Annotated in this window: 59 protein-coding genes and 3 tRNA genes (2 of these 62 cut by a window edge); 30 read left to right on the top strand and 32 right to left on the bottom strand. The window is 66.9% G+C overall.

Annotation, left to right across the window (positions count from 1 at the left end):
- From ACIQTU_RS03165 to ACIQTU_RS03135, 7 genes are all read left to right on the top strand, one after another.
- Positions 1-287, top strand: partial view of a DUF72 domain-containing protein gene (locus ACIQTU_RS03165; RefSeq protein ID WP_400542192.1) — the end only. Its footprint begins 463 nt before the window's first position; only the last 287 of its 750 coding nucleotides appear in the window; the start codon falls outside the window, past its left edge; its stop codon occupies positions 285-287.
- A gap of 107 nt (positions 288-394) precedes the next feature.
- A complete protein-coding gene (locus tag ACIQTU_RS03160) occupies positions 395-742 on the top strand; it encodes a DUF1493 family protein (RefSeq protein ID WP_400542189.1) in 348 nt (115 codons plus the stop codon).
- Positions 743-1,514: 772 nt separating this feature from the next.
- Positions 1,515-2,585, top strand: coding sequence for an NAD(P)-dependent alcohol dehydrogenase (locus ACIQTU_RS03155; RefSeq protein WP_400542186.1), 1,071 nt, complete (start codon positions 1,515-1,517; stop codon positions 2,583-2,585).
- A 93-nt stretch (positions 2,586-2,678) separates the two neighbouring features.
- Entirely contained in the window at positions 2,679-3,404 is a 726-nt protein-coding gene (gene phbB / locus ACIQTU_RS03150) for an acetoacetyl-CoA reductase (protein ID WP_400542183.1), read from the top strand.
- Between the two features lie 48 nt (positions 3,405-3,452).
- A complete protein-coding gene (locus tag ACIQTU_RS03145) occupies positions 3,453-4,280 on the top strand; it encodes a DUF4908 domain-containing protein (protein WP_400542180.1) in 828 nt (275 codons plus the stop codon).
- A 70-nt stretch (positions 4,281-4,350) separates the two neighbouring features.
- Positions 4,351-6,036, top strand: coding sequence for a hypothetical protein (locus ACIQTU_RS03140; protein WP_400542177.1), 1,686 nt, complete (start codon positions 4,351-4,353; stop codon positions 6,034-6,036).
- A gap of 94 nt (positions 6,037-6,130) precedes the next feature.
- Complete coding sequence (locus tag ACIQTU_RS03135) at positions 6,131-6,445, top strand: YdeI/OmpD-associated family protein (RefSeq protein WP_400542174.1); 315 nt, start codon at positions 6,131-6,133, stop codon at positions 6,443-6,445.
- A 26-nt stretch (positions 6,446-6,471) separates the two neighbouring features.
- On the opposite strand, the gene ACIQTU_RS03130 is transcribed toward ACIQTU_RS03135, so the two are convergent.
- The 3 genes from ACIQTU_RS03130 to gloB form a co-directional block, all read right to left on the bottom strand.
- Positions 6,472-7,644 (bottom strand): carboxynorspermidine decarboxylase, encoded by a 1,173-nt coding sequence (locus ACIQTU_RS03130; protein WP_400542171.1) that lies wholly within the window; start codon positions 7,642-7,644, stop codon positions 6,472-6,474.
- An 18-nt stretch (positions 7,645-7,662) separates the two neighbouring features.
- A complete protein-coding gene (locus ACIQTU_RS03125; protein ID WP_400542168.1) occupies positions 7,663-8,868 on the bottom strand; it encodes a saccharopine dehydrogenase C-terminal domain-containing protein in 1,206 nt (401 codons plus the stop codon).
- 154 nt (positions 8,869-9,022) lie between these two features.
- Complete coding sequence (gene gloB, locus ACIQTU_RS03120; RefSeq protein WP_400542165.1) at positions 9,023-9,751, bottom strand: hydroxyacylglutathione hydrolase; 729 nt, start codon at positions 9,749-9,751, stop codon at positions 9,023-9,025.
- Positions 9,752-9,906: 155 nt separating this feature from the next.
- Between gloB and ACIQTU_RS03115 the strand changes: the two genes are divergently transcribed.
- The 5 genes from ACIQTU_RS03115 to ACIQTU_RS03095 all read left to right on the top strand — a co-directional run bounded on the left by ACIQTU_RS03115 (position 9,907) and on the right by ACIQTU_RS03095 (position 14,557).
- Positions 9,907-10,677, top strand: a complete 771-nt coding sequence (locus ACIQTU_RS03115; protein ID WP_400542162.1) for a class I SAM-dependent methyltransferase — start codon at positions 9,907-9,909, stop codon at positions 10,675-10,677.
- A 9-nt stretch (positions 10,678-10,686) separates the two neighbouring features.
- On the top strand, positions 10,687-11,184 hold the full coding sequence (locus ACIQTU_RS03110) for a SixA phosphatase family protein (RefSeq protein ID WP_400542159.1): 498 nt from the start codon (positions 10,687-10,689) through the stop codon (positions 11,182-11,184).
- Positions 11,181-11,537: a DUF952 domain-containing protein gene (locus tag ACIQTU_RS03105; protein WP_400542156.1), complete on the top strand. Its 357-nt coding sequence runs from the start codon at positions 11,181-11,183 to the stop codon at positions 11,535-11,537. Before ACIQTU_RS03110 ends, ACIQTU_RS03105 begins: the two co-directional genes overlap by 4 nt.
- The gene (locus ACIQTU_RS03100) at positions 11,534-12,571 is read left to right on the top strand and encodes a quinone-dependent dihydroorotate dehydrogenase (RefSeq protein ID WP_400542153.1); all 1,038 of its coding nucleotides are present in this window, start codon (positions 11,534-11,536) and stop codon (positions 12,569-12,571) included. The genes ACIQTU_RS03105 and ACIQTU_RS03100 overlap by 4 nt, the downstream gene beginning before the upstream one ends.
- Positions 12,572-12,637: 66 nt before the next feature.
- Positions 12,638-14,557: an ATP-binding protein gene (locus ACIQTU_RS03095; RefSeq protein ID WP_400542150.1), complete on the top strand. Its 1,920-nt coding sequence runs from the start codon at positions 12,638-12,640 to the stop codon at positions 14,555-14,557.
- Here the strand turns inward: ACIQTU_RS03095 and ACIQTU_RS03090 are convergent.
- Complete coding sequence (locus tag ACIQTU_RS03090) at positions 14,500-14,961, bottom strand: very short patch repair endonuclease (RefSeq protein ID WP_400542147.1); 462 nt, start codon at positions 14,959-14,961, stop codon at positions 14,500-14,502. The genes ACIQTU_RS03095 and ACIQTU_RS03090 overlap by 58 nt on opposite strands.
- Positions 14,962-14,984: 23 nt before the next feature.
- Positions 14,985-15,473 (bottom strand): peroxiredoxin, encoded by a 489-nt coding sequence (locus ACIQTU_RS03085; protein WP_400542144.1) that lies wholly within the window; start codon positions 15,471-15,473, stop codon positions 14,985-14,987.
- Between the two features lie 147 nt (positions 15,474-15,620).
- Here ACIQTU_RS03085 and ACIQTU_RS03080 point away from each other — a divergent pair, with 147 nt between their 5' ends.
- Positions 15,621-16,190, top strand: coding sequence for a YqgE/AlgH family protein (locus ACIQTU_RS03080; protein ID WP_400542141.1), 570 nt, complete (start codon positions 15,621-15,623; stop codon positions 16,188-16,190).
- Positions 16,191-16,194: 4 nt separating this feature from the next.
- On the opposite strand, the gene ACIQTU_RS03075 is transcribed toward ACIQTU_RS03080, so the two are convergent.
- The 11 genes from ACIQTU_RS03075 to coxB all read right to left on the bottom strand — a co-directional run bounded on the left by ACIQTU_RS03075 (position 16,195) and on the right by coxB (position 26,328).
- Complete coding sequence (locus ACIQTU_RS03075) at positions 16,195-17,862, bottom strand: putative bifunctional diguanylate cyclase/phosphodiesterase (RefSeq protein WP_400542138.1); 1,668 nt, start codon at positions 17,860-17,862, stop codon at positions 16,195-16,197.
- Positions 17,859-18,482 (bottom strand): GNAT family N-acetyltransferase, encoded by a 624-nt coding sequence (locus ACIQTU_RS03070; RefSeq protein WP_400542135.1) that lies wholly within the window; start codon positions 18,480-18,482, stop codon positions 17,859-17,861. Before ACIQTU_RS03070 ends, ACIQTU_RS03075 begins: the two co-directional genes overlap by 4 nt.
- A gap of 42 nt (positions 18,483-18,524) precedes the next feature.
- Positions 18,525-19,739 carry a M16 family metallopeptidase gene (locus tag ACIQTU_RS03065; RefSeq protein WP_400542132.1) on the bottom strand — a complete coding sequence of 405 codons (1,215 nt, stop codon included), beginning with the start codon at positions 19,737-19,739 and terminating at the stop codon, positions 18,525-18,527.
- Positions 19,740-19,789: 50 nt separating this feature from the next.
- Positions 19,790-20,512, bottom strand: a complete 723-nt coding sequence (locus tag ACIQTU_RS03060) for an SURF1 family protein (protein WP_400542129.1) — start codon at positions 20,510-20,512, stop codon at positions 19,790-19,792.
- Positions 20,509-20,856 (bottom strand): DUF983 domain-containing protein, encoded by a 348-nt coding sequence (locus ACIQTU_RS03055; RefSeq protein ID WP_400542126.1) that lies wholly within the window; start codon positions 20,854-20,856, stop codon positions 20,509-20,511. Before ACIQTU_RS03055 ends, ACIQTU_RS03060 begins: the two co-directional genes overlap by 4 nt.
- A 59-nt stretch (positions 20,857-20,915) precedes the next feature.
- Entirely contained in the window at positions 20,916-21,794 is an 879-nt protein-coding gene (locus ACIQTU_RS03050; protein WP_400542123.1) for a cytochrome c oxidase subunit 3, read from the bottom strand.
- A gap of 57 nt (positions 21,795-21,851) precedes the next feature.
- The gene (locus tag ACIQTU_RS03045) at positions 21,852-22,418 is read right to left on the bottom strand and encodes a cytochrome c oxidase assembly protein (RefSeq protein ID WP_400542120.1); all 567 of its coding nucleotides are present in this window, start codon (positions 22,416-22,418) and stop codon (positions 21,852-21,854) included.
- The gene (locus ACIQTU_RS03040; RefSeq protein ID WP_400542117.1) at positions 22,415-22,648 is read right to left on the bottom strand and encodes a hypothetical protein; all 234 of its coding nucleotides are present in this window, start codon (positions 22,646-22,648) and stop codon (positions 22,415-22,417) included. The genes ACIQTU_RS03045 and ACIQTU_RS03040 overlap by 4 nt, the downstream gene beginning before the upstream one ends.
- Positions 22,649-22,652: 4 nt before the next feature.
- The gene (locus tag ACIQTU_RS03035; RefSeq protein WP_400542114.1) at positions 22,653-23,621 is read right to left on the bottom strand and encodes a heme o synthase; all 969 of its coding nucleotides are present in this window, start codon (positions 23,619-23,621) and stop codon (positions 22,653-22,655) included.
- 64 nt (positions 23,622-23,685) lie between these two features.
- Positions 23,686-25,338: a cytochrome c oxidase subunit I gene (gene ctaD, locus ACIQTU_RS03030; protein WP_400542111.1), complete on the bottom strand. Its 1,653-nt coding sequence runs from the start codon at positions 25,336-25,338 to the stop codon at positions 23,686-23,688.
- Between the two features lie 24 nt (positions 25,339-25,362).
- A complete protein-coding gene (gene coxB, locus ACIQTU_RS03025) occupies positions 25,363-26,328 on the bottom strand; it encodes a cytochrome c oxidase subunit II (protein ID WP_400542108.1) in 966 nt (321 codons plus the stop codon).
- Between the two features lie 249 nt (positions 26,329-26,577).
- On the opposite strand from coxB, the gene ACIQTU_RS03020 reads away from it, so the two are divergent.
- The 4 genes from ACIQTU_RS03020 (at position 26,578) to tldD (ending at position 29,904) form a co-directional block, all read left to right on the top strand.
- Positions 26,578-26,994 (top strand): PadR family transcriptional regulator, encoded by a 417-nt coding sequence (locus ACIQTU_RS03020; RefSeq protein ID WP_400542105.1) that lies wholly within the window; start codon positions 26,578-26,580, stop codon positions 26,992-26,994.
- On the top strand, positions 26,991-27,557 hold the full coding sequence (locus ACIQTU_RS03015; RefSeq protein WP_400542102.1) for a DUF1700 domain-containing protein: 567 nt from the start codon (positions 26,991-26,993) through the stop codon (positions 27,555-27,557). Before ACIQTU_RS03020 ends, ACIQTU_RS03015 begins: the two co-directional genes overlap by 4 nt.
- 19 nt (positions 27,558-27,576) lie before the next feature.
- Positions 27,577-28,356 (top strand): GIN domain-containing protein, encoded by a 780-nt coding sequence (locus ACIQTU_RS03010; RefSeq protein WP_400542099.1) that lies wholly within the window; start codon positions 27,577-27,579, stop codon positions 28,354-28,356.
- 117 nt (positions 28,357-28,473) lie between these two features.
- Positions 28,474-29,904 (top strand): metalloprotease TldD, encoded by a 1,431-nt coding sequence (gene tldD, locus ACIQTU_RS03005; protein WP_400542096.1) that lies wholly within the window; start codon positions 28,474-28,476, stop codon positions 29,902-29,904.
- Here the strand turns inward: tldD and ACIQTU_RS03000 are convergent.
- The gene (locus ACIQTU_RS03000; RefSeq protein WP_400542093.1) at positions 29,901-30,878 is read right to left on the bottom strand and encodes a TraB/GumN family protein; all 978 of its coding nucleotides are present in this window, start codon (positions 30,876-30,878) and stop codon (positions 29,901-29,903) included. The two genes, tldD and ACIQTU_RS03000, sit on opposite strands and share 4 nt — an antisense overlap.
- Positions 30,879-31,027: 149 nt before the next feature.
- Here ACIQTU_RS03000 and ACIQTU_RS02995 point away from each other — a divergent pair, with 149 nt between their 5' ends.
- Entirely contained in the window at positions 31,028-33,061 is a 2,034-nt protein-coding gene (locus ACIQTU_RS02995) for a TonB-dependent receptor plug domain-containing protein (protein ID WP_400542090.1), read from the top strand.
- A gap of 139 nt (positions 33,062-33,200) precedes the next feature.
- Here the strand turns inward: ACIQTU_RS02995 and ACIQTU_RS02990 are convergent, their stop codons facing one another.
- The gene (locus ACIQTU_RS02990; RefSeq protein WP_400542087.1) at positions 33,201-34,979 is read right to left on the bottom strand and encodes a peptide MFS transporter; all 1,779 of its coding nucleotides are present in this window, start codon (positions 34,977-34,979) and stop codon (positions 33,201-33,203) included.
- Between the two features lie 215 nt (positions 34,980-35,194).
- Here ACIQTU_RS02990 and ACIQTU_RS02985 point away from each other — a divergent pair, with 215 nt between their 5' ends.
- On the top strand, positions 35,195-36,334 hold the full coding sequence (locus tag ACIQTU_RS02985) for an N-acetyltransferase (protein ID WP_400542084.1): 1,140 nt from the start codon (positions 35,195-35,197) through the stop codon (positions 36,332-36,334).
- Between the two features lie 18 nt (positions 36,335-36,352).
- Here ACIQTU_RS02985 and mscL read toward each other — a convergent pair whose 3' ends face one another.
- The 7 genes from mscL to aroA form a co-directional block, all read right to left on the bottom strand.
- Complete coding sequence (gene mscL / locus ACIQTU_RS02980; RefSeq protein ID WP_400542081.1) at positions 36,353-36,757, bottom strand: large-conductance mechanosensitive channel protein MscL; 405 nt, start codon at positions 36,755-36,757, stop codon at positions 36,353-36,355.
- Positions 36,758-36,774: 17 nt separating this feature from the next.
- On the bottom strand, positions 36,775-37,065 hold the full coding sequence (locus tag ACIQTU_RS02975; protein WP_105562595.1) for an integration host factor subunit beta: 291 nt from the start codon (positions 37,063-37,065) through the stop codon (positions 36,775-36,777).
- Positions 37,066-37,277: 212 nt separating this feature from the next.
- Positions 37,278-38,981 (bottom strand): 30S ribosomal protein S1, encoded by a 1,704-nt coding sequence (gene rpsA / locus ACIQTU_RS02970; protein ID WP_400542077.1) that lies wholly within the window; start codon positions 38,979-38,981, stop codon positions 37,278-37,280.
- Between the two features lie 167 nt (positions 38,982-39,148).
- Entirely contained in the window at positions 39,149-39,799 is a 651-nt protein-coding gene (cmk, locus tag ACIQTU_RS02965) for a (d)CMP kinase (RefSeq protein ID WP_400543748.1), read from the bottom strand.
- On the bottom strand, positions 39,796-40,089 hold the full coding sequence (locus ACIQTU_RS02960; RefSeq protein ID WP_400542074.1) for a hypothetical protein: 294 nt from the start codon (positions 40,087-40,089) through the stop codon (positions 39,796-39,798). The genes cmk and ACIQTU_RS02960 overlap by 4 nt, the downstream gene beginning before the upstream one ends.
- Positions 40,086-40,304, bottom strand: a complete 219-nt coding sequence (locus ACIQTU_RS02955) for a hypothetical protein (RefSeq protein ID WP_400542071.1) — start codon at positions 40,302-40,304, stop codon at positions 40,086-40,088. Before ACIQTU_RS02955 ends, ACIQTU_RS02960 begins: the two co-directional genes overlap by 4 nt.
- 47 nt (positions 40,305-40,351) lie before the next feature.
- Complete coding sequence (gene aroA, locus ACIQTU_RS02950) at positions 40,352-41,674, bottom strand: 3-phosphoshikimate 1-carboxyvinyltransferase (RefSeq protein WP_400542069.1); 1,323 nt, start codon at positions 41,672-41,674, stop codon at positions 40,352-40,354.
- 129 nt (positions 41,675-41,803) lie between these two features.
- On the opposite strand from aroA, the gene ACIQTU_RS02945 reads away from it, so the two are divergent.
- From ACIQTU_RS02945 to ACIQTU_RS02925, 5 genes are all read left to right on the top strand, one after another.
- Entirely contained in the window at positions 41,804-42,271 is a 468-nt protein-coding gene (locus ACIQTU_RS02945; RefSeq protein WP_400542066.1) for a TIGR02300 family protein, read from the top strand.
- Between the two features lie 128 nt (positions 42,272-42,399).
- Positions 42,400-42,475 (top strand) — tRNA-Ala (locus tag ACIQTU_RS02940).
- Between the two features lie 31 nt (positions 42,476-42,506).
- Positions 42,507-42,582: transfer RNA gene (locus ACIQTU_RS02935), tRNA-Ala, on the top strand.
- A 93-nt stretch (positions 42,583-42,675) separates the two neighbouring features.
- Entirely contained in the window at positions 42,676-43,149 is a 474-nt protein-coding gene (locus ACIQTU_RS02930) for a thermonuclease family protein (RefSeq protein ID WP_400542064.1), read from the top strand.
- A gap of 148 nt (positions 43,150-43,297) precedes the next feature.
- The gene (locus ACIQTU_RS02925) at positions 43,298-44,209 is read left to right on the top strand and encodes an isopenicillin N synthase family dioxygenase (protein ID WP_400543745.1); all 912 of its coding nucleotides are present in this window, start codon (positions 43,298-43,300) and stop codon (positions 44,207-44,209) included.
- A gap of 73 nt (positions 44,210-44,282) precedes the next feature.
- On the opposite strand, the gene ACIQTU_RS02920 is transcribed toward ACIQTU_RS02925, so the two are convergent.
- From ACIQTU_RS02920 to ACIQTU_RS02910, 3 genes are all read right to left on the bottom strand, one after another.
- Positions 44,283-46,169: a pilus assembly protein TadG-related protein gene (locus tag ACIQTU_RS02920; protein WP_400542062.1), complete on the bottom strand. Its 1,887-nt coding sequence runs from the start codon at positions 46,167-46,169 to the stop codon at positions 44,283-44,285.
- A 162-nt stretch (positions 46,170-46,331) separates the two neighbouring features.
- The gene (mtgA, locus tag ACIQTU_RS02915; RefSeq protein ID WP_400542059.1) at positions 46,332-47,036 is read right to left on the bottom strand and encodes a monofunctional biosynthetic peptidoglycan transglycosylase; all 705 of its coding nucleotides are present in this window, start codon (positions 47,034-47,036) and stop codon (positions 46,332-46,334) included.
- 42 nt (positions 47,037-47,078) lie between these two features.
- Positions 47,079-48,044 carry a WD40 repeat domain-containing protein gene (locus ACIQTU_RS02910; protein WP_400542057.1) on the bottom strand — a complete coding sequence of 322 codons (966 nt, stop codon included), beginning with the start codon at positions 48,042-48,044 and terminating at the stop codon, positions 47,079-47,081.
- Between the two features lie 85 nt (positions 48,045-48,129).
- Between ACIQTU_RS02910 and ACIQTU_RS02905 the strand changes: the two genes are divergently transcribed.
- Positions 48,130-48,822, top strand: a complete 693-nt coding sequence (locus tag ACIQTU_RS02905; RefSeq protein WP_400542054.1) for an alpha/beta fold hydrolase — start codon at positions 48,130-48,132, stop codon at positions 48,820-48,822.
- A 3-nt stretch (positions 48,823-48,825) separates the two neighbouring features.
- Here the strand turns inward: ACIQTU_RS02905 and ACIQTU_RS02900 are convergent, their stop codons facing one another.
- The 4 genes from ACIQTU_RS02900 to ACIQTU_RS02885 all read right to left on the bottom strand — a co-directional run bounded on the left by ACIQTU_RS02900 (position 48,826) and on the right by ACIQTU_RS02885 (position 51,933).
- A complete protein-coding gene (locus tag ACIQTU_RS02900) occupies positions 48,826-49,038 on the bottom strand; it encodes a DUF2093 domain-containing protein (RefSeq protein ID WP_400542051.1) in 213 nt (70 codons plus the stop codon).
- A complete protein-coding gene (locus tag ACIQTU_RS02895) occupies positions 49,035-50,141 on the bottom strand; it encodes a CobW family GTP-binding protein (protein ID WP_400542048.1) in 1,107 nt (368 codons plus the stop codon). Before ACIQTU_RS02895 ends, ACIQTU_RS02900 begins: the two co-directional genes overlap by 4 nt.
- 50 nt (positions 50,142-50,191) lie before the next feature.
- Positions 50,192-51,175, bottom strand: a complete 984-nt coding sequence (locus tag ACIQTU_RS02890) for a cation diffusion facilitator family transporter (RefSeq protein ID WP_400542046.1) — start codon at positions 51,173-51,175, stop codon at positions 50,192-50,194.
- A 98-nt stretch (positions 51,176-51,273) separates the two neighbouring features.
- The gene (locus tag ACIQTU_RS02885; RefSeq protein WP_400542043.1) at positions 51,274-51,933 is read right to left on the bottom strand and encodes a hypothetical protein; all 660 of its coding nucleotides are present in this window, start codon (positions 51,931-51,933) and stop codon (positions 51,274-51,276) included.
- 274 nt (positions 51,934-52,207) lie between these two features.
- Between ACIQTU_RS02885 and rplU the strand changes: the two genes are divergently transcribed.
- The 5 genes from rplU to ACIQTU_RS02860 form a co-directional block, all read left to right on the top strand.
- Positions 52,208-52,681, top strand: coding sequence for a 50S ribosomal protein L21 (gene rplU / locus ACIQTU_RS02880; protein ID WP_400542040.1), 474 nt, complete (start codon positions 52,208-52,210; stop codon positions 52,679-52,681).
- Between the two features lie 96 nt (positions 52,682-52,777).
- Positions 52,778-53,062: a 50S ribosomal protein L27 gene (gene rpmA / locus ACIQTU_RS02875; RefSeq protein WP_105562578.1), complete on the top strand. Its 285-nt coding sequence runs from the start codon at positions 52,778-52,780 to the stop codon at positions 53,060-53,062.
- 173 nt (positions 53,063-53,235) lie between these two features.
- On the top strand, positions 53,236-53,769 hold the full coding sequence (locus ACIQTU_RS02870; RefSeq protein WP_400542036.1) for a GNAT family N-acetyltransferase: 534 nt from the start codon (positions 53,236-53,238) through the stop codon (positions 53,767-53,769).
- A 124-nt stretch (positions 53,770-53,893) separates the two neighbouring features.
- A tRNA-Leu gene (locus ACIQTU_RS02865) sits at positions 53,894-53,980 on the top strand.
- A 159-nt stretch (positions 53,981-54,139) separates the two neighbouring features.
- Positions 54,140-54,347, top strand: the 5' end (the start) of a protein-coding gene (locus ACIQTU_RS02860; RefSeq protein ID WP_400542033.1) for a ribonuclease D. It continues 407 nt past the right edge of the window; the window shows 208 of its 615 coding nt (coding positions 1-208); the start codon lies at positions 54,140-54,142; the stop codon falls past the right edge of the window.

Genomic DNA, 54,347 nt, shown 5'->3' with positions numbered 1-54,347 from the left:
AGTTCTATGACCTGGCGGCCAAATACGGCGCGGCCATCGTCTATGCCGTCGACGACGAGTCCCCGACCTGGCCCCAGATCGACGAAGCCACCGCCGACTTCACCTACGCCCGCCTGATGTCCAGCCGCGAGGACGAGCCGACGGGCATGACGTCCGACGAACTGGACGCCGTGGCGGCGCAGACGCGGGCCTGGGCGACGCGCGGCGACGTCTTCGCCTACTTCATTTCCGGGGCCAAGGTGCGCAACCCGGCGGCGGCCCAGGCGCTGATCGCGAAGCTCAAGTAGGCGGCGAAGCGCAGCATTTGTCTCTGCAGGCGTCCGCTTTTCGGCAAGGTGACAATGTCGGCTTCCGACCCATAGCGGACACTAGCGGGGTATGCTCTCCTCCGCCCATGACCCAGAGCGAACAGGCCCGGGAAAACATTCTTGAACACGTCGTTGGCGTGTTGCGCGGCGTGACTATGTCCGAGGGTGAGGCCGTCACCGAGGCGACCGAGTTGTACTACGATCTTGGGCTCTCAGGCGAAGATTTGGCTGATACTATCGATGGGATAAGAGCGCCTTATGGGACCGATTTCAGCGGAATCGACCTGCGCCGCTACGCACCGGGCGAGGGCTATGATCCCGGTTTCAATATCCTTCGCGATTTCCGCGAATGGCGAGGGAAACGGACTTATCGCAGCCTGACTGTAGCCAGCTTGATTGAGGCAATTCAGGCTGGTTCGTGGAGCGACCGCTAGCCACCCTTAGCTGACTTTGACGCCGACCGCTTTTCGGCCCAAGGGCCAACGTCCGCTTTCGGCATCGAAGCCCAGGACCGAAAACGACCCTTAGCGGACATGCAGCCTAATAGGTTATCGGCCTGTCGCTCGATGACAGATTGGGCCGTATAGCTCCGGCCCCTGATAGGCGACGAAAGGGGTCGCCGATGCGTCAGGGGTGTTTAGAAATGCCTGCAAACGAGGCACCATGTTTGGGTCTATGCCTGATCGCCACAGGCTCATCGTGATCGCGGACGCGCAACCACAGAACTCGCTATCGGCAGATTTGCCGTCGTGCTTCTCCGCGCAGTCCTGCCTGATGACGCTGTCGATTTCCCTAAGTCTAGGGAAGCTCTGGTATAGCGTCTCTGCGCCTTGTCGTGCGGTAGAGACCCTCTCACGAGCGGCACGCGGTGAGATCGTCTGCGCCTCTACGGTTGATGTGATGCAGGCGAATGAAAAGGCCATGCACATCGCAGCCTTCGGCCAAGCTAATCGTCTCATGGTCCCTCCCGATAACGCCGATCACCCTACACGTGGAGCTTCCGCTTTCCACCCATAGCTGACCTTCGCGAGGACCGCTTTCCGTCTCCCCTCCTCGTGGACCGCCTTCGATCACTTGCCAAGGTGCGGAACCCGGCGGCGGCCCAGGCGCTGATCGCGAAACTGAAATAGCGGCCGGGTCGTCTTGCGACGATGCGGGGCGCGTCCCATCTGCGGCGCGCCTTCCCGCCCAGCTTGAGGACGTCCCATGCCGATCGCCACACGCGCCTTCGCCGCCACCGCTGCTGACCAGCCTCTGGCGCCCTACAGCTTCGACCGCCGCGATCCGGGGCCGGACGATGTGGCCATCGCGATCAAATACTGCGGCGTCTGCCACTCCGACCTGCACGTCGTGCACAACGACCTGGGCGGCACCCGCTATCCCATCGTGCCGGGCCACGAGATCGCCGGGGTGGTGACGGCCGTCGGGGCCAATGTCACGCGCTTCAAGGAGGGCGACCGGGTCGGCGTCGGCTGCATGGTCGACAGCTGCCGCACCTGCCCATCATGCCGGGCGGGCGAGGAGCAGTACTGCGTCCCCGGCATGACCCAGACCTACGGCTCGCACGACCCCAAGGGCGAGGCGGTCGGCCAGACCATCACCCAGGGCGGCTATTCCGACCGGATCACGGTCGATCAGGACTATGTCCTGTCCATTCCCGAAAGCCTGCCGCTGGACGCCGCCGCGCCCCTGCTGTGCGCCGGCATCACCACCTACAGCCCCCTGCGCCACTGGAAGGTGGGACCGGGCTCCAGGGTGGCGGTCGTGGGCCTGGGCGGACTGGGTCACATGGCGGTCAAGCTGGCCGTGGCCATGGGGGCGGAGGTCAGCGTCCTGTCGACCTCGGACCGCAAGAAGGCCGACGCCGAGCGCATGGGCGCCAAGCACTTCCTGATCAACTCCGACAAGGCGGCGATGAAGGCGGCGGGCGAGACCTTCGACCTGATCATCAACACGGTGTCCGCCACGCACGAGATCGCCAGCCACCTGAACCTGCTGGCGCGCGACGGGACCATGGTCATGCTGGGCCTGACCACCGAGGGCCTGCCGGTCTTCGCCATGCCCCTGTTGTGGCGTCGCCGCAGCGTGGCCGGCAGCCTGATCGGCGGCATCCGTGAGACCCAGGAGATGCTGGATTTCTGCGCCGCCCACGGCATCGTCTGCGACATCGAGACCATCGCCCCTCACCAGATCAACGAGGCCTATGCGCGGATGGAAAAGTCCGACGTCCGTTATCGCTTCGTCATCGACATGGCCCAGATTGATCAGGCCGCATAACGACGCCTTCTCCCTCGCCCCTTGCCAAGCTAAGGCTTGTTCCCGAGGGTAGGACGACGTCGATGCGGCGTCGTCCAGACAGGGGAGCGGATCATGACGCGTGTGGCTCTGGTGACCGGGGGAACCCGGGGTATCGGCAAGGCGATCGTTCAGCGGTTGCGGGAAGACGGCATGGCCGTCGCCGCCGGCTATTCCGGCAATGACGAGGCCGCCGCCGCCACGGCGCGCGAGCTGGGCGTCATGGTGGTCAAGGGCAATGTCGGCTCGTTCGAGGACTGCGCCCGGGCCGTGCAGGAGGTGGAGGCCGAACTCGGTCCCATCGACGTCCTGGTGAACAACGCCGGCATCACCCGCGACGGCTTCTTCCACAAGATGAGCGCCGATCAGTGGTCCGACGTGATCCGCGTCAACATGGACAGCGTCTTCAACATGACGCGTCAGGTGATCAACGGGATGCGCGACCGGGGCTTTGGCCGCATCGTCAACATCTCCTCGATCAACGGCCAGAAGGGCCAGATCGGCCAGACCAACTATTCCGCCGCCAAGGCCGGGATGATCGGCTTCACCAAGGCCCTGGCCCTGGAAAACGCCCGCAAGGGCGTCACCGTCAACTGCATCGCCCCCGGATACATCGACACGGAAATGGTCGGCGCCATGGACCAGAAGGTGCTGGACAGCATCATCGCCCAGATCCCGGTCGGCCGCCTGGGCAAGGGCGAGGAGATCGCCGACATGGTGTCCTGGCTGTCGGGCGAGCGTGCCGGATATGTCACAGGCTGCACCCTCTCGTTGAACGGCGGACAGTACCTGGTTGGCTAAATCCGCTTTGCCCAAAATCCGCCGTTCGGGCGTTCCACGACTGCTCTCATGATGGCAGGGCTTGAGGTTGAGGCGGAGAATCCGCCGCGCTTCGCCGCCGTGGCGCCGCGCGCCGCGACGGTTGCGGGCCTGCGCCTGGACCTGGCCGCCCTGATGCTGCTGACCGCCTGCCTGTCGGCCAGCCCGGCATCGGCCCAGTTGCGCTCCAACGTCCAGGCCGAGCAAAGCCGCACCATCCGCGACCAGACGGTGACGCGTAGCGTGCCGCCGCCGGCCCGCTATGTTTCGGAAGCCGGCCAGGGCTTCGTACTGGACCGGGCCGGGTCGCTGACCCTGCTGCGCTTCGACCGCTCGAACGAGACCTGGGCCCTGCGCCCCTCCTCGGCCCCGCGCGGCGACACCATCTATCGCAACGACGCGGGCGAACAGGTGCTGCGCGTCACCCCCAGCGGCGGCATCACCGTCTATACGACTCGCAACCCGGGCGGCTCGCCCGTGTCCCAGGCCGGCCCCCCTGTCAGCCTGCAGCCGACCAGCCTCGGCCCGGTGCAGATGTTCAACCTGATGACCCGCCGCAGCGGCATGGTCAGCGAGGCCATGGGCCGGCTGATCCGCATCAACCTGTCGGGCGAGGAATCCGAGGCCCTGTGCATCGAGGCCCTGATCGTCACCACCGACGCCGTGGTCCGCATCGCCCGCTCGCCCAGCGCCCGCCCCTTCCTCGACCGGCTGCGCAGCATCACCGTGGTCGAGGGCTCCCGCGCCTCGGTGACCTATTCCGGCGGCGACCTGCGCGTCGTTGTCGACCCCAAGCGCGGCATCGCCGGCCGCCCCTCCTCGGCTCGCGTAATCCGCGCGGTGATCCCGCAGGACTGACCGGCGGCCAGCTCTACCCCCACTAAGTGAACCGCGTTATTGTCACAGTGCATTCAGCACTGGGGGACATGTGCGCAACTTTAAACGAAACGGCGTCGCTCTGGGCGGCTTGATGGCGCTTGCGTTGAGCTCGTCGGCACTGGCGCAGAACGCCTGGATTAAATGTGACGGCTACGGCGCCGCCAACCCCAGCGGCGACGGCATGACCGAGTACGCGCTCAGAATGGGCCTCTTCGTTCATCCCGGTTACGGCACGACCGTTCGATCCCCTGCCGCGCACGGGCGAGAAGGGGTTACAGCTTGCGACGAAGCGCTGCAGGAACTCCCCGACACTCATTGGCGACGCAAGGTGAACCTGCTTCAGGCGCGCGCGCTGCACCGGCTGGAATCCCGTCAAGCCGACGATGCGATCGCTGACCTTGACCAGGCCCACGTCGCCGCCGCACCAGGCCTGAACGACCCGCTGTTCCAACGCAGCCAGCAACTGGGACTTACGCTGGTGCGCGCCCTCGCGCTTCAGCACCAAGGCTCGAATGAGGAGGCAAGAACACTGCTGAATCGCGCGGCTGAGCAGCGTCCTTATGACTCTGGCGCAATATCAGCCGTTCACTCCGTCGCTAGCTTTGCCGGATACGACGATGTGACCCAGTCGACGCTGCGGCAGACTGCACGATTTCTACCGCAGGTACGCATCCGCCTGGCCTGGCAAGATTTCGATCAGGGGCGTTTTGAAGACTTCCTCAACTTGCACCCGCATCTCTCGCCCGCACTCCGTGCCGCCGACAACAGCCTTCTGCCGATCGAGACCGCCCTTCGGAATCTGGCCAACCACGAAGCCTCCGCCCAGTTCAAGGTCCACTCCGCCATCTACCGGGCCTACGCCCTGACCGCTACGGGACGTCATGACGAAGCAGAAGCGGCGATGGATGAGGCCCGCGCAGTTTTGCCGGCCCACCGTCAACCGCCGTCGCCGCCCCGCCTGCGCGGCCCAGCCCTTGAACAGTACAATGAGGAACTGCCCCTCACCCTCGCGCGCATCGAAAAGCAGGACGCCGCAATCGCCGACATGGCCGACGCGATCGCTAGACGGCGCCAGGCTGGCGAGGGAAAGATCAGCCGCTTGGCCGATCTGTTCGACGCAAACGCCATACGCCGCGATGGCACCGGCGCCGACACGCTTATAGCGACAGCGGAATTCCTGCCGCCTGCCGAAGCAGAGCAGGCTCGGAAAATGGCCGCCGACCTTCGCGTCGAACTCGCCCGTGAAGCGCTGAAAACGACCAGCTTCAATGCGGAAGCTTTCCTGGGCTCCCTGCCGTCGCCTGAAACGCCGAACCGATTGAGCCCCTGGAAAGAAGCCAAACGCCCCTTCCTGGCCGCCACGGGATCTTACGAAGACACCAGCTCTGTGGGCTACCGCGACTGGAAAACGGATTCTGGCTTGGTCACGGTACGCTACCGCAGCTCGAAAACAGGAACGCGAGCCATAGCAGAGGAACTAGCCCTGCTTCGAGCAGCCGATCTGGCACGTCAATCAGGACACAAGGGCTTCTTTATCGCCGCGCGACGAGACACAACGCTAACATACAACACCTACCACCTCGGACAGATACTCCGCTCCGACCCTGATGGTTACGAAAGCGAATTGGACATCCGCTTCGTGGACGCGGACCATCAGGGCGCACCCGCGCTGCTCGTGTTCGACGCGGAGCAAGTCTATGCGACCCTGGCCCCCATCTACATTCGGACCGAGTAGGGCAGGCGCCCCGTGACCTCCTCCTTCGGTGAGGCGATATTGACATATTCGACCGCCAGAACGCAGCGTCCCACCGCATTTCTCGGAGACTTCAATGGCGAGTGATTTTCCGCAGGGCGTCGTCCATGAAGCGGGCGCGGACATGCAGACGGCCTTGCAGGCGGATCCCGAGGTCTTCGCCCTGTGGTCAGGCCTGACGCCGCTGGGGCGCAATGAGTTCATCTGCTGGGTCGAGGACGCCAAACAGCCGAAGACGCGCCAGCGCCGGATCGAGCGCACGGCTGAGGAACTGCTGGAGGGCAAGAAGCGCCCCTGCTGCTGGGTCGGCTGCATCCACCGCACCGACAAGGCGCCCAGCCCCTGGCAACAGGCCGTCCTGATCGACGGGAAGGCGAAGGACCGCTCCTAGCCCCCGGACGGCGAAGTCGCCCACGATCAGGACAGGCGGTCGCGGAACTCCGTCCAGTCGAACTCTCTGACCATGCGCAGCTCGTCCGTGGCGCTGTTCCACAGGGCGATGGACGGCAGCGGGACGCCGTTGAAGGTGTTGGTCTTCACCATCGAATAGTGGGCCTGATCGAGGAAGGCGAGACGCGTTCCGGGCACGGGGCGCGCGGCGAAGACGTAGTCGCCGATGATGTCGCCGGCCAGGCAGGACGGGCCGCCGAGGCGCACTGTGACGCCGTCCTCGGGCTCATGCAGCATGGCGGGGCGGTAAGGGGCCTCGATCACGTCCGGCATGTGGCAGGTGGCCGACAGGTCGGTGATGGCGATAGGCATGCCGTTGTCGAAGACGTCCAGCACCTCGCCGATCAGGATGCCCGCGTCCAGGGCCACGGCCTCGCCCGGCTCCAGGTAGGCGGTGACGTCGTAACGCGCCTGAATGTCGTTGAGGAAGGCGACCAGGTCTTCGATCTGATAGTCGGCGCGGGTCACGTGGTGGCCGCCGCCCAGATTGATCCACTTCACGTCGCCCAGCAGTGGGGCCAGCTTCGGCTCGACCGCCGCCCAGATGCGCGACAGGGGCGCGAAGTCCTGTTCGCACAGGGCATGAATATGGATGCCGTCGATGCCGACCATCTTTTCCGGCGTCAGTTGCGACACCGGGTAGCCCAGGCGCGAGCAGGGCTGTGCGGGATCGTATTTGGCGACCTCGCCCTCGGAATGTTCGGGGTTCAGCCGCAGGCCGATCTCGAAGGTCTCGCCAGCCGCGCGGGCCTCGGCGATCAGGTCGGCGAAGCGCGCCACCTGATCGGGCGAGTTGAAGATGACGTGGTCGGACAGGCGCAGGATCTCCGGCAGATCCTCGGCCTTGTAAGCGGGCGAATAGGTGGTCAGCTCGCCCTTGTAGAACTCGCGCGCCAGCCGCGCCTCCCACAGACCGGAGGCGCAGACGCCGTCGAGGTATTCCCCGACGACGTCCGCGAGCGACCACATGGAAAAGGCCTTGAGCGCCAGCAGCACCCGAGCATTGCCCCGGTCGCGCACGTCCTTCAGCACGGCCAGATTGCGCCGCACCGCGGCCTCGTCCACCACGAAGGCGGGCGAGGCGACACGGTTCAGGTCGAAGTGCGCAAAGGCGCCCGGATCACCGGCCTGGGTCTCCATGTGTCTTGATCCCCAGTCTTAGAAGGCCAGCGGAGCGTCCAGCTCCTCGACCGTCCAGGGCAGGCCATGCTTGTTCAGCATGTCCATGAAGGGATCGGGGTCCAGCTGCTCCATGTTGAAGACGCCGTCGCCCTTCCACGTGCCGGTCAGCATCATGGCCGCGCCGATCATGGCCGGAACGCCCGTGGTGTAGCTGACGGCCTGGTTGCCGGTTTCGGCATAGGCGGCTTCGTGGTCGCAGATGTTCTTGACGTAGAAGGTCTTCTGAACGCCGTCCTTCTCGCCGGTGGCGATGGTGCCAATGTTCGTCTTGCCCTTGGTGATCGGACCCAGCGAGGCCGGTTCCGGCAGCAGGGCCTTCAGGAACTCGATCGGGATGATCTCGCGGCCCTGGAACATCATCGGCTCGATCGAGGTCATGCCGATGTTTTCCAGCACTTCCAGGTGCTTCAGGTAGCTGTCGCCGAAGGTCATCCAGAAGCGGATACGTTTGATTTCCGGGTAGAACTTGGCCAGCGACTCCAGTTCCTCATGGTACATGAGGTACATGTTCTTCTGACCGACGCCCTCGAAGTCGAAGGCCTGCTTGTGCGACAGGGCCGGGCCTTCGACCCACTGGCCGTTTTCCCAGTGACGCGAGTTGGCGGTCACTTCGCGCAGGTTGATTTCCGGGTTGAAGTTGGTGGCGAAGGGCAGACCCGTGTCGCCGCCGTTGCAGTCCAGGATGTCGAGCGTGTCGATCCGGTCCAGCAGGTGCTTCTTGGTGTAGGTGGCGAAGACCGAGGTCACGCCCGGGTCGAAGCCCGAGCCCAGCAGCGCCATCAGGCCGGCTTCCTTGAAGCGCTCCTGATAGGCCCACTGCCACTTGTATTCGAACTTGGCTTCGTCGCGCGGCTCATAGTTGGCCGTGTCGAGGTAGTTGACGCCGGCGGCCAGACAGGCGTCCATGATCGACAGGTCCTGATACGGCAGGGCCAGGTTGACCACCAGGGCCGGCTTGACCGACTGGATCAGGGCCGTGGTCGCGGCGACGTCATCGGCGTCGATGGCCGCCGTGTCGATGGTCACGCCAAAGCGCGACTTCACGGATTCAGCGATGGCGTCGCACTTGGACTTGGTGCGGCTCGCCAGGGTGATGTGCGAGAAGATGTCCGAATTCATCGCCATCTTGTGGACGGCGACCGAGCTGACGCCGCCTGCGCCGATAACCAGCACCTTGCTCATGTGTGGCTTCTCCTGAGAAGTCTGAAAAGGCTTTGGCGACACCGCCGCCGCTATAAAGGGCGGGGCTCTTAACACGATGATGACAGGATCGCTAACGGTCGCGTGTCGCAGGGGTTGCGAGGTCGCTCCGCGCGAAGCGACCTCGCCTTGAATCCTAGCCCCTGAAGCCGTCCTTGGCGGCGCGGCGGGCGGCGAAGTCGGCGGCGTCGGCGGCGCGCAGGAAGGGGTTGAAACGACGCTCAACCCCGACCGTGGTCGGCACGGTCGGCTGGCCGCGTTCGCGGGCGGTGAAGACGGCCTCGGCGTGGACCTGCATCTCGGGCCGGTCGTCGATACTGAGGGCGAAACGGGCGTTGGACGCCGTGTATTCATGGGCGCAGTACAGCGTGCTCGTCTCGGGCCAGGCGGCGATACGGCTCAGACTGTCCCACATCTGCTCGGCCGTGCCCTCGAACAGACGGCCGCAGCCCAGGGCGAAGATGACGTCGCCGACGAAGGCCAGATCGTCCTCAACCGACCGATAGACGACATGGCCCAGAGTGTGCCCCGGCACGGCCGTGACCTCGAAAGCCGTCCGTCCCAGCATGACCACGTCGCCGTCGACCACCACGCGGTCCAACGGGGCGGCGCGGCGGACTTCTTCCGGGCCAACGATCTCGCAGCCGGTCTCGGCCTTCAGCCGCTCATTGCCGCCGGTGTGATCGGGATGCCAGTGGGTGTTGAGGATCAGGTCCAGCCGCCCCCAGCCCGACGCCTCGATCTCGGCCAGGATGGCCTCCGCGTCCGGCGTGTCCACGGTCGCGACCATGCCGGTCGCCCCGTCCCGGATCAGGAAGCCGTAGTTGTCGGACAGGCAGGCGAACTGGCGCACGGTCAGGGTCATGGACGCATCCTAGCAGCGAGGGCCCTGCAGGGACTATAGTGGTCGCAAGTGAGAGCCAAGCTCGACCATGCTGCCCAAAGCCCGACTGGGCGTCGGCGATCGTTCGCCGCCCCCACGGAGCGATGAGCGCAGCGAACAGAGCGTGAGTGAGAGAAATGCGCCGCAGCATTGACGATCTTCGCACCTTCTACGGCGAGCCGACCGGCGCGCTGGTGCGGCGCGTGCTGGCGCGGAGGCTGGAGGACGCCTGGGGAGAGGCTGAGGGCTGCGACGTCCTCGGCCTGGGCTACGCCACGCCCTGGCTGGACGGCTTCGTCGGGGCGCGGCGGGTCATCGCCGCCATGCCGGGCGGACAGGGCGCCGAACAATGGGCGACGGCGGGACGCAACCGCACGCTGCTGGTCGACGAAAGACGCCTGCCCTTCGCCGCCGGCGCCTTCGATCGCATCCTGCTGGTCCATGCACTTGAGGAAGCCGACGATCCCCGCGCTCTGCTGACTGAGGCGGTGCGCGCCCTGGCCCCTGCCGGGCGCATCATCCTGGCCACGGCGGCGCGCGGCGGAATGTGGGCGCGGGCCGAGACCACCCCCTTCGGCCACGGTCGTCCCTTCACGCGCGGCCAGCTGGAGCGACTGGTGCGCGAGGTCGGACTGGAGCCCGCCGCATGGTCGCAAGCCCTCTATGTCCCGCCCTGGCGACCCCTGCTGCCGATGGCGGACGGGATCGAACAGGTGGGCCGCTGGGTGCTGCCGGGCGCCGCGGGTCTGATCATGCTGGAAGCGACACGTCAGTCCTATGCCCGCATCCGGCCGCAGGGTCTGGCCCAGGCGGTGCTGGCGGGGCGCCCCGCCCTGACCCCCTCGCCGGCCTCGCGCGACCATGGGCCGCCCGCCCATGCACTGGTCGTCGAGCGCAAACGGCCTTAAGGCGAGCCCATGCAGCGACTGATCATCATGCGTCACGCCCAGGCCGAGAAGAGCGCGCCCGGCGGCGACATCGACCGCCCACTGTCCAAGCACGGCCGCCACGACGCCCGTGCCATGGGCCGGGCCCTGGCCGAGCGCGGTCTGCGTCCTGACACGGCCCTGGTGTCCAGCGCCCGGCGCACGCATCAGACCTGGGACGAGGTCAGCGAAGCCATGGGCGACGTCGAGGTGCATCTGTCGCCTGCCCTCTATAACGCCTCGTCGGACGTGCTGCGTCGCGCGGTCGAGGCCGCCGAGGACACGGCCGGCTGCCTGCTGCTGGTGGCGCACAATCCGGGCGTGCATCAGTTGGCGGTCGAATATCTGATCGAGAGCGCCGCCTCGCCGGGCGTCATGGACAAGATGAGCGGCGGCTTCCCCACCGGGGCGGCGGCCATCTTCACCGTCGATGTCGCCGGACGTCCCTCCTACGAAGGCTGGCTGACGCCGCACGATCTCGAAAAATGACCGACGCCCTGCCGACCACCGCCTTCAAGATCCTGAGCCGCGCCGACTGGCGGGCGACCCTGGCCGAGGGCGCCTATGACGGTTCGGCCGTCGATCACGCCGACGGCTATATCCACCTGTCCGCCGCCGACCAGTTGGTCGTCACCGCCGCCAAGCATTACGCGGGGCAGAGCGACCTGATGCTGGTCGAGGTCGACCTGACGGCCCTGGGCGAGGCCCTGATCTGGGAGCCGTCGCGCGGCGGCGCCCTCTTTCCCCATATCTACGGCCCCCTGCCTGTCGCGGCGACGCGGAGCGTCCGCGCCCTGTCGGTGACGGACACGGGCGACATGATCCTGAGCGAAAATCCATGAGCCTGACCGACCTCGGCGCCGTCATCCTGCGCCAGATGGACCCCGAGACGGCGCACCGCCTGGCCATTCGCGCCCTGCAGGTCATGCCCCTGCCCGCGCCCAGCGCTGATGATCCCATCCTGAAGACCCGCATCGCGGGGCTGGAGATGTCCAATCCCGTCGGTCTGGCCGCCGGTCTGGACAAGAACGGCGAGGCGCTGGACGGCCTGTCGCGTCTGGGCTTCGGCGCCGTGGAATGCGGCTCGGTCACGCCGCGCGCGCAAGCGGGCAACCCCAAGCCCCGCCTGTTCCGTCTGTCCGAAGACCGGGCCGTCATCAACCGCATGGGCTTCAACAACGAAGGGCTGGAGCCGTTCGCCACGCGTCTGGCCCACCGTCCGAAGCGCACCGCCATCGGCGCCAATCTGGGGGCCAACAAGGACACCGAGGACAAGGCGGCGGACTATGTGGCGGGCCTGAAGCGTCTGGCGGGTCTGGCCGACTATTTCACCATCAACATCTCCTCGCCCAATACGCCGGGCCTGCGCGCCCTGCAGGGCCGCGAGGCGCTGGACGACCTGCTGGGCCGGATCAACGAAGCCCGACCCGCCAACGGCGCGCCGGTCTTCCTGAAGATTGCGCCAGACCTGATCGGCGAGGAGATCGGCATGATCGTCGAGGCCTCGCTGGCGCATCACATCGACGCCCTGATCGTGTCCAACACCACGCTGGAACGGCCTGCGTCTCTAAAGTCGAGCTTCGCGGGCGAGGCCGGGGGTCTGTCGGGTGCGCCGCTCAAGCCCTTCGCCCAGAAGGCGCTGGAAGCCGCCGCAGAGGCCGCGGCCGGACGTCTGCCGCTGATCGCGGTGGGCGGCATCGCCAGCGGCGCCGACGCATGGGCGCGCATCCGCGCGGGCGCCTCGGCGGTGCAGGTCTATTCGGCCCTCATCTATGACGGTCCGGGTCTGGTCGGCGCGATCAAGCGTGATCTGGCCGCGCGTCTGCGCGCCGAAGGCTTCAGCCACATTTCTGACGCGGTGGGTTCGGGCCGTTGACGGAGCATTAGGGCAAGCGGCCCCATGATCTGACCGATAGGCGAATTCGCCTGCTCGGAAAGTCGCATGACGCAGATCGCCGCCGACGCCCAAGCCATCTGGGCGCCCGCTATCCGACAACGCCGCAAGGCCATGCTGCAGCGCCTCGTCATGGGCGCGGCGACCGCCTTGGTGTTCAGCCCCATGCTGGGCTGGCGCTTCAGCGCGACCTGGATGGTGATGTACGCCCTGATCCAGTTCCTGGAAGCCGAGGTCTTCGCCCCAGTCGTTGCGGGGCGCGTCGATGCCCCGGTCGGATGGCGCGGCGTCTATGGCGATCTGGTGCTGATTCTGAACGCGGGCTTCTTCGGTCTCATCGCCATCCCCCTATGGATCGTCGGCGGACCGATGGGCGGGATCGCCAGCGCCGTGCTGCTGTCGGCGGGGATGATCAACTCCGTCATCATGTCGGCGGGCTCGATGCGGATCTTCGCCTGCACCGTCCTGCCCCAGTTGGCGATCTTCGCCCTGACGCCGCTGTTCATGGCCCAGATGGGCGCCCCGCCCCACGTCGTCACCGCCGTGGCCGTCGGCATCCTGTCCTACACCGTCTTCTGCCTGAACACGCGGCGGACACTGTTCCGCGCCAATCGCGCCGAGACCACGGCTCGCCTTGAGGCCGATCGCAAGCGCGAGGAGGCCGAGACCGCCATGGCCAGCCGCAGCGCCTTCCTGGCCGCCGTCGCCCATGACCTGCGTACCCCGATCAGCGCCATCCTGACCGGCGCCGAGGAACTGGACCGCGGCGGCAAGCCTGGCTCGGCCCGCCAGCAGGTGGCCCTGATCACCGACGCCGGGCTGATGATGAAGGAGTTGTTGGACGACCTGCTGGATCATGCGCGGCTGGACGCCGGGCGGATGAGCGTCGACAGCCGCGACTTCGACCTGCGCCTGCTGCTGTCCCAGACCGCTCGCCTGTGGGCAGGCCCGGCCCGCGCCAAGGGGCTGCGCCTGCGGCTGGAGGGCGCCCGCACCCTGCCCCAGATGGTGCGCGGCGACGCCATGCGCCTGCGTCAGGTGCTGAACAACCTGATCTCCAACGCCATGAAGTTCACCGATGCCGGGACCATCACCCTGCGGCTGAACGCCTGGCCCGACGAACACGGCGCCCATGTCCTGCTGATCGACATCGAGGACACCGGAGCCGGGATGACGGCCGCCCAAATGGGTCGCCTCTTCACCCCCTTCGACCAGACCGCCGAGGGCGTGGCCGCCCGCTTTGGCGGCTCGGGCCTGGGCCTGGCTATCAGCCGCGATCTGATCGAACTGATGGGCGGCCGCCTGACGGTGCGCAGCACGCCGGGTCAGGGCTCGACCTTCACCCTGTCGCTGGTTCTGCCGCGCGGCGCGGCGACCGAGGCCCCGCCCGCCGGCCTGGCGCCCGAGGCCCGCGCCACCATCACCCGCGCCCTGAGCCAGCCCGTCGTCGCCGCGCCCAAGCCGGCGCCAGAACCTGCGCCTGCGCCCGACCTTGAGCCCGAGATCGCGCTGGACGCCGCTGCCGAAACGTCTGAGGCGCACGAAGACCAGGCTGAAGCGCCGCTGCGCGTTCTGGTCGTCGATGATCACGCCATCAACCGCCGCGCCATCCAGCTTATTCTCCAGTCTGTGGACTGCGAAATCGCCATGGCCGAGGACGGCATGGCCGCGCTGGAGGCCTGTGAACGGGCCGAGTTCGACGTCGTTTTCATGGATGTGCGGATGCCGGAACTGGACGGGCGCGAAACCACGCGTCGCCTGCGCGCCGGCGGCGGCCTCAACGCCGCCGTGCCGGTCATCGCCGTCACCGCCGACACCGCGCCCGAGGACATAGCCGCCTGCACCGCCGCCGGAATGAATTATTTCGTCTCCAAGCCCCTGACGCCCGGCGCCTTGCTGGGGGCCCTGTCTCAGGTGCTGACTGAAGCGGCGGAGGCCGCTGAGGCGGCGGAGAGCGCGGCGGCCTGACCCCGGACCTGGGCCACCAGTTCCTCGGCGAAGCCCGGTTCGCGCAGGGCGCACTCCCACACGGTCAGCACGCGCCAACCGGCGGCGGTCAGTTCCGCCGCAACGCGCGCGTCACGGGCCCGATTTCGCTCGATCTTGTTGCGCCAGTAGTCGGCGTTGGCCTGGGGCTTTCGCGCGCCGCGCGGACAATCGTGGCCGTGCCAGAAACAACCGTGGACGAAGACGGCGAGCTTGCGCCCCTTCAGCACCACGTCGGGCCGTCCGGGCAGGCCGCAGCCGCCCAGACGGTAACCGATCCCGGCGGCGCGCAGCATCCGCCGGACTTTCCATTCGGGCGCAGTGTCGCGCCCCTTCACCCGGCGCATGACCGCGCTGCGCTTCGAAGGGGTGAAGACGTCCGTCATGGATCAGACCATGACAGGCGGGATCAGAGCTGGGCCAGCAGGTGCTCGGCCGAGGACACCTTGAACTCGCCGCCCTGCTCAATGTTCAGCTGGTCGACCACGCCGTCCTTGACCAGCATGGAGTAGCGCTGCGAGCGCTCGCCCATGCCGAAGCCCTTGGCGTCCAGCGCCAGGCCGACGCTGCGGGTGAAGTCGCCGTTGCCGTCGGCCAGCATGACGATGTCGTCCGTGCCGTTCAGGTCGTTGGCCTGGGCCCAGGCGCCCATGACGAAGGCGTCATTGACCGACAGGCAGGCCACCGTATCGACGCCCTTGGCGGCCAGATCGGCGCGGTTGTCGACATAGCCCGGCAGGTGGCGCGCCGAGCAGGTCGGGGTGAAGGCGCCAGGGACGGCGAACAGGGCGACCGTCTTGCCGCCGAACAGTTCAGCCGTGGTGACCGGTTTGGGGCCGTCGGCGGTCATGGTGGTCAGGGTTGCGTCGGGGATGCGGTCGCCGATCTGGATGGTCATGCAGGGTCTCCGGGCTAAAGGCCCGGGACATCCGGGCGGCGTTCAACACCTCAGATAGAGAGCGCGACGGCAATCGCCAAGGCGGCTTCGTCTTCTCCCGATATGCCGCATCTTGCGTCGAGGCCGCCCGCCCCCGATGATAGGGGCATGACCGCCTTCTCCTCCCTGACCGGGCGTCTCCTTGTGGCCATGCCGGGCATAGACGATGACCGTTTCCGCCACGCCGTCATCCTGATCTGCGCCCATGACGACGAGCACGCCATGGGCCTGCGGCTGGACCAGCCGGCGCCGGGCGTCACCCTGTCTGAAGTCCTGAAGAAGCTGGACACGCCGGTTTCCGATGCGATGTCGGAGCGGTCGGTGCTGATCGGCGGGCCGGTCGAGCGCGAGCGCGGCTTCGTCCTGCACACCGACGACTGGACCAACGAAGACATCACCCTGAGCTTCGGCGACGGCCTGGCCGTGACCGGCACCCGCGACGCCCTGGCGGCGATGAGCGACCCGGACGACGGACCGGCTCGATCCGTCCTGCTGCTGGGCTACGCCGGCTGGGGCGAGGGTCAGTTGGAAGAGGAACTGGGCGAGAACGTCTGGCTGACCGCCGACGCCGATCCCGATCTGATCTTCGACGCGGACTATCAGACCAAATGGGCCCGCGCCCTGGCCGGTCTGGGCGTCGACGCCGCCCGCCTGTCGGCCCAGAGCGGGCGCGCCTGACCCCCTAGGCCGAGCGCGCCTTGATCGGGGCGGTGCCGTCGGCCAGTGACTCGTTCAGATAGACCTCGGCCTCCACGGCCGGCAGGGCCGGCGCATAGCCGAAGCCCTGACCGTAGTGGCAGCTGGCGTCCAGCAGCAGGCCGGCCAGTTCGGCGTTCTCGACGCCCTCGGCCACGACCTCCAGCGACAGGTCGCGACCCAGGTTGACCACGGACTTGACGATCTTGGCCGAGCCCTCGTCCTTGTTCATCGTCAGAACGAAGTAACGGTCGATCTTCAGCGTGTCGAACGGCAGGCGCGCGAGATAGGACAGGGACGAGAAGCCGGTGCCGAAATCGTCCAGCGCCAGGCTGGCCCCCGCCTCGCGCAGTTTCGTCAGCACCTCGGCGGCGTGCGCGGTGTCGCGCATGATGTCGCCCTCGGTGACTTCCAGCTTCAGCGCGCCGCGCGGCAGGCCGGTCTCCTGAATGATGCGGGCCACGTCCTCGACCAGATGGTCGCGCTCGATCTCGCCGACCGACAGGTTGACGCTGCAGAACAGCTTGCCCGCACCGGGGTGGCGATGCAGCCACTCGGCCAGCTGACGCGCCGCCTGGGTCATCATCAGCAGACCCAGCTCGTTCATCAGGCCCATTTCATCGGCCAGGGTCAGGAACTCGTCCGGCGGCACCAGTCCGCGCTGCGGATGACGCCAGCGCACCAGGGCCTCGAAGCCGGCGACCGCGCCCGTCTTCAGGTTGACGATGGGCTGGTAGAAGGGCTCGATCTCGCCGCGCACGAAGGCGTTGCGCAGGTCCGACTCCAGCGCCAGCCTCGACAGGCTGTCGGACTCCAGCGCCCGGCCATAGGCCGCCGCCCCGCCCCGCCCCGCGGTCTTGGCCTGCTCCACCGCCAGTTCGACGCGGCGCAGCAGTTCCGCCGGATCAGGCGCGTCCGGCCCGCCCTCTGCGGCGACGGCGCCGATAGAGACCGTCGGATAGATGTCAAAGCCCGCCACGCGGAGCGGCTGTTCCAGCGCCTCGCGCATCCGCTCGCTGGCGCCCGTGGCCCCGCGGGGAGCCAGGACCGCGAACTCGTCCTCGCCGATGCGGGCTGGCGAACAGTCCTTGGCGAAGGCCCCTGCCAATCGCGATCCGAGGGCCGAGAGCACCAGATCGGCGCGCTCATGGCCCAGCGCCTCGTTCAGACGGCGCAGACGATCCACGTCGGCTACGACCAGCTCATAGTCGCCCGGCTGGGCCAGGGTTTCCGCCACACGGACCAGGAAGGTGCGGCGATCCAGCAGGCCGGTCAGCGCATCCCGGTCGGCCCCGGCGAACTTGGTCTCCAGCGCCACGACGCCCGCCGCGCGCAGACCATCTTCCAGCCAGACGCCGCGCCACAGGCAGGTCTCGCAGCCGCGCATGCGCAGACGCACGGCGATCTCGGTGCCCTCGGCCTGGGGCTTGAGCAGGCGGTCGGCCAGGGCCCGGTCCTGCGGCATGGCCAGGGCGGCGAAGGCGGCGCCCGAACATTCGGGGGCCAGAGGGCCGAGGCCCAGCGAACGGGTCGCACCGGTGAAACGAATCTGGTCGTCGGCGGGCGTCCAGATCCACAGCGCGGCATCGGCGGCGGCCAGCGCCTCGATCGCCGTCGTCGGGTCCCAGGCCAGGGCTCTGGATCGTGTGGTCAAAGCGAATCCCGGGTGGAAGGACTGGGCACGTCCGGGTCCGGGACAAACTCGTCCTCGATGACGCCGAACAGCAGATGATCTGCCCATGCGCCGTTAATTTTCAAATAAGCTTTGGCTAGTCCTTCGTGCCGAAAGCCCGCCTTTTCGAGAACCCGGCGCGAGGCATGGTTGGTCGGGACGCAGGCCGCCTCGACGCGATGCAGCTTCAGCGAGCCAAAGGCGAAGTCCAGCATGGCCCGCGCCGCCGCCGTACCCGCCCCCTGCCCCGCATAGGGCTGGCCGATCCAGTAGCCCAGGGTGCCGGTCTCGGCCACGCCGCGCCGGATGTTGGACAGGGTGATGGCCCCCATCAGCCGTTCTTCCTCGGGATCAAAGACGAACAGGGGCCAGGCCGTGCCCAGTTCCATCTCGCGGGCATAGACGCTGAGGCGCCGCCGAAAGGCCGCGCGGGTCAGGTCGTCCTCGGCCCAGGCAGGCTCCCACGGTTGCAGATAGTCGCGCGAGCCGCCGCGCAGTTCGGCCCATTCCGCGTGATCGGACGGACGCGGCGGACGCAGCAGGACCCCCTGTCCGCGCAGGACCGGTCCGGTCGCCTCCGCCATCCAGTCGAACAGGGCCATGGCGGCAGATTACCGAGAAGCGCCGGCGACGCCAGCCACGACTTAGCGGGCCTGAAGTCGTGCCGTGAAGGCGGCGCCAGCGGCCCCCGCCGCCTTGGGCCCCAGCACCGCCGTGGCCGAACGCCCGGCCTCGATCATGGCCCGCCCCACGGCGCGCAGATCATCGGCGCTCTGGGCCAGGATGCGCGCGGCGCTGTCCTCGGACGAAACCGGCGCGCCGAAGATCAGCGTCTGGGCCGCGTTGCGCCCCGCGCGGCTGGCGGGGCTTTCGTCGGCCATCCACAGCGTCGCGTTCAACACGGCCTTGGCGCGCGCCAGCTCGGCGTCGGTCGGGCCCTTCTCGGCCAGGTCCAGCAGTTCAGCGGCGCTGACCTCTGCCAATTCGACCGCACGCTCCGCGGCGGCGCCGGCGTAGATGCCCAGGAGCCCGGCGTCCTCATAGGCTTCCTGATAGGCGTCGATGGCGTAGGCCAGACCCCGGTCCTCGCGCGCGCTCTGGAACAGGCGCGAAGCCATGCCGCCGCCAAGGATTTCGGTGAACAGCCGCAGCGCCGGCAGACGCGGGTCCAGCGCCCCCATGGTCGGCAGTTGGAAGACCAGGTTGGCCTGTTCGATCTTGCGGGACAGTTTCGCCTCGCCGCCGACGAAGACGGCGGGCGCCAGAGGGTCCAGCGGCTTCGCGCCTTCCTGACCGAACCAGCGCTCGGCCAGGGCCAGCAGTTCGCTCTCGTTCACAGCCCCCGAGACGGCGACGACCATGCGGTCAGGCGAATAGAGTCGGGCGCGCCAGTCGGCCACGGCGGCGCGGTCGGCGGCTTTCAGGCTCTCGACCGTGCCGAGGATGGGCCGACCCAGAGCCTGGCCGGCATAGGCCCGCGTCTGGGCCATTTCGAAGACGTGGTCGTCGGGGGTGTCGAAGGCCTCGGCGATTTCCTGGGCCACGACGTCCTTCTCGCGCACGATCTCGGCGGGGTCGAGCGTGGGACGGAAGACCAGATCCGAAACGATCTGCATGGCCAGAGGCAGGGAGCCGTGCAGGGCCCGGATCTCGAAACTGGTGCGCTCATAGCCGGTGGCGGCGTTGATCGAGCCGCCCTCGGCCTCGATCCGTTCGACGATATCGCGCGCGCCCATGTCGCCGGCGCCCTTGAACACCAGATGCTCCAGCAGGTGCGACCAACCGGAGCGGGCCTCGTCCTCCATCCTAGCCCCGCCGCGAACGGCGACCGTCAGGGCAAAGGTCCGCAGACCGGGCATGGGGTCGCAGACGACGCGGACGCCGTTGGACAGGGTGTGGAGGCGAGCGGTCAGGTTTCTGTGTCCTTGCGGGTCATGCGGCGGCGCAGCAGCACCACGTAGAAGGCGATCAGGGCGGCGGCGAGACCGAACCAGGTCAGGGCGTAACCCAGGTGGTTGTTCGTGAAGGCGGCGGGCGGCGCCGAGGGCTTCAGCGCGACCCAGTCGGGATTGGTCGAGGTGAGCGCGAAGACGGTGAAGGGCGAGATCGGCCCCTCGACCTTCAGCACGCGAGCCATGGCCTCGGCGTCGCGACCGTAGAAGCGGCCCTCGGCCGGCGGCGGGGTCAGGGCGCTGGGGGCCGGGGCGCGGCGCAACACGCCGGTGATGACCACGGGCATGGTGTCGTCGGCCTTGACCGGCGGACGGCTTGAGATCTCGGCGGAGACGAAGCCGCGATCGACCAGCAGGGTCCGCCCGCCTTCGACGGCACAGGCCGAGACCAGGCGGACGCCCGCGTCGCTGTGCTCAATGGACTGCAGCTCGACATAGGGCGCCGCCGACAGACCGCGGCAGGTCAGCAGGACGCGACGGAACTCGGGGTTCTCAAGTTTCAGCGCCTCGGCGAGCGGCAGCGGCGGCTGGCCGGCGGCGGCCTCGGCCCCGTCCATCAGGCCTTCCTTCCATTGCATACGTTGCACCTGCCAGGTCCCGAGGGCCAGCAGGACGCCCAGCAGCAGGACGGCGAGGACCGTCAGGACGACGGGGAAACGGGGACGGGCGGCAGCAGTCATTGGGGGTCTCGGGTTCTCAGCATCTGCAGGGCGGTCATCAGCCCCTTGCCGGGGCGCATCAGGCCCAGGGCCAGGGCGGCGACCAGCGGCAGCCAGACGATCAGGTGCAGCCAGATGGGGGGATGCCAGGCGATCTCGACCGCCAAGGCCGAAAACCCGACCAGGAAGCCGGCGATCTGCATGATGAAGGTGGCGGCGCCGTCGCCGGTCTCGACCGAGGCCAGGTCGAAACCGCAGGTGTCGCAGGCCGGGCGGACTTTAAGGAACCCTTGGAAAAGGGGCCCCTGTCCGCAGTTGGGGCAGCGCCCGCGGATCCCGGCCAGAACGGCCTGTCCCCCAAGCAAATCGGCGCGGGACTGTTCGTCCCGCGCCGTTTGAAGTGCAGAGGCTGGTTGGCCCGTCTTCACCCGAAGGTGACGTAGACGAAGGCGAACAGGAACAGCCAGACCACGTCCACGAAGTGCCAGTACCAGGCGGCGGCTTCGAAGCCGAAGTGCTTCTGCGGCGTCATCTGACCGGCTTGCAGACGCAGCAGGCAGACGGCCAGGAAGATGGTGCCAACCAGGACGTGGAAGCCGTGGAAGCCGGTCGTCATGAAGAAGATCGAGCCGTAGAGCTTCGAGTGGGTGGCGGCTTCGTTGAAGAAGAAGCCCTCGTGCAGGATGTGGTGATATTCATAGGCCTGAACGCCGGTGAACAGCACGCCCAGCAGGACGGTGATCAGCAGACCCAGCTTGGCGGCCTTGCGGTCGCCGACCTGCAGCGCATGGTGCGCCCAGGTCACGGTCGTGCCCGACAGCAGCAGGATGACCGTGTTCAGCAGCGGCAGGCCCCAGGGGTCCAGCAGCTCGACGCCCTTGGGCGGCCAGGTCTTCCAGGCGGCGGCGGTGTCGGCCCAGTTGCCGATTTCCGGCGTCAGGGCGCGCGATTCGCTGAAGATCGCCATGTCGAAGAACATCCAGAAGAAGGCGACGAAGAACATCACCTCCGACGCGATGAACAGGATCATGCCGTAGCGCAGGCCGATCGAGACGACCGGGGTGTGGTCGCCCTTCTTGGATTCCTTGATGACGTCCGACCACCAGCCGTACATGGCGAACAGCACGCCGGCCAGACCGGCGAAGAACAGCCACTTGGTGCCTTCCGGCAGGCCGAACAGGCCCTTCATCCACATGACCGCGCCCACGAACATGACCACGCAGGCCATGGACGAGATCAGCGGCCAGGGGCTCGGGTCCACAAGGTGGTAATCGTGATGCGGTTTCGCGTGCGCGTCGGCCATTCCAGGGTCTCTGAATTAAGGCGAGAGATCGTTCTTATGCAGGGGCTATAGCGTCCGCTATCCGGCTTTGCCAGTAGCTGATTGACCGGAAGCGGCCTGCTCGAAGCCCTTGGTGGGGAAGAAGGTGTAGCTGAGCGTGATTTCGCGCACGCCCTTGGACTCGGCGTCCGTCGCGATCTCGGGCGCGACGAAGTACTGGACGGGGAATTCCTTGGTCTCGCCCGGGCCGATTTCCTGGCCCTCGAAGCAGAAGCACTGCAGCTTCTGGAAGTAGGGGCCGGCGCGTTCCGGCACGACGTTGTAGGCCGCCGTGGCGTGGATCGGCTGATCCGAGGTGTTGGTCACCTTGAAATAGGCCATGCCGGTTTCGCCGATTCGCACCCGCTGGCTGACCTGCTCGGCCTTGAAGTCCATCGGCAGGTTGCGGACGTTGGTGTCGAAGCGGATCAGGACGCTCTGGTCGAGAATCTGCGTCGGGGCGGCCTCGGCCTTCTTCACCGTGCCGTCGAAGCCCGTCACCTGACAGAAGAGACGATACAAGGGCACGGCGGCGAAGGCCGCCCCCGTCATGCCCATCACCACGGCCGCGCAGATCAGCGCGACCATGTTCTTGCGGTCCTTCACTGGGTCGGCTCCGCGGCGGGCGCGGACAGAGCGGGGTCGGCGCGCTCCAGCGTGGCCGCAGCCGCCGCCTCGGCGGCCTTGCGGGCCTCGGTGTTGCGCTGAAGGTTCACCACGGTGACGACGAAGACCAGGACGATGAAGCCGACCAGGCCCAAGGCGATGGCCACGTTGCGGCGCTTGCGTGCGCGCACTTGTTCGTCAGTCAGTTTGATGAAGTTAGGACGGGTCACGCGGTCAGGCTCCCAGGCCCGGCAGCTGTTCGACCAGCAAGGCCGAGAACAGCGCCATCAGATACAGGATGGAGAAGGCGAACAGGTTACGGGCCGGTTTGGCCTCGGCCCGGACGTCATACAATGCGGCCTCTCGCCCCACCGCCTCGGCCTTGTCAGGCTGGTCGCCGGCGCGTGAGCGCCACAGGCGGATCGCCAGGGCCAGGAAGAAGAGGCCGCCGGCCACCGATACCGCCAGATAGACGACGCCGCCGAGGCCCAGGAAGGCCGGAGCAATGGCCACCGGCACGAAGATCAGGGTGTAGATCAGGATCTGCAGACGGGTCGACTTGGCGCCGCGCGCCACCGGCATCATCGGGATGCCCGCCTTGGCGTAGTCGCCGGCCGAATAGAGGGCCAGGGCCCAGGAGTGCGGCGGGGTCCACAGGAAGATGATGGCGAACAGCAGCCAGGCCTGCCACGGCGCGTCGCCTGTCACCGCCGCCCAGCCGATCACCGGCGGGAAGGCGCCCGCGGCGCCGCCGATGACGATGTTCTGGGGCGTCCGGCGCTTGAGCAGCAGGGTGTAGAAGCCGGCGTAATAGACGATGGTCAGGGCCAGCAGTCCCCCGGCCAGCCAGTTGGTGGTCATGCCCAGCAGCATGACCGAGAAGATCGACAGGACGACGCCAAAGGCCATCGCATCATTTTTGCGGACGCGGCCCGCCGCGACGGGGCGGCCACGCGTGCGGCGCATCAGGGCGTCGGTCTCGCCCTCCAGCGCCATGTTCAGGGCGCCGGCGGCCCCTGCGCCCACGGCGATGCACAGGACCGCGATGGCGGCCAGCAGGAAGTTGGGCTGCCCCGGCGCGACCACCAGGCCCGTCACGGCGGTGAAGACCACCAGCGACATGACACGCGGTTTCAGCAGCTGGAAGAAGTCCTCCGGCTGGGCGGTGGTCACGAGGGGAGCTTGGCGGTCGGTCATGGTCATAAAAAGCCGAAGGCCGCCCTTCCGGTTGCGAAAGGGCGGCCTCTCCAGGGTTATCCGGATCGGATCAGTGGTTGTCCGCCTTGACCACCGGCAGTTCGTTGAACTGGTGGTGCGGCGGGGGCGACGACAGGGTCCACTCCAGGGTGGTGGCGCCTTCGCCCCACGGATTGGCCTCGCCCTTGCGGCGACGGATCGCAGCTTCAGCCAGCATCACCAGGAAGACGGCGACGCCGACGATGGTGATCAGGTAGCCGATCGACGAGACGTGGTTCCAGTAGGTGAAGGCCTCCGGGTAGTCGATGTAACGACGCGGCATGCCCTGCAGACCCAGGAAGTGCTGCGGGAAGAAGACGAGGTTCACGCCGACGAACATGATCCAGAAGTGGGTCGCGCCGAGGAACTCGTTGTACTTCACGCCGAACATCTTCTCGAACCAGTAGTAGAAACCGGCGAAGATCGAGAAGACGGCGCCCAGCGACAGCACGTAGTGGAAGTGCGCCACGACATAGTAGGTGTCGTGCAGGCTGTAGTCGATGCCGGCGTTCGACAGGACCACGCCGGTCACGCCGCCGAGGGTGAACAGGAATATGAAGCCCATCGCCCACAGCATGGGCGTCTTGAAGGTGATGGAGCCGCCCCACATGGTGGCGATCCAGCTGAAGATCTTCACGCCGGTAGGCACGGCGATGATCATCGTGGCGGCCACGAAATAGGCGCGCAGGTTGATGCTCATGCCCACGGTGTACATGTGGTGCGCCCACACGATGAAGCCGATGAAGCCGATGGCAACCATGGCGTAGGCCATGGCGAGGTAGCCGAAGATCGGCTTCTTCGAGAAGGTCGAGACGATGTGCGAGATGATGCCGAAGCCCGGCAGGATCATGATGTAGACTTCGGGGTGACCGAAGAACCAGAACAGGTGCTGGTACATCACCGGGTCGCCGCCGCCGGCCGGATCGAAGAACGAGGTGCCGAAGTTACGGTCCGTCAGCAGCATGGTGATGGCGCCCGCCAGAACCGGCAGCGACAGCAGCAGCAGGAAGGCGGTGATCAGGATGCCCCAGGCGAACAGCGGCATGCGGTGCAGGGTCATGCCCGGCGCGCGCATGTTGAAGATGGTCGTGATGAAGTTGATCGCGCCGAGGATCGACGAGGCGCCGGCGACGTGCAGCGAGAAGATCGCCAGGTCGAACGACGGGCCCGTGTGGCCCATGGTGGAGAGCGGCGGATAGGCCGTCCAACCACCGCCGAAGCCCATGCCCGGTCCGCCGTCGACGAACATCGAGATGACCAGCAGCATGAAGGCGGCGACCAGCAGCCAGAACGAGATATTGTTCAGGCGCGGGAAGGCCATGTCCGGCGCGCCGATCATGATCGGCGTGAAGTAGTTGGCGAAACCGCCCATCGTCGCCGGCATGACGACGAAGAAGACCATGATCAGGGCGTGGGCCGTGACCGTGACGTTATAGCCGTGCTTGGAGGCCTCAACGATCCCCAGTTGCTGGATGATCGTGCCTTCCTTGAACAGCTGGATGCCCGGCTCGGCCAGTTCCCAGCGGATCAGGCCCGACAGGGCGCCGCCCACCAGACCGGTGAAGATGGCGAACATCAGGTACAGCATCCCGATGTCTTTGTGGTTCGTCGACAGGAACCAGCGGGTGAAGAAACCCGGCTTGTGATCGTGATGATCGTCGTGTGTTGCGGCAGCGGTGGCCATGATCGTTGGGCTCTCGCGTCTCTGTTACTGGGCGGCCGGCGCGGCGGGCGCGGCAGCGGCTGCGGGGGCCGCGGGAGCGGCGGCGGCGGTCGGGGCGGCGGCGTCAGCGGCGGGAGCAGCGACGGCGGCGGCCGGAGCAGCTGCGGCGGCGGCCGCAGCGGCTTCGTCAGCCTTCTTCGTCATGGACCCGCCCTTGGAGGCGACCCAGGCGGCGAATTCGGCCTCGGTGACGACGTTGATCTGCATCGGCATGAAGGCGTGGTCGACGCCGCACAGCTCGGAGCACTGGCCGTAGTAGATGCCGGTCTTCTCGGCGTTGAACCAGGTTTCGTTGACGCGGCCCGGGACGGCGTCGGTCTTCAGACCAAAGGCCGGCAGAGCCACGGCGTGGATCACGTCCGAAGCGGTGACCAGCAGGCGAACGGTCTTGCCGACCGGCACGACCATCGGCTCGTCAGCGGCCAGACGGTAGAGGTGCGGCGGCGCCTTGTCCTCGGGTGTCATGTTCGAGATGTACTCGGCCACGCCCTGGTCGGGATATTCATAGGCCCAGTTCCACTGGTTGCCCGTGACCTTAACCGTCAGGTCGGGGTCAGGCATGTCGTGGTAGGCAAACAGCAGGCGGAACGAGAAGAGCGAGACGCCCACCAGGATCAGCACCGGCACCACGGTCCAGATGATCTCGATGACCGTGTTGTGGCTCCACTTGGCCGGAACCGGGTTGGCGCGCTTGTTGTAGCGGACAGCGATCCAGATCAGCAGGCCCAGCACCAGCAGGGTGATGATCGTGATGACCGGCATCAACACCACGTCGTGGAAGAAGATCGCTTCGTGCTTCAGCGGCGCAGCAGCCGGCTGCAGGCCGAGACCGCCCGGGGTCGGTTGCCCCATCAGATCCTGCGCCCATGCCGGCGCGGCGACGAAGGCGGCAAGAGCGGTCGCGGCGACACCGCCTCCGATCCGCGCCATGGCTCGCGTGCCCATCCCCATTCGATTCCTCATAAACCGTTTCGCAGCCGATACTTGCGAGCAATTCGCAAACACCCCCGGGCCCTGACGGACCTCGGCGTTTCAGGGCCGGTCCTTATCGGCTCGGCTTGCGCTTGCCAAGCGATCAAGACGCGCAAGTGACGGGATGAGGCGAAACTTCGGCGGATTAATTCGCTGTCATGTACCGACAGCTACCTTGCAGCGCACGATACCTTGCGATACCCATTCGTCATCACCGAAGGGAACGCCATGCCCGACTCCATCGACATCCAACTGAAGAAAGGCGTGCTGGGATTGTGCGTGCTGGCCCTGCTGGCCCGCTCCGACAGCTACGCCTACGAGATCGCCAGCCGCCTGTCCGACGCTATCGGCATGGGGGAAGGCACCATCTATCCGCTGATGCGCCGCATGCAGAGCGACGGCCTGGTCGAGACCTATCTGGTCGAATCGCCCAGCGGCCCGTCGCGCAAGTATTATCGGCTGACCACCGCCGGTCGCGCCGCCCTGGAAGGCCAGACCGCCGAATGGCGGGCCTTTGCCCAGGCCGTCGACGCCCTGGTGGCGAACACCGCGCCGCACAGCGACGCCATAGCGGCGGGCGCCCCGGTCGAACCGGCCGCCCTCACGGACCAATCCGCAGACGCTCAACGGGGAGCTGAACAATGAACCGCGCAGAATTTCTGGCCCGCCTGAAACGCGGACTGGTCGGCCTGCCGACCATCACGGCCAACGAGATCGTCGCCGACTATGAAAGCCACTTCGCCGACGGCGCCGCCGCTGGCCGCACAGAGGCGCAGGTCGCCGAGGCCTTGGGCGATCCCGATCGTCTGGCCCGTGAACTGAAGGCCGAGGCCAGCGCCAAGCGCTGGACCCAGGAGCAGTCGCCGCCGGCCGCCGCCGGCGCCATCTTCGGCATCCTGGGCCTGGGCGCGATCGACATCCTGATCCTGCTGCCCATCGCCCTGCCGATCTTCGGCACCGTCCTGTCCATGCTGATCGGCGGGATCGGGGTCTTCGTGGCCGGCGGCTTCGTCATGGTGGCCGGGTCCTTCATGGGCCTGCCGGGCGGCGCCCTCGCCGCAGCCTTGCTGGGCGTCGGCCTGATGGGTCTGGGCGTCTTCATGGTCGCCCTTATGGCCCTGCTGACCAAATGGCTGATCGACGCCACAATCTGGTACGCCCGCCTTCACTATCGCGTCCTGAAACCCGCCCTCGAACCGCAAGCCTGAGCCAAGGGAGAATAATGTCATGATCCGCAATCTGCTCATCATCTCCGGCGCCGGGCTGATCCTCGCCATCGTCGGCATCGGCGGCGCCTTCGCCGTCGGCGGCCGCGACCTGGCCCGCCACGACTGGACCTGGGTGGTCACCGACGACGAGCCCGGCGACGACGGCTTCACCATCGAGCGCGGTCAGGTCTCGCCCGAGATCACCCGCTCGATCACCTGGGTCGACGGCCAACGTCTGGCCATCGATATCCCCGCCAACGTCACCTACGATCAGCAGGCCGACTCGCCGGGCATCACCATCTCCGGCGCCGAAACGGTCGTGAACCGCGTCCGCTTCTCCAACGGCCGACTGACCCTGGACGAAGGCCCGCGCGGCGACCGCAGCTATGTCCGCTGGACCCGTACCGGCATCCGCGGCTGGAGCGAGACCGACGCCCTGAAGATCGTCATCAAGGCCCCCTCGGTGAAAAGCTTCGACCTTTCCGGCCCCACCGAGCTGAAGATCCGCGGCTATGACCAGCCGACGCTGGACCTGACCCTGACCGGATCGTCGGACGTCAAGGTCCAGGGCCGCGCCGATACGGTGACGGTGGACGTTTCCGGCGCCGGCGACGCCCGTCTGGACGAGCTGATCGTCAAGGACGCCAAGGTCAGCGTCAGCGGCTCGGGCGACGTACGGGTCGGCCCCAGCGGCAAGGCCGACGTCGACGTCTCGGGCAGCGGCGAGGTGCGCCTGACGCGCCGCCCCGCCGAACTGCGCCAGTCCGTCAGCGGCTCGGGTGAAGTCACGGAAGACTGATCCGCGATCCAGAAGTCGTCGTCACGGCCCCTTTCGCAGCGCGAGAGGGGCCGTTCCCTGTGCGGAACACGTGACGCAACTCGTGACGCGGGGCGGTCGAGCCCCTATCTAGCCTGCATGAGCACCGTCGCCTCCCCCTCCCCTATTCTCGACGCTTCCGGCGTGGCCCCGGACGAGGCCCTGTCCATTCTGCAGACGGCCCTGGCCGGCGCGGACGACGGCGAGCTGTTCCTGGAAAAGACCGAGAGCGAATCCCTGGTCTTTGACGACGGGCGGCTGAAGGGCGCCTCCTATGACGCGGTCGAGGGCTTCGGCCTGCGCGTCGTGGCGGGCGAGACCGCCGGCTACGCCCACGCCAACGAGATTTCCGCCGCCGCCATCCGCCGCGCCGCCGACAGCGCCGCCCTGGCCAAGCGTGGCTATGCCGGTTCCGCCGCCGAGGCCCCGCGCGCCACCAATCAGAAGCTCTATGACGAGGTCGACCCCCTCGCCTCGCCCGGCTTCTCGGACAAGATCGAACTGCTGTCGGAAATCGACGCCTGGGCGCGCGCCCGCGACCCGCGCGTGGTCCAGGTCTCGGCCTCCATCATCGGCGAGCGCCGCGCTGTCGAGATCCTGCGCGCCGACGGTCGGCTGCTCAGCGACGTGCGCCCCCTGGTCCGGCTGAACGTCTCGGTCACGGTCGAGCGCGACGGCAAGCGCGAGAGCGCCTCGTCCGGCGCCGGCGGCCGTGCGGGCTTCGAGGCCTGGATCGCCCCCGACCGCTGGCAGGGCCAGATCGACGAGGCGCTGCGCCAGGCCCTGATCAACCTCGACGCCGTCGACTGCCCGGCGGGCGAGATGGACGTGGTCCTGGGCGCCGGCTGGCCCGGCGTCCTGCTGCACGAAGCCGTCGGCCACGGCTTCGAGGGCGACTTCCACCGCAAGGGCTCCTCGGTCTTCAGCGGCAAGATGGGTCAGCGCGTCGCCGCCCCCGGCGTGACCGTGGTGGACGACGGCTCCATCGCCGGACGTCGCGGCTCGCTGTCTTTCGACGACGAAGGCACCCCGACCTCGCGTACCGTCCTGATCGAGGACGGGATCATGGTCGGCCTGATGCATGACCGCCTCTCGGCGCGTCAGCTGGGCGCGAGCGCCACCGGCAACGGTCGTCGCCAATCCTTCGCCCACATGCCCATGCCGCGCATGACCAATACCTTCATGGAAGGCGGCAAGGATTCGAAGGCCGACATGATCGCCTCGACGAAGCGCGGCCTCTACGCCGCCAACTTCGGCGGCGGCCAGGTGGACATCACCAACGGCAAATTCGTCTTCCAGTGCACCGAGGCCTATCTGATCGAGGACGGCAAGATCACCGCCCCTGTGCGCGGGGCCACCCTGATCGGCGACGGGGCCACGGCCCTGACCCATATCCAGATGATCGGCGACGACTTCGCCTTCGACCCGGGCGTCGGCACCTGCGGCAAGTCGGGTCAGGGTGTTCCCGTCGGCATCGGCCAGCCCAGCCTCAAGATCGGCGGCCTGACGGTGGGCGGCACCGCGGTCTAGGGAAGCGCCGCCTCGACCGGCGCAGGCTTCCACTCCGGGCCCTCGATCTCATAGCCCTGAGCCGCCAGCGTATCGAGCACGCCGTCCGGTTCGGCCAGGACGCGCAGCTGAGCCACGGCCATGGTCACGCCCGGCTCGCCCAGAGCCGTCTGCACCGCCTCGGCCCACTGGCGACGCAGCAAGGGCGCGATCTCGGGATCGCCCCAGGGCCAGCACAGGCCCAGGGCTTGCTCCAGCGGCTGGGCCATGACCTCGGGCACACGGCGGGCACGCCAGTCGTTGATGCGGATGGCGCCGCCTTCCGGCCCGGCCTCGGCGGCGGCCAGGGCGCGCTCCAGACAGGCGGCATAGGTGGCAGGCGGGGCGGAGATCAGACTCTCGACGATTTCATCGCCGCGCACCGTACCGACAGGGCGCACCGGGATGCGGGCGTCGCGGGCGACCTTCTTGATGACGTCGGCGGCAGTTCGGGTGCGGCCGCGCTCATAGCCGGCCTGCTCGCTCATCAGGTCCATGCTGAGGATCATCAGGCTGTTGGTGCGCCAGTTGTCGTTCCTCTGATCCGCCATCACCGTCTCCAGCCGCGCCTGCACCGGCGGCGACAGATAGTCGGCGGTCGTGGTCCCCCTGGGCAGGGTCGCCACGGTGCGGATACGCCAGATCAGGCGAATGACATCGGCGACCGAGGCGCGCCCCTCCTGCGGAAACAGAATGCGCTGCGAACGGCGCGTCGCCGCCTCCAGCGCCTCGGGCCGCCATTCAACGTCGCGGGGCACGCCGCTGATGGCGCCGACCAGGATCAGGGTGCTGTCGCCGCGCGTCACCTGCCAGATGGGCGCCTCGGCACGGCGGGCGCTGACGATGACCTCGTCCACCGTGGTCACCGGCGCGGGCGACGCATCCTGAGCTCGCGCGGCTGCGCCTAGCGACAGGGCAAGAACAACGACAGAGACAGTCAGGAAACGAGGCGCCATGCCTGACTGATTAACAGTAACTAACCAGACTGTAATCTGACTATTCGGTAATGCTGTCCGCGATGTAATCCACCTGTCAGGCTTGTAACTGGAGAATGGAGGTCGCTGCCGTCAAACCAGCATCCAAGAAGACGGAGAGGGACGACGCCATGAACAAGACCATTCTGCTGGCCACAACCGCCATCCTGCTGGGCGCCGCCGCGCCCGCCCTGGCCGACACGGCGCGCGCCCCCCAGACCGCCGAGGCCCAGGATCAGGGCGTGCTGGTCTTCAATCCCGACTTCTTCAGGGACGCCCGCCCGAACACGGCGCTGGACATGGTCAATCGCATCCCCGGCTTCTCGGTCAACGACGGCGACGGCGCCCGCGGCTTTGAAGGCGCGGTCGGCAACATCCTGATCAACGGCTCGCGCCCGGCGTCGAAAAACGACACCGGCTCCAACGTCCTGGGCCGCACCGTCGCCGCGCAGGTCGAACGCATCGAACTGGTCCGCGGCGGCGCCCCCGGCATCGAGATGCAGGGCTATTCGGTCGTCGCCAACGTCATCCTGAAGACCACCTCCAGCCGCGAACACATCCTGACGGCTAACGCCAGCCTGTTCGAAGGCGGCCAGGACCTGTTCGGCGGCACCTATCAGTTCACCGCCCGCGAGGGCGAGCGCACCTGGGGCGTGACCCTGGGCGACGGCATCTCGTCCAGCGACTCGAACGGCGCCGGCTACGTCGTGCGCACCGACGCCAACGGAAACATCCTGCGCAACGAGCAGTACTACAACGACGGCTATGGCGGCGGAAACTCGATCCGCGGCAACTATTCCAGCCCCTTCATGGGCGGTAAGATCGACCTGACGGCCCGCTACGGCATCAACGACTGGCACAACATCAACCGCCAGACCGCGCCGGGCGTCCTGCGAGAGAGCTTCTATGACAATGACGGCAAGAGCGGCGAAGTGGGCGTGGTCTATACGCGCCCGCTCAGCGAGAAGCTGAAGCTGGAAACTCGCTTCATTCACGAGTTCGAAGACTTCGACAACGTCTCCACCTCGCGCAACCGCGACGGCGCCGTCGTCAGCCCCGAACAGCTGTTCGCCTCTAACGGCAACGGGTCCGAGACCATACTGCGCGGCCTGGTCCGCTATGAGCGGTCGCCGGCGATGGACTTCGAGGCCGGGGGCGAGGTCGCCTACAATATGCTGGAGACCGAGCAGGCCTACTCGGTCGGCGGCGTGGCCGTCCCCCTGCCCTCGGCCTCGGTCAAGGTCGAGGAGACGCGCGGCGAGCTGTTCGGCAAGGGCACCTGGCGGATCAATCCGAAATGGACGCTGGAAAGCGGCCTGCGACTGGAATCCTCGACCATCAGCCAGTCGGGGGACGCCTCGCAGGAGAAGAGCTTCTTCTTCGCCAAGCCGCGCCTGCTGGCGACCTGGACGCCCATGGGCAACACCCAGGTGCGCGCCCGTTTCGAGCGCACCGTGGGTCAGCTGGACTTCGACGACTTCGCCGCCTCGGCCGAGTTCGCCGACGAGAACGTCTTCGGCGGCAACGTGAACCTGTCGCCGGAATCACGCTGGGTCAGCGAACTGACCTTCGAGAAGCGCTTCTGGGGCGAGGGTATCGTCAGCCTGGGCCTGCGCCACGATGAGATCACCGAGGCCATCGACCTGATCCCCCTGGAGGGCGGTCTGGCGGCCGTCGGCAACATCGGCGACGGCACCCTGGACCAGCTGTCGCTGAACGTGACCATCCCCACCACCAAGCTCGGCCTGTCGGGCGGCAAGTTCGGCTTCCGCAACACCTGGAACAAGACCGAGGTCATCGACCCGACCACGGGCGAAACCCGCCCCATCTCGGGCGTGCGCCCCACCCAGGCGACCGTCACCTTCCAGCAGGACATCACGTCGTGGAAACTGCAGTGGGGCGCCGCCTGGATCCCGCTGCTGGGTCAGAAGCACTTCCAGCCGGATCAGGTCTCGGGCTGGCGCGGTCGAGACTATTACGAACTGTGGGCCGAGTATAAGCCCGCCCCGACCCTGTCGATCCGCGCCCAGGTCAACATCTGGAACAACTTCGACCAGGAGAGGATCGTTTTCGCCGACCGCGAGACCCGGCCCGTGGCCTTCATCGAGGAACGCTTCGTCGATCCCCGGACCTTCTGGCAGCTGCGCGTGCGCAAGACCTTCTGAGAATCAAGAGCAAGAACCCGCCCCTTCCCGGTCACTCCACATCGGGAAGGACAGGGCGGGCTTCCCCCGGAACAACTGAATAGGGCGGCGCCTCTTGCGAGACGCCGCCCTTTCCTTGTCAGACGAAGATGTCAGGCGATCAGTGGATGCCCGCCATGCCCTTCTTCAGCAGCGGCGACAGCACCAGCAGCACCACGCCGACGACAACGCCGGTCCAGCCGATGGTGCCGAAGATGGAGCCATAGGTCTGCAGCGCCAGTTCGGGGCTGGTCACCACGCCCGCGACCGTTTCGGTCGAGGTCGCCTGGGCGATGAAGCCGGCGGCGATGTGAGCCACCGAGCTGGACAGGAACCAGACGCCCATCATCAGACCCACGACGCGATCCACCGACAGCTTGGTGATCATCGACAGGCCCACCGGCGACAGGCAGAGCTCGCCCATCGTGTGCAGGAAGTAGGTCAGGAACAGGAACAGCAGCGGCACGCGGAAGTCCACGTTGGCCTGGGTCGCCGACGCCCAGGTCAGCAGCAGGAAGCCTGCGCCGACCAGAACCAGGGCGAAGGAGAACTTGACCGGGGTCGAGGGCTCCAGGTTGCGCTTGCCCAGCCACACCCACAGGGCGGCGATGATCGGGCCGCCGATGACGATGATGCCCGGGTTGAACATCTGCGTCATGGGCGCATTGAACCATGACGGCATGGCCGTGGATTGGTCAGCGAACAGGGTCAGCGACGAACCGGCCTGCTCGAACAGGGCCCAGAACAGCACCGAGAAGAAGATCAGGGTCAGGGCGACCAGCATGCGGCTGCGCTCGGAACCACGCAGCTTGAACACCACGTAACCGACCACCGAGGCGAAAATGACGCCGGCCAGCCAGGGCAGGGCCGTCTCGATGAGGTGGTGACGCTGCATCAGCAGCCAGACCGGGAAGACCGTGACCAGGCCGCCGATCCAGAAGATGGCTTCGAACGGCAGGCCAAAGACCTTGCGGGTCTTGAGCATTTCCGGCTGCGGCGGGCCGCCGCGGCCTTCCAGCCAGCTCTGGCCCAGGATGAAGGTCATCAGACCCAGAAGCATGCCGATGCCGGCCAGGCCGAAGCCATAGGCCCAGCCGTACTTGATGCCGAGGTAGGAGCAGGCCGCCGTGGCCAGAACCGAACCCAGGTTGATGCCGACGTAGAAGATGGTGAAGCCGCCGTCGCGACGGGGGTCGTTCTCTTCATAAAGAGCGCCGACGACCGTCGAGATATTGGCCTTCAGGAAGCCGACGCCGACGATGATCAGCGACAGGGCGAAGAACAGGACCGGCTCCCCAAAGCCGAGGTCCCGAACGGTTTCCAGCTTGTAGCCGCCCGTGGCGGTGAAGGCCGGGAAGCCCGCGGCCTCTGCGACAGCCGGAGCCGCAGCATCGGCGGCGACCGCCGCCGCCGGCTCGGCGCCGACCCGCGAAACGCCTTCCGGCGAGATGGTGATCTGGGTCCGCTCGTCGCCGTTGACGGCGAAGATGGAGCGGTTCTGATCGCGGCCTTCGACCTGAAGCTCGTAGGTCGTGGCGCCGATGGTCAGGTTTTCACGACCGCCGGTGCCTTCGAAAGCCATCATGAAGTGACCCGCGACCAGCAGGACCGCGCCGATGATGACCGCCTTGCGCGAGCCCAGATACTTGTCGGCGATCATGCCGCCGATGACCGGCATCAGGTAAACCAGGGCCGCATAGGCGGCGTAGATGCCCTGAGCCTCCTTCGGACCGAACAGGAAGTGCTGGGTCAGATAGAGGACCAGCAGGGCCCGCATGCCGTAGTAGGAAAAGCGTTCCCACATTTCTGTGAGGAACAGGACCACCAGCCCCCGCGGGTGTCCCAGAAACGTCTTGCGAGGCGTCGCCGACAGCGCGCCCCCCCCATCCGTCGTGCTCAACGGCGTTCTCCCAAATGCCACGCCCTGACTGGCGCATTAAGCCGGGAGAAACAGCACGCCCGACGCCTTGTAACAAGCGTTAACGCGCCGCGACTTCGCCGCAGTCGCCTGATTTCACAGCTTAGGGTTGATTTTACACTTGGCGCGCAACTTGCTTCCAGTGACGCAAGGGCGGTTCGGTCGCCCTGAAACGGGAAGGATGGACAGAGGTGACCATGCGGCCTTTTCAACTGACCGATGTTCCCGACGTGAACCGACTGCATCAGCAGGTCGGCTGGCCCGTCCGTTCGGTTGAGGGATGGCGCTGGCTGGCGAGCAATCCGGCCCGGCAAGCAGAGGCGCCGCTGGGCTGGGTGAGCGCGGACGCCGATGGCCGGGCCGCCGCCTTCGTCGGGAATTTTATACAGAGGTTCTGGCTGAAGGAGCACGCCGTCCAGGGCGCCGGCGGCTTCTCGATCATTGTCCCGCCCGCCCAGCGCGGCGCGGCGCCGCGCCTGATCCGCACCCTGATGCGGCAACCGGACTGCAGCTTCCGATACACGCTTAACGCCAATCCCAAGGCCGCCCGCCTCTATCCCCGTCTGGGCCTCACCCCCTGCCCCGAGCGCGGGCACGAAGTGAAACTGGCCTGGATCATCGATCCGGTGACCTGCGGCTGGGGGCGGTTTCTGCGCAACGCCGTGGAGCGCTCTCCCGGCCTCGCCGGCCATCTGGGCGAGCGGCTGATGTCACGACACGCCGCCCAGGTCGGCGGGCGGTCTCTGCATGACCTTCCCCTGCCCGCCGGGATCCACTGGATCAGCGACCTGTCGGACGTCTCAAGCCTGTCGACGCTCTGGAGCGAGCTGCGCGGTCAGGGCCGTTTGATCGCCGACCGCAGCCCGGCGATGCTGCGCTGGCGCATGGCGGACCCGGAACTGACCGTCGCCCCCCTGCTGCTGGGCTGCGAACAGGACGGCCGCCTGATCGGCTACGCCCAGGCGGTCATGAGCAAGGGCAGTCCCATCGAACCGCCCGCTCTGGAAATCATCGACCTGATCGCGCTGGACCACGCTCAGCACGCGGTCGCGGCGCTGATGAAGGCGATGCTGGATCTGGCGCCGCGTCTGGGCGCCGCCCGGGTGCGGCTGCAGGTGGTGAACGGCGCCCTGCTGGACGCCCTCGGCCCGCTGGCGCGCGGCGCGCGGCGCGAGGGAGGCTGGGGCCACTGCCATGCCCAATTCGATCCGGAGCTTGAAGCCGCGGGCCGCGACTGGCGCCCGACGCCCTATGACGGCGACTACGCCTTCTGCCTTCGTCCCCTGCCCATCGGCGGGCGCATCGCATCGGCTCGAACCGAGCGTGACGCCGCCTGAAACCAGCGTGGTCGGCTTTTAGGGCCGCGCCTTCAGTTCGTCGCGGATCTCGGCCAGCAGGGCCTCGGTCGGCGTCGGCGCGGCGGCTTCAGCAGGTTGCTCGCGGCGCATCTTGTTGATGCCCTTGACCAGCAGGAAGACCACGAAGGCCACGATCAGGAACTGAATCAGGGTGTTGATGAAGGCGCCGTACTGGATGGCCACCTTCTCGACGGTCTCGGTCGCCGGATTTTCAGGCACCAGGACCCATTCCAGCTTGGAGAAGTCGACCTTGCCCAGCAGCAGGCCGATCGGCGGCATGATGACCTGATCGACCAGGCTGGTGACGATCTTGCCGAACGAGGCGCCGATGATGACGCCGACCGCCAGGTCGATGACATTGCCGCGCGCGGCGAATTCACGAAACTCGGTCAGCAGGCTCATTCAGTTCAGTCTTTCGTTCAGGCGTCGCCAGAAGCGTTCAGGCGCTCGCGAAGTTCCTTGCCGCTCTTGAAAAAGGGCACCGCCTTGGCGGGCACTTCCACAGTCTCGCCGGTGCGGGGGTTGCGGCCGACGCGCGCCGGACGGCTGCGCACCGAAAAGGCGCCGAAGCCGCGAAGCTCGACCCGTCCGCCGTCGGACAAGGCCTCCGTCATCTGCCCCAGGATGACGTTGACGACCCGTTCCACCTCGGCGTGCGTGAGGTGGATATTCTCGGCCGCCAGCTTCTCGATCAGTTCAGACTTGATCATTCAGGCCCCCGCCCGTGGCTGTTTCAGATGCAGTCGCTTCCGTTCAGGTCCGCACCCTAACCGCCTGACGCCACAGGAATAAAGAGGGCGCGTCAGATTAAGAGCGATTCTCAAAGGCTAGCCTCGCCATTGGTGAGGCTTCTGGCCCGAGGCGCAAGAAAAAAGGCGGCTGGATTGCTCCAGCCGCCCCATTTTCTGGTCGATTTGGACGATTAGTCCTTCGAACCGGCCTTCTCGCGAAGCGCGGCGCCCAGGATGTCACCCAGCGATGCGCCCGAGTCCGACGAACCGAACTGTTCGATGGCCTCGGCCTCGTCCTTCATTTCCAGCGCCTTGACAGACACCGAGACGCGGCGCGTGGCCTTGTCGATGCCCGTGATCATGGCGTCGACGCGATCGCCGACGGCGAAGCGTTCCGGACGTTGCTCGTTGCGGTCGCGCGACAGGTCCGACTTGCGGACGAAGGCCGTGACCGGCGCGTCGTCTTCACCGAACTTGACTTCGATGCCGCCGGTTTCAACCGCGGTCACCGTGACGGTGACTTGCTGGCCACGCTTGTAGACGTCGCCTTCCATCGGATCGCCGCCCAGTTGCTTGACGCCCAGCGAGACGCGTTCCTTCTCGATGTCGACGTCCAGCACCTTGGCCTTGATCGTTTCACCCTTGCGATAACGCTGGATGGCTTCTTCGCCCGACACGTTCCAGTCCAGGTCCGACAGGTGGACCATGCCGTCGATGTCGTTGTCCAGGCCGACGAACAGGCCGAACTCGGTAGCGTTCTTGACTTCGCCTTCGACGGTCGAACCGATCGGGTGAGCTTCGACGAAGGCTTCCCACGGGTTGTTCTGGGCTTGCTTCAGGCCCAGCGAGATACGGCGCTTGGCGCTGTCGACGTCCAGGACGATGACTTCCACTTCCTGCGAGGTGGAGACGATCTTGCCCGGGTGGACGTTCTTCTTGGTCCAGGACATTTCCGAAACGTGGACCAGGCCTTCGACGCCGGCTTCCAGCTCAACGAACGCACCGTAGTCGGTGATGTTCGTGATGCGGCCCGTGTACTTGGCGTTGACCGGGTACTTGGCTTCGACGCCGTCCCACGGATCCGACTGCAGCTGCTTCATGCCGAGCGAGATGCGCTGGGTGTCCGGGTTGATCTTGACGATCTGGACCTTGACGGTGTCGCCGACGGCCAGGACTTGCGACGGATGCGAGACGCGCTTCCACGACATGTCGGTGACGTGCAGCAGGCCGTCGATGCCGCCCAGGTCGACGAACGCACCGTAGTCGGTGATGTTCTTGACGACGCCTTCGCGGACTTCACCCTCTTGCAGCTGGCCGACCAGCTCCGTGCGCTGTTCAGCGCGGGCTTCTTCCAGGATGGCGCGACGCGAGACGACGATGTTGCCGCGCGGACGGTCCATTTTCAGGATGGCGAAGGGCTGTTCCTTGCCCATCAGCGGACCGACGTCGCGCACCGGGCGGATGTCGACTTGCGAGCCGGGCAGGAAGGCCGAGGCGCCACCCAGGTCGACGGTGAAGCCGCCCTTGACGCGACCGACGATGGCGCCGTTGACCGGCTGACCTTCGGCGAAGACGACTTCCAGACGGGTCCAGGCTTCTTCGCGGCGAGCCTTGTCGCGGCTGATGACAGCTTCACCCAGAGCGTTCTCGACGCGTTCCAGGTAGACTTCGACGTTGTCGCCGACCTTCGGGATGACGGCGCCTTCGCCGATGCCGAATTCGCGGGCCGGGATACGACCTTCGGTCTTCAGACCGACGTCGATGATGATGATGTCTTTCTCGATGCCGACGACGCGGCCGTGAACGACCTGGCCTTCGCCAAGGTCGCGACCCTGCAGTTGTTCGTCGAGCAGCGCGGCGAAATCGTCACGCGAGGGGTTATGGGTGTCGGTCATGTAGCTCTGGGGTTGAGGCGCGCGACCGGATGGTCCCGTGCGGGTGGATAAAGAGGAAAGGAAAAATCAGGTCGTCAGGACGCGAGGCCGGCGCAAGGGGCGCAAACAAATAAAGCCAGTACGCCCGCGGCAGCCGAGGTCAGGAGCGTTGGATTTGTCCGTCAGCCCTAGAGACCATACCGGACGCGCGCCGCCTCGACGATACGGCGGGCCGCATCGAAGGCGGCTTCTATACCCAGATCGGTCGTGTCCAGCAAGACCGCGTCGTCGGCCTGGACCATGGGGGCGGAATCCCGGCCCGAGTCCCGCTCGTCGCGCCGCCGGATGTCCTCCAGCATGTCATTGAAGGCGATGTCCTGGCCCCGCGCCGTCAGCTGTTTCCAGCGCCGCTCGGCGCGGACCTCGGGCGTGGCGGTGACATAGAGCTTGGCCGTGGCGTCCGGCGCGATGACCGTGCCGATGTCGCGCCCGTCCAGAACGGCGCCGCCGGGCCGGGCGGCGAAGTCCTGTTGCAGCTTCAGCAGGGCGGCGCGCACGCCCGGATGGCTGGCGACCCGACTGGCCGCCTCGCCCGCATGACGCTCGGTCAGGCGCGGATTGTCCGACAGGCCGGCGAGGTCCAGCGACAGGGCGGCCGCCTCGGCCGCAGCCGAGTCGTCCAGATCCTGCCCCGCGTCCAGCACCGCCAGACCGACGGCGCGATACAGCAGGCCGGTGTCCAGATGCGGCAGGCCGTAGTGCGTCGCCAGACGCGTGGCGATGGTGCCCTTGCCGGATGCGGCGGGGCCGTCGACGGCGATGACGAGCGCTTGGGTCAGGAGTTTGTCTTTCTTGTCACGTCACGAAGAGCGATCAGCAGGCAGAAGACGGCGAATCCGCCGCCGACCAGCACCGAGACCCCGTAGAAGCCGCTCAGGCCCCAGAAGACAAGCGGCTTGTCGCTGAGCGCGACATCCGGCCCCTTGCCGTGTAGCAGGATACCCACCTGCCAACTGCGCCACAGGAAGCGCGCGCCCTCCAGACTGCACCAGCCGATAAAGGCGGCGGCGAGGACGAACTGAAGCCAGGACCCGAGCCCGGACTTCTTGCCCGCTTCAGCCGCCTTCAAGACTGCTGCTGCCGACGTTGGGCCAGCCCCGCCGCCGTCATCGCAACCCCAAACACGCCCCCCATCAGGGTCATGATCCCATATCGCGCGATCAACGCGGCCCTAAATCCCTTGGGGTCAATCTCGCGGCTTTCGACACGGTTCCTGACGCGCACCTCCCCGTCCGAAGCGTCCCAAGCCCCGGCCATGACGGCGAGCAGAGCGGCGGCAAGCATGACAAGACCCCCGCGCAAGAGGTCAGGTGCCTTGTCCCCAACTGGCGTCATTCCGCGAGGATGTCCGCCCCCAGACCCTTCATCATCTCGACGAAGCCGGGGAAGCTGGTGGCGATCATTTCCGGGTCCAGCACCGAGACGGGCTGTTCGGCGGCGAGACCCAGGATCAGGTGGCTCATGGCGATGCGGTGATCATGGGCGGTGGCGACGGTCGCGCCGCCGTGCACAGGCCCGCCGGTGACGATAAAGCCCTCGGCCTCTTCTTCCACCGCGACGCCGCAGGCGCTCAGGCCGGCGACCATCAGGGCGATCCGGTCGCTCTCCTTGACCCGCATCTCGCCGATGCCGCGCATGATGGTGCGGCCTTCAGCATAGGCGGCGGTCGCGGCCAGGATCGGATATTCGTCGATCATGGAGGCGGCGCGGTCTTCCGGCACCGTCACGCCCTTGAGCGTCGAGTAGCGGGCCGTGATGTCGCCCACGTCCTCGCCGCCGCTCATACGACGGTTAGAGATGGTCAGGTCGGCGCCCATCTCGATCCAGGTATCGAACAGGCCGGTGCGCTGCGGGTTCAGCATGACGCCCTCGACCGTGACTTCCGACCCCGGAACGATCAGGGCCGCCGCCAGGGGGAAGGCCGCCGAGGACGGATCGCCCGGCACGGCCACGGCGGTTCCGGTCAGCGCCTGCCCGCCCTTCAGGCGAATGCGCCAGCCCTCGCCTTCCTCGGTCACGTCCACCACCGCGCCAAAGGCGCCCAGCATCCGCTCGGTGTGGTCGCGGCTCTTTTCCGGTTCGACCACGATGGTCTCGCCCGCCGCGTTCAGCCCGGCCAGCAGGATGGCCGACTTGATCTGGGCCGAGGCCACCGTCTGCACATATTCAATGCCCTTCAGACCGCCGCCGTGCAGGGTCAGGGGCACGCGGTCCTCGGCCGCGTTCCAGTCGAAGCGGGCGCCCATGTCGGCCAGGGGACCGGTGACGCGCTTCATCGGCCGTTTGCGCAGCGAGGCGTCGCCGTCGAAGGTGGCGCTCAGATCATAGCCGGCGGCGGCGCCCATCAGCAGGCGCACCCCGGTGCCGGCGTTGCCGCAGTCGATGACCGAGCCCGGCGTCCTGAATCCTCCTTGCCCCTCGACCCGCCAGCGGCCCTCGCCGATGCGTTCGACCTTGGCGCCGAAGGCCTCAACCGCGCGGGCGGTGGCCAGGATGTCGTCGCCTTCCAGCAGGCCCTCGATCTCGGTCACGCCCTCGGCCATACCGCCGAAGATGAGCGAGCGGTGCGACATGGATTTGTCGCCCGGCGCGCGAACGGCGCCCTTCAGGGATGCGGAAACAGGGCGCGCAGTAAGGGTCGAAGAGGCGGTCACCTGGCCAAAAACTCCGATTGTTCAGGAACAGCCGCGCTGAGCGGACAAGAAGGCTTTTGACAGCGGCCCCCTTGGGTGGCAAGGGAGCCGGCCTAATTCCGAAATTCAACTCCTGCCGAAGGTTATCCCGTGGCCAAACCCGAACTGGGCCAAAAGCAGGTCTGCCCGAACTGCCAGGCCAAATTCTACGATCTGAACCGTCGCCCGGCGCACTGCCCCAAGTGCGACGCCGAGTTCGATCCGCTTGAAGAAGCGCTGCGCAACCGCCGCGTCCGCGGCCGCGCCGGCCCCGGCTTCGCCGCCGACGACGAGGCCGAGGATCAGGTCGCCGACAAGTCGGCCGACGGCGACGACGAGGAAGAGGACGCCGAAGCCTCGACCCCCGAAATCGACGAGGAAGGCCACGAGCCGATCCTGACGCCCGACGATGACGACGACGCCGAACCCGGCGCTGACGACGCGGGCATGGGTTCGTCGGACGGCGACGATGACGACGCCCTGGGCGACGACGACGATGACTCGGTTCCCTTCATCGAAGACGAAGACGACGACAATCTCGACGACGACCTCGTCAAGCCGTCGCGCGACGACGACTGATACCAAGGGTCGGAAAAATAAGCGGAAAAAAAGTTGTCAGGGCGGCTTGATCTCTCAAAGGCCCTGACATAGTTTCCGCGCCTCGCTGGTGACGACAACGTCTCCGGCGAGGGCCGACCGAAAGGTTCGGGGCTTTAGCTCAGTTGGTAGAGCGCTTGCATGGCATGCAAGAGGTCAGCGGTTCGACTCCGCTAAGCTCCACCATTCGTCGATACATACCCAAGCCGCAAGGCGCGGGGCTTTAGCTCAGTTGGTAGAGCGCTTGCATGGCATGCAAGAGGTCAGCGGTTCGACTCCGCTAAGCTCCACCATCAAAGGCCTCGCGGAAGCCCCGCGGGGCCTTTGTCCTATCTGCTCTACGGTGATCCCGCATTAACCCTCCGGGGCCTACTGCCGACGGCAGTATGCGTTTCCAGACCTTTGCCGCCGCCCTCGTCCTGATCCTGCTTTCCGCCGCCTGGCTGACGCTGGACGACGACCGGGGCAAGACCGCCGCCTATGCGACCGCCCCGTCCCTGGCCCGCCCCCCTGCTGACGCCGATCTGTCGTGTCAGGTCGCCTATGTTCACGACGGCGACAGCCTGAGATGTCAGGACGGCATACGCATCCGCCTGCACGCGGTGGCCGCCCGCGAGAAGGACGAGACCTGCGCTCGCGGCCACCCCTGCCCGGCCGCCTCGGCCGCCGCCGCGACCCTGGCCCTCAAGCGCCTGACCGAAGGCCGGGACCTGGCCTGCCGCTCCATCGGCCGCAGCTATGACCGCGTGACCGCCATCTGCTGGACCCCGGAAGGGACCGAGGTGAATTGCGCCATGATCCGCAGCGGCACGACCGAGATCTGGCCCCGCTACGACCGGCAGACGCCGATCTGTGCCTGAGGGCGGCGCCGGACTGCCTTTTTCCAAAGATAGGGGGTATGGAAGCCGCCATATTCCCATTCAGAGGCATGATCCGCCCGTGAGCTCATCGCTGACCGCATCCTCCGCCGAGGACAAGACCAAGACCCGCGCCATCGTCCCCGTGTCGATGCAGGGCTATGACGCCGACTTCCAGGCCTTCGCCGACGCCCTGGGCGCCTCCTTCTCGCGCTACGGCTTCGCCGTGATCGCCGACCACGGCCTGGACCAGGGCCTGATCGACGCAGCCGTGACCGACGCCAAGGCCTTCTTCGCCCTGCCCGAGGACGTGAAGCGTCAGTACCACCAGCCGGGCACCGGCGGCGCGCGCGGCCTGACCCCCTTCGGCGTCGAAGCCGCCAAGGGCGCCGCCGCCGTGGACCTGAAGGAGTTCTGGCACACCGGCCGCGAGCTGCCGGAAGGCCACGCCTATCGCAAGTACATGCGCGACAACCTCTGGCCGACCGAGGTCGCGGGCTTCCGCGAGCACGTCTACGGCCTGTACGAGGGCCTCGACGAACTGGGCCGTCGCGTGCTGAAGGCCATCGCCCGCTATCTGAAGCTGGATGACGACTACTTCGAGGACAAGGTCCAGTTGGGCAACAGCGTGCTGCGCCTGCTGCACTACCCGCCGGTCCCGGCCGACGCCCCCGGCGTGCGCGCCGGCGCCCACGAAGACATCAATGTCATCACCCTGCTGCTGGGTGCCGAAGAGGCCGGCCTGCAGTTGAAGGACGCCGATGGCGAATGGCTGGACATCGCTCCGCCTCCCGGCGCCCTGGTGGTCAACATCGGCGACATGCTGCAGCGGCTGGTCAATCACGTCCTGCCGTCGACAACGCACCGCGTGGTCAATCCGGCCCCCGAGCGTCGCGGCTTCGCCCGCTATTCGACGCCCTTCTTCCTGCACTTCAACCCGGACTTCCCGATCGAGACCCTGCCCTCGACCATCACTCCGGAAAACCCGGACCGCTATGCGGGCAAGACCATCCTGGCCGAGGACTTCCTGACCGAGCGCCTCAAGGAGATCCGCCTGATCTGATCGATCGGCGCATCCCCGCAAAAAGAAAGGGCCGGCGGAGCAATCCGCCGGCCCTTTTTGCTGGTCCGCCTCTTTAGCGGGAGATGCGCAAGCGGGTGATGTCCTGGCCGATCTCGGCGAAGTTCTTGCTCAGGTCGTCGCCGGTCTTGGGCAGATAGGCGCGGTCTTCGCCCGAGGCGCAGCTCTTCAGAATGGCCGCTGCATTGGCGTCGTCGATCTGGAAACCGACCGTATAGACGATGACCCCGTCGGCCTTCATGTTGTTGCACAGTCGGGTCGCCTGGGCGAAGGGGTCGCCGTTCGTGGCGCTGCAGTCGATGTCGCCTGTGTTTACGCCCGAACAATGGGCCACGTTGAACTCGCCGTCGGTCATCAGGATGACGGACTTGATCGTTTCCGCGGCGTTCTTCGGTCCCGCGAACTGGGTCGGCCACAGGCTGTTGAACGACTCCGACACCGTGTACCAGCCCCAGGCCAGCCCGATCTGGCCCGCCGTGCCGCCAGTCGCCTTGAGCCCGTCGATCAGATCGGTCAGCGTCTTGCGATTGGACGTCAGCGGCTGGATCACCGAAGCTGGACAATCGCTGAGATCATATTTGCGGCCCACCGGGTTCGCGCCCGGCGACGCATTGGTATAGGCCGCGCCGCCGATCCGTTCAGAAACGCACTTCGTGATCTCGAACGAGGTCAGGCTGGAACTCGACCCCCTGCGGAAGATGCGCCATTCGCAACCGTCCTGCCCGCACCAGCCCTTGCCGGTGCCGCTCTTGTAGGCGCCGTAGCCCGCGCCGTTGACGCCGATCGAGTAGCTGTCGTTGGTGACGTGGCCGATTTCATAAGAGCCGTTGTTGATCTGGGTCATGCCGCCCACGTCGGTGATGCGCACCGTGGAGGGCCGCACCTTGCCGACCGCATCTGGATCTGTCGTGGTCGCGGGCATGCCGTGGTTGGGCGAGGTGATGACCACCGAACAGTCGGACACCAGGCATTTGCGAATAATGCCGCCGGAATAGGGTTGGATGTAGTTTTTGGTGCTCACCGTCGACCAGCTGGAGCCGTTGAAGCTCTCGATTGAGAAGCTGTCGTTGGTCTTGTTGGCGACCCGATAGGCCCGATTGTTGAGCTGGCTCATGCGCTCGGAATTCTTGCCGCTGTTGGCGACAATGTCGCTGATCCAGACAAAATCTCCGTTCTGGAACCCATGGGCGCTCGAGCTGACGACGCCCGTGTTCGCCCGGGTGATCGAACTGATCGATTTCTGGCTTCCAGTCGTCCAGGCCGCCCCGGTGATCGCCTTGGAGCCGGTCGGCGCGCCGCGGGCGTCCGTGACATAGCGCCCCATATTGACGCTGGTCGAATAGGGGATGATCGCCATGCGCGAATAGAAGCTCGACTGGTCGTCCTGGACCACGATGGTGACGAGTTGCTTGGCGGCCGCCTGCAGGGCTTGCAGCTTGGACTGTGGCGGGCAGTCGCGTCTGCAGTTGTCCATCGATCCGGTGATGTCCAGCACCAGGCCGACCTCGACGTTGCGCGACGAACGGTCGACCTGAGACTTGGTGGTGACCGGCAGATAGTCGTCTAGCAACTTGCCGTACGGCGGCAGGAAGATGTTGGCGACCAGCACCTTCACCTGCACGCGCGCCTCGGCCACGACCACCTTGTTGGCCAGCACGAAGCTGGCGTGGTCGCGGATGAGCTCGCCCTTCTCATTCACCTCGAAGTAGTCGGGCATGTTCGCCTTCAGCGCCGCCATGCCGATCGCGGTGATCGTGTCGGCGTCCGCCGCGCTGGAGCGCGCGGCGGCCAGGGCGGCGGCGTCCAGGGCGTCCTGCAGATTGGCCCGGACCTTCGAGGCCTGGTGGATGTCGATGGCCCCCAGGGTCATCATCAACAGCACCGGCAGGGCCAAACCGAACATCATGGCCACATTGCCGCGCGTGCCCTGGGCGAAACGCACGGCAAAGCCCCGCGTCGCGCGCGCCAGTCGGTTCACCCTGCTTGTCAGCCCGTTCGTCACCGTCTCGGCCCCTGAATTCCGCAGCGGACGCAAGCCCGCATTCTGGCGGATCGTGACGCGGTTCGGTTAAGGCTTGGCTCTATGCTGACGGTTAACGTCGCCTTAGCGGTCGACGCAGCGGTCCAGCCCGGCCTCGCGCACCGTGCCCATGGCGGCCTGGATGCGGCTGGCGCGGCGGCGGACATAGGGGCCGGGCGACGCCGCCTTGTAGCGGCGCGGGCTGGGCAGAATGGCGGCCAGGCGAGCGGCCTCGCGCGCGGTCAGGTTTTCGGCGCTCTTGCCGAACCAGTGCTGCGAGGCGGCCTCGGCGCCATAGACGCCCGGCGCCCACTCGGCGACGTTCAGATACATCTCCATGATCCGGCGCTTGCCCCAGACCCCTTCGATCAGGCCGGTGTAGCCGACCTCCAGCCCCTTGCGGACCCAGTCGCGGCTGGGCCAGAGGAAGACGTTCTTGGCGGTCTGCTGGCTGATGGTCGAGGCGCCGCGCCTCTTGTCCGAGCCGCGCTGCTCAGCCCGTTCATTGGCCTCCATCGCCTTCTGGATGGCCTCGACGTCGAAGCCATGGTGCTGGCAGAAGCGGGCGTCCTCGGCGGCGATCACCGCCTCGACCAGTCGCGGCGAGATGTGGTCCAGCGAGCGCCAGCGATAGTCCATGCCGTGACCCGCGACCGCCTGCTTGACCATCAGGATGGTGAAGAGGGGCGGCACGAAACGGTGCAACACCACCCCGCCGACCGGGATCAGGGCCAGGATCAGAAGCAGGGTCAGCAGCGGGCGCCGCTTGCGGGTCTTCGCACGGGTCATGACGCCATCCTGCCGGGCTCAAGCTTCAGCGCAAGCGCGATCTCAGAGCGAGACCACGCCGGTCTGACCGTCCTCGTCGGCCCAGGCGACACGCGCCGCGCCCGAACTCATGGCCAGGGCGACGATGGGCGCGCCCTTGTCCTTCTTGATGAAGTCCAGCCCCTGCCCCGCCGGGTCAGCCCACCAGACGCGGCCGTCCTCCAGACCCGCGGCCAGACGGCCGTGCGCGGGCGCAGCAGCGACCTGGGCGATCAGGGTGGATTCGTCGAAGCCGATCTCGGTCGCTTCGCGGCCCATCGGACCATTGGCGCCGATGAAGGGCCACAGCACCACGCCCTGGGCGCCGGCGGTGGCCAGAAGCTGGCCCTTGGCCAGGAAGGCGAAGCTCTTGATCTTGGACGGATAGCCGCCCATCCGCATGTTCTTCTGATCCTTCAGACGCCAGCCGTGCATCTGATTGTCCTGCATGGCGGTGACGACGAAGGCGCCGTCCGGCGAGAAGCCGACCGCCAGGTGCGAGCCCGCCCAGGCCATCTTGACCGGCTGCTGCTGCTCGATGCGCGCGTACCACAGCCAGGCCCCGCCATAGGTCGAGGTGGCGATGCGGCGGCCCTTGGGATCGAAGGCCACGCCCGAGACAGTACGCTCATGCTGGAAGTCGCGGCGGAAGGCGGCGTCCTTGCTGTCGATCACCGACAGGGTGCGCCCAGCCGAAAAGGCGATCAGGCCGCTCTCGGCCGAGGCGGCGATGGAGTCGATCCATTGCCCCTTGGCCGTTGCCAGCAGCACCGCCTCGCCCTCGCGGCTCCACACCACCTTGCCGTCGTCGCCGCCGGTGACGATGCCCTCACCCGAGGGGTGAACGGCTGCGCACAGGACGGCCCCGTCGTGGACCTCGCTGCGAGCGCCGTTCTCGAAGCGCACCGAGCCGTCGCCCAGGGCGAAGATCGCGCCCGTCTTGTCGAACAGGGCGGCGGTGACCTGGGCGTCGAAGGAGAAGGTCGGCATGTCGGCTCACGCAAGGCAGGGAAAGTCAGACGCCTCATAGCCTCCTGCGTCGCGTCTGTCGCCGGTCGGGCCTATAGAGACGTCCATGACCCTGCTGCTCATTCCCGGCTTCATGGCCGACGCCACCCTGTGGGACGCCCTGACCGACGACCTGGCCCCCTTCGGGCCCCTGGTCACCACCGACCTGAGCCGGGGCGAGAATATCGAGACCATGGCCGCCGCCATCCTGGCAGACGCGCCGGATCGCTTCGTCGCCGTTGGCTTTTCCATGGGCGGCTATGTGGCACGCGAACTGGCGCGCATCTCGCCCGAACGGGTGACGGCCCTGATCCTGATCGCCACCTCGGCGCGCGGCGACACCGACGAGCTGATCCGCCAGCGCCGCTCGGCGCTGAAGGCCGCGCCGAAGTCATTCAAAGGACTGAGCCGCCCGGCCATCGCCTCGTCCCTGCATCCCGATCTAGCGATCGACGAGGCGATGATCGCCCGCGTCCGCGACATGGGTCTGAGACTGGGCGGCGAGGTCTTCCACCGCCAGTCGGCCATGGCGCGCGCCGGCGACCTCGACCGGCTGGGCGATATTACCCAGCCGACCCTGATCGTGGCGGCGGACGCAGACCGCCTGCGCGGAGCGGACGAGGCCGAGGAGTTGCATCGGGGGATTGCGGGTTCGACCCTGGTTCACGTCGCGCACAGCGGCCACATGATCCCGCTGGAACAGCCGCAGGCGCTCGCAAAGGCGATGACGGACTGGCTGGCGAGCCTGCCCGTCACCTGATCCTCAGCTCTTGTGCGTCTCGACCCAGCGCTGGGTCATCAGCGCGCCCGAGGCATAGGCCTCCTGCAGTTCCACGCTCCAGTAGTTGAGCATGTCCAGCGGGATAGCCGCGCCCGAGACGGCGCAGCGCACATGGTCGCCGCCCTTGACGATCTCGAAGTCGGGCGTGCCGTAGATCAGCCTGGCCTCGACCCGCGCATGAGGCGGTGGGTTCATGCCGCGCAGGCCTCGAAGCCGGCCTTGAGCTCAGCCTCGTTCAGATCGCGGCCGATGAAGACGGCGCGGCTCCAGCGGCGTTCCTTGTCGCCCCAGGGCTTTTGCAGGTCGCCTTCCAGGATCATGTGCACGGCCTGGAAGACCAGGCGGCGGTCCTCGCCGTCCACGTCGATGATGCCCTTGGCGCGCAGGATGTTCTGACCCTGCTCGCCCAACAGCTTGTCCAGCCAGGCGGTGAACTTGGCGCCGTTCAGGGGGCGATCCAGCGTCAGGGAGATCCCCTTGATGTCATCGTTGTGGGCGTGGCCGCGCGGGCCATGCGCGTGATGGTCATGCCCGTGATCGTGGTCATGACCGCAGTGCTCGTCATGCACATGGTCATGATCGTGGTCGTGATGGTCGTGACCGCAATGCTCGTCGTGGACATGGCCCTCGGCCCCGTGGGGCGGGTTCACGAAGTCCGGCTTGACCTCAAGGATGCGCTCCAGATCGAAGGCGTGCAGGCCCAGCACCTGATCCAGCGGCACGTTCGACCGCTCGGCGCGGACGATGGGGGCCAGGGGGTTGAGGGCGCGCAGGCGGGCCTCGACGGCGGCCAGCTGGGCCTCGTCCACCAGGTCAATCTTGTTCAGGATGATGCGGTCGGCGAAGGCCACCTGCTCGCGGGCTTCCTTCGAGTCATCCAGACGCGCCATCACGTGCTTGGCGTCGACCAGGGCGGTCACGCTGTCGAGCTGGGTCTTGGCCTTCACCTCGTCGTCGACGAAGAAGGTCTGGGCCACCGGACCGGGGTCGGCCAGGCCGGTGGTCTCGACAATGATGGCGTCGAAGGCGGGCTTGCCGGGGCGCTGGCGCTTCATCAGGCCGTTGACCACCCGGATCAGGTCGCCGCGCACCGTGCAGCAGACGCAGCCGTTGTTCATCTCGAACACGTCCTCGTCGGCGCCGACCACCAGGTCGTTGTCGATGCCGATCTCGCCGAACTCGTTGACGATGACGGCGTAACGCTTGCCGTGGTCCTCGGTGAGGATGCGGTTCAGCAGGGTGGTCTTGCCGGCGCCGAGGTAGCCGGTGAGGACGGTGACGGGAGTCTTCTGGGTCATGGGCGGCTAGATGGCGGCTAGATGGACGGAAGGGAAGAGGCGCCGACCGCTTAACAGCTCGGGCAGTCCGGCAGGGCGCCGCTTTCCAGCTGGAAGGTGGTGTGGCCGATGTCGAAGCGGCTGCGCGCCACGGCCTGGGCCTCGGCCAGCAGGGCCTCGGCGTCGGGTCGATCGTGGACCAGATGCGCCGTCAGGGCCGTGTCCGTGGTCGACAGGCCCCAAACGTGCAGGTCGTGCACGGCACTGACGCCCGGCAGGGCCAGGAAGGCGGCGTTGATCTCGGCCACGTCCAGACCGTTGGGGGCGGCGTCCAGCGCCAGATTGACCGAGTCCTTCAGCAGGCCCCAGGTCCCGGCCATGATGACGGCGACGATCAGCAGGCTGACCACGGCGTCGATCACGGCCCAACCGGTCAGCAGGATCACCGCCCCGGCGACGACCACGCCCAGCGAGACCCCCGCGTCGGCCATCATGTGCAGATAGGCCCCGCGCACGTTCAGATCCTTGTGCTGGTCCTTCATGAACATCAGGGCCGTGCCCAGGTTGATGACGAAACCGATACCCGCCACGATCATGATGACGCCGGACGCCACCGGCGCGGGCTCGGCCAGACGGCGCATGGCCTCAAAGGCGATGGCCCCGCAGGCGAAGATCAGCAGCAGGGCGTTGCCCAGGGCCGCCAACACCGTCGCCTTGCCGAACCCATAGGTGCGCTTGGCCCCAGCCGCCCCGTGCCGTCCCTTGCGCGCCAGCCAGGCCGCGCCGCCGGCCATGGCCAGGCCCAGGACGTCCGACAGGTTGTGGCCCGCATCGGCCATCAGGGCCGCCGAATCGGCCCAAAGGCCAGCCCCGAACTCGCAGACCACGAAGGCCAGATTGACGATCAGGCCGACGGCGTAGCGCCAGTCGCCGGTATCCACCGGACCATGATGGTGGCCGCCGATACCGTGGGAATGGCCGTGCCCATGATCATGCGAATGATCGTGACCCGCATGGGAATGGTCGTCATGGTCGTGTGCGTGATCGTGCGCCATGGATTTTCTCTAGGCCCGCTTCCCGCACGGCGTCAACGACGCGGAACTTAAGTCATTGAATGTGAATATATAACCTAGCAGCACCCCAATGATCCGGCCTAGTGCTGATGAGTCATCACCAAGAAGCCGATCAGGATCAGGGCGATCCCCAGAATAGCGCCCTCATAGCGCGCCCAGCGCTCCAGCCGCAGGATGGAGTAGCCGGCGCTGGCCAGGGCGGCCAGCAGGGTCATGCCCAGCACGGTTCCTGCGGCGAAGGCGAGGGTCAGCAGGGCCAGGGCCATGACCCCCTCGGTCGCTGACGACAGATAGATGGGCAGCAGCACCTCGCCCGGCGTCACCGCCATCATCAGCACCAGACCCCAGAAGGCGGCGCGATCCGACACGGCCGGCTCGGGAACCTCGGCCTCGGGTCCGGTCGCCGTGATCGGCTTCTGCAAGGAAGCCCGAGCCAGATAGAAGGCGCCGAAGATAAAGAGCAGGGCCGCCGACAGATGCGGCAGCAGACCGCCGATCCAGGCGTTCAGCGCCAGCCCCGCCGCCACGATCAGCGACCCGACGATGGCCGTCGAGGCGATATGGGCCAGCCCCGCCGTCACCGCCACCGTGATGACCCGCATCAGACTCCAGCGCTGCGCGCGCCCGACCAGAACAAAGGGCAGCCAATGGGTCGGCAGGGCGGCGTGCAGGAAGGCCGCGACGAATCCCCCGCCCAGAAGCGAGATCAGTACGGGCTGCTGGAGATCGGGCGGCGACATTCCGGCCGCTATATCGTGTTACTTTGTAACGGTCGAGTGCCTGAGTGAGCGAATCTGCCGCGAATCCCCCTCCCACGCGGGCGTTCTTCCTATTGCGAAAGAGCGACAAATCAGGCCACACATCGGCTGCAACGCCGCCTGCACACGGGTTTTAGCCCCAAAGGCCGCCCTTTCGCGTTGACTCTGGCTCGCCCTTCCGTATATGTCGCCGCTCTTCGCCCGCAGGGTTTCCTGACGGGCGCATTCTTTTTTGCGTTCACGCTGAGGCTTCCAAATGTACGCGGTGATCAAGACCGGCGGAAAGCAGTACCGGGTTCAACCGGGCGATGTGATTGTTGTCGAGAAACTCGACGGCGACGCTGGCGCTGCCGTCAATTTCGGTGAAGTCCTCATGCTGGGCGGCGACAAGGGTGTTACGGTCGGCGCTCCGCTGATCGACGGCGCCGCTGTCGCAGCCACGCTGATCGAGACCCGCAAGGGCGAGAAGATCAAGATCTTCAAGAAGATCCGTCGTCAGGGCTATCGCCGCACGAACGGCCATCGCCAGATGGAAACCGTCCTGCGCATCACCGGCATCGAAGGCGCCGGCGAGAAGGCCAAATGGGACGGCAAGGTCGACCTGATGACCAAGGCCGAGATCAACGCTCGCGCCCGTGGCCTCGCCCCGCGCGTGGAAGCTGCTGAAGCTGCTCCGGCCAAGAAGGCTCCCGCCAAGAAAGCCGCCAAGGCTGAAGGCGCCGAAGCCTAAGATATTCACCGGCGCTGTCGCAGCGCCTAGCAGGACGAAGGTCGCGCTCAAGCAGCCCGCAAGGGCGGTAGCGCACCAAGGAAGAGGAGCAGCAAGATGGCTCACAAGAAATCCGGTGGTTCGTCGCGTAACGGTCGCGACTCCCATTCCAAGCGCCTTGGCGTGAAGAAGTACGGCGGCGAGAAGGTTCTGGCCGGCAACATCCTCGTGCGTCAGCGCGGTACCACCTTCCACCCCGGTGAAAACGTCGGCCTCGGCCGCGACCACACCCTGTTCGCCACCGCGACGGGCGCAGTGAAATTCACCACCAAACGTGGCGGCCGTTGTTACGTGTCGATTCTCGCGGCCAACGACGACGCTCAGGCTATGGCCGCCGAGTAACGCGAACTGGACCAAAATCCGGGATCGCGTTGCTCAAGAAGCCGCGATCCGGACCAGGGAAATTTTCCGCGGGGAGTCTGGATCACCAGGCTCCCCGTTTGCGTTTCCCCGCCTCGCTGACCGCCCGAGCCCTGATGAACAAGGACGGCGGTCGCACGAAAGGGGCGCGACCCATGTGCGTGATTGAAACTTCTCCCGTCGTCGAAACCCGGCGTCTCATCCTGCGTGCGCCGGGCGCCCAGGACGTCAGCCGAATCGCGGCCATGGCCAATGACCGCGACATCGCGCGCATGACCAAGCGCATGCCCCACCCCTTCCAGGTCGAGGATGCCGAGGACTTCGTCCTGCACGTCGCCTCCCAGGATCCCAAGCGCGCCAACACCTTCGTCATCGAGCACGAGGACCTGGGGCCCGTCGGGGTCATCGGCCTGTTCGAAGGCGAGGATGCCGTGCCCGAGGCCGGCTACTGGATCGGTCGCGACTTCTGGGGCCGCGGCTTTGCGACCGAGGCCCTGGAAGGCGCTCTGGTCTGGGCCTCGAAGCGGTGGAAGCGCCGCGCCCTGGTGGCCGGCCACTTCGCCGACAACCCCGCCTCCGGGCGCGTGCTGGAGAAGGCCGGCTTCCTCTATACGGGCGAAACCCGCCCTGCCTTCAGCCAGGCGCGCGGCCAGATCGCCGACACCCGGATGATGGTCTGGTTGGCCTGATAGAACGCTGATTTCACGGGAATTTCGGTCAACAGTGCAGTTTTTTCAGAGATCGGAAAAAAGGCTGTTGACCGCCCGGAAGGTCCCCCCTATTAGATCGCTCCTCGGCGGGGCGACCCACCGGGCCCAGATGGCGGAATTGGTAGACGCGCTGGCTTCAGGTGCCAGTGACTTAACGGTCGTGGAGGTTCGAGTCCTCTTCTGGGCACCATATTCTCAAACGGCGTCGCATCCGATCGGATGCGGCGCCGTTTGTCATTTCAGCCCCCTGCTTTCATCATCCATAACGGCGAAGGTTGGCGCTGCGTCCTAGCGATAGCGCGCGGTTCGTCTATGTTGTGCCCCTGAACGACGATCCGAGTTTCTGCCCATGACTGTCTACCTGCACGAAGGCGACCTGCCCGATGGCCTCGACCTCGGCCCCGAGGTCGCGATCGATTCCGAGACCATGGGCCTGCGCTTCCGTCGCGACCCGCTGTGCGTGGTGCAGCTGTCCTCGGGCAACGGCGACGCCCATGTCGTGCGCCTGAGCCGTCCCGACTATGACTGCCCCAACCTGAAGGCGCTGCTGGCCGATC

Source organism: Brevundimonas sp. NPDC090276, assembly GCF_044772165.1.
GTDB lineage: Bacteria > Pseudomonadota > Alphaproteobacteria > Caulobacterales > Caulobacteraceae > Brevundimonas.
The sequence above is the reverse complement of the archived record's forward strand: the minus strand, read 5'-3'. Positions and strand labels throughout refer to the sequence as shown.

What these genes read in the sequence shown, in the direction of transcription:
- ACIQTU_RS03160 (WP_400542189.1), top strand. Translation starts at nt 395, where the DNA reads ATGACCCAGAGCGAACAGGCCCGGGAAAACATTCTTGAACACGTCGTT.
- ACIQTU_RS03155 (WP_400542186.1), top strand. Translation starts at nt 1,515, where the DNA reads ATGCCGATCGCCACACGCGCCTTCGCCGCCACCGCTGCTGACCAGCCT.
- phbB (WP_400542183.1), top strand. Translation starts at nt 2,679, where the DNA reads ATGACGCGTGTGGCTCTGGTGACCGGGGGAACCCGGGGTATCGGCAAG.
- ACIQTU_RS03145 (WP_400542180.1), top strand. Translation starts at nt 3,453, where the DNA reads ATGATGGCAGGGCTTGAGGTTGAGGCGGAGAATCCGCCGCGCTTCGCC.
- ACIQTU_RS03135 (WP_400542174.1), top strand. Translation starts at nt 6,131, where the DNA reads ATGGCGAGTGATTTTCCGCAGGGCGTCGTCCATGAAGCGGGCGCGGAC.
- ACIQTU_RS03130 (WP_400542171.1), bottom strand. Translation starts at nt 7,644, where the DNA reads ATGGAGACCCAGGCCGGTGATCCGGGCGCCTTTGCGCACTTCGACCTG.
- ACIQTU_RS03125 (WP_400542168.1), bottom strand. Translation starts at nt 8,868, where the DNA reads ATGAGCAAGGTGCTGGTTATCGGCGCAGGCGGCGTCAGCTCGGTCGCC.
- gloB (WP_400542165.1), bottom strand. Translation starts at nt 9,751, where the DNA reads ATGACCCTGACCGTGCGCCAGTTCGCCTGCCTGTCCGACAACTACGGC.
- ACIQTU_RS03115 (WP_400542162.1), top strand. Translation starts at nt 9,907, where the DNA reads ATGCGCCGCAGCATTGACGATCTTCGCACCTTCTACGGCGAGCCGACC.
- ACIQTU_RS03110 (WP_400542159.1), top strand. Translation starts at nt 10,687, where the DNA reads ATGCAGCGACTGATCATCATGCGTCACGCCCAGGCCGAGAAGAGCGCG.
- ACIQTU_RS03105 (WP_400542156.1), top strand. Translation starts at nt 11,181, where the DNA reads ATGACCGACGCCCTGCCGACCACCGCCTTCAAGATCCTGAGCCGCGCC.
- ACIQTU_RS03100 (WP_400542153.1), top strand. Translation starts at nt 11,534, where the DNA reads ATGAGCCTGACCGACCTCGGCGCCGTCATCCTGCGCCAGATGGACCCC.
- ACIQTU_RS03095 (WP_400542150.1), top strand. Translation starts at nt 12,638, where the DNA reads ATGACGCAGATCGCCGCCGACGCCCAAGCCATCTGGGCGCCCGCTATC.
- ACIQTU_RS03090 (WP_400542147.1), bottom strand. Translation starts at nt 14,961, where the DNA reads ATGACGGACGTCTTCACCCCTTCGAAGCGCAGCGCGGTCATGCGCCGG.
- ACIQTU_RS03085 (WP_400542144.1), bottom strand. Translation starts at nt 15,473, where the DNA reads ATGACCATCCAGATCGGCGACCGCATCCCCGACGCAACCCTGACCACC.
- ACIQTU_RS03080 (WP_400542141.1), top strand. Translation starts at nt 15,621, where the DNA reads ATGACCGCCTTCTCCTCCCTGACCGGGCGTCTCCTTGTGGCCATGCCG.
- ACIQTU_RS03070 (WP_400542135.1), bottom strand. Translation starts at nt 18,482, where the DNA reads ATGGCCCTGTTCGACTGGATGGCGGAGGCGACCGGACCGGTCCTGCGC.
- ACIQTU_RS03065 (WP_400542132.1), bottom strand. Translation starts at nt 19,739, where the DNA reads ATGCCCGGTCTGCGGACCTTTGCCCTGACGGTCGCCGTTCGCGGCGGG.
- ACIQTU_RS03060 (WP_400542129.1), bottom strand. Translation starts at nt 20,512, where the DNA reads ATGACTGCTGCCGCCCGTCCCCGTTTCCCCGTCGTCCTGACGGTCCTC.
- ACIQTU_RS03050 (WP_400542123.1), bottom strand. Translation starts at nt 21,794, where the DNA reads ATGGCCGACGCGCACGCGAAACCGCATCACGATTACCACCTTGTGGAC.
- ACIQTU_RS03035 (WP_400542114.1), bottom strand. Translation starts at nt 23,621, where the DNA reads ATGACCATGACCGACCGCCAAGCTCCCCTCGTGACCACCGCCCAGCCG.
- ctaD (WP_400542111.1), bottom strand. Translation starts at nt 25,338, where the DNA reads ATGGCCACCGCTGCCGCAACACACGACGATCATCACGATCACAAGCCG.
- coxB (WP_400542108.1), bottom strand. Translation starts at nt 26,328, where the DNA reads ATGGGGATGGGCACGCGAGCCATGGCGCGGATCGGAGGCGGTGTCGCC.
- ACIQTU_RS03020 (WP_400542105.1), top strand. Translation starts at nt 26,578, where the DNA reads ATGCCCGACTCCATCGACATCCAACTGAAGAAAGGCGTGCTGGGATTG.
- ACIQTU_RS03015 (WP_400542102.1), top strand. Translation starts at nt 26,991, where the DNA reads ATGAACCGCGCAGAATTTCTGGCCCGCCTGAAACGCGGACTGGTCGGC.
- ACIQTU_RS03010 (WP_400542099.1), top strand. Translation starts at nt 27,577, where the DNA reads ATGATCCGCAATCTGCTCATCATCTCCGGCGCCGGGCTGATCCTCGCC.
- tldD (WP_400542096.1), top strand. Translation starts at nt 28,474, where the DNA reads ATGAGCACCGTCGCCTCCCCCTCCCCTATTCTCGACGCTTCCGGCGTG.
- ACIQTU_RS03000 (WP_400542093.1), bottom strand. Translation starts at nt 30,878, where the DNA reads ATGGCGCCTCGTTTCCTGACTGTCTCTGTCGTTGTTCTTGCCCTGTCG.
- ACIQTU_RS02995 (WP_400542090.1), top strand. Translation starts at nt 31,028, where the DNA reads ATGAACAAGACCATTCTGCTGGCCACAACCGCCATCCTGCTGGGCGCC.
- ACIQTU_RS02985 (WP_400542084.1), top strand. Translation starts at nt 35,195, where the DNA reads ATGCGGCCTTTTCAACTGACCGATGTTCCCGACGTGAACCGACTGCAT.
- mscL (WP_400542081.1), bottom strand. Translation starts at nt 36,757, where the DNA reads ATGAGCCTGCTGACCGAGTTTCGTGAATTCGCCGCGCGCGGCAATGTC.
- ACIQTU_RS02975 (WP_105562595.1), bottom strand. Translation starts at nt 37,065, where the DNA reads ATGATCAAGTCTGAACTGATCGAGAAGCTGGCGGCCGAGAATATCCAC.
- rpsA (WP_400542077.1), bottom strand. Translation starts at nt 38,981, where the DNA reads ATGACCGACACCCATAACCCCTCGCGTGACGATTTCGCCGCGCTGCTC.
- ACIQTU_RS02955 (WP_400542071.1), bottom strand. Translation starts at nt 40,304, where the DNA reads ATGCTTGCCGCCGCTCTGCTCGCCGTCATGGCCGGGGCTTGGGACGCT.
- ACIQTU_RS02930 (WP_400542064.1), top strand. Translation starts at nt 42,676, where the DNA reads ATGCGTTTCCAGACCTTTGCCGCCGCCCTCGTCCTGATCCTGCTTTCC.
- ACIQTU_RS02925 (WP_400543745.1), top strand. Translation starts at nt 43,298, where the DNA reads ATGCAGGGCTATGACGCCGACTTCCAGGCCTTCGCCGACGCCCTGGGC.
- mtgA (WP_400542059.1), bottom strand. Translation starts at nt 47,036, where the DNA reads ATGACCCGTGCGAAGACCCGCAAGCGGCGCCCGCTGCTGACCCTGCTT.
- ACIQTU_RS02910 (WP_400542057.1), bottom strand. Translation starts at nt 48,044, where the DNA reads ATGCCGACCTTCTCCTTCGACGCCCAGGTCACCGCCGCCCTGTTCGAC.
- ACIQTU_RS02905 (WP_400542054.1), top strand. Translation starts at nt 48,130, where the DNA reads ATGACCCTGCTGCTCATTCCCGGCTTCATGGCCGACGCCACCCTGTGG.
- ACIQTU_RS02900 (WP_400542051.1), bottom strand. Translation starts at nt 49,038, where the DNA reads ATGAACCCACCGCCTCATGCGCGGGTCGAGGCCAGGCTGATCTACGGC.
- ACIQTU_RS02895 (WP_400542048.1), bottom strand. Translation starts at nt 50,141, where the DNA reads ATGACCCAGAAGACTCCCGTCACCGTCCTCACCGGCTACCTCGGCGCC.
- ACIQTU_RS02890 (WP_400542046.1), bottom strand. Translation starts at nt 51,175, where the DNA reads ATGGCGCACGATCACGCACACGACCATGACGACCATTCCCATGCGGGT.
- ACIQTU_RS02885 (WP_400542043.1), bottom strand. Translation starts at nt 51,933, where the DNA reads ATGTCGCCGCCCGATCTCCAGCAGCCCGTACTGATCTCGCTTCTGGGC.
- rplU (WP_400542040.1), top strand. Translation starts at nt 52,208, where the DNA reads ATGTACGCGGTGATCAAGACCGGCGGAAAGCAGTACCGGGTTCAACCG.
- rpmA (WP_105562578.1), top strand. Translation starts at nt 52,778, where the DNA reads ATGGCTCACAAGAAATCCGGTGGTTCGTCGCGTAACGGTCGCGACTCC.
- ACIQTU_RS02870 (WP_400542036.1), top strand. Translation starts at nt 53,236, where the DNA reads ATGTGCGTGATTGAAACTTCTCCCGTCGTCGAAACCCGGCGTCTCATC.